Origin of the sequence: Pantoea rwandensis, from assembly GCF_002095475.1 — a bacterium.
GTDB lineage: Bacteria > Pseudomonadota > Gammaproteobacteria > Enterobacterales > Enterobacteriaceae > Pantoea > Pantoea rwandensis.
The window spans coordinates 1-57,671 of sequence record NZ_MLFR01000023.1 but is presented as its reverse complement, the minus strand read 5'-3'; the positions used below and the strand labels follow the sequence as shown (position 1 = coordinate 57,671).

Below are 57,671 nucleotides of genomic sequence, written 5' to 3'. Positions count from 1 at the left end.
CAGAAACTCTTCGCCACCGTTGCGGCACACGACATCCGTCTGACGGGCGCTGGCACGCAGTGTGTTGGCCACGTGTTTAATCACTGCATCCCCCACATCATGACCAAAATTATCGTTCACGCGCTTAAAGTGGTCGATATCCAATGCCAGAACGGCAAATGGCTGATGCATGGTTTCGAAATAGTCGAGAACCGCACTCAACCCCCGGCGGTTCAACAGACCGGTCATAGGATCCGTTTGCACTTCCGATTTCAGACGGCCAATTTTGTCCTGAACTAAACCAATACCGGTTAACAATGCCCGCTTCACCTGTGCCGCTTCGAAGTACCACGCGCGAATGCCGCCAATTTCGCCAGAGACCCCTTGAGTATCCATTTGGCTGGCTTTACGCGCCAGTTGCCACAGTGGCAGTGCAATTAAGCGCGCAAAAATAACCGCCATTAATAAGGTCAGCAACGCGAACGGCACCGAGTTTTTCAGCACCTTTAACAGCAGGCCGGAGAGCGGCTGTAATGTGACATCCGTGGGTTTAAGCGCGACCACCATCCAGCCCGTGGTGGGCACAATGGCATATCCAGCCAGCTTTGAGGCACCCTCTTCCGTCAACTGCACCTCACCATTGGCGCTCTCTTGGCGCGCCTGGTCGCTGACGATTGCCGGTACTGTTTTACCAATCAGTTGACTGTTCTGGTGATACAGCACCTGATTATTCCGGTCCAACACATACACCTGCGTGCCATCCCGATAAAACTGCTCGCCAAGTAATGCGTTGAGAATGCTTTTTTTCTTCAGATAGATGGTGCCACCAACATAACCGAGGTAGCGCCCGTCATTGCTCCAGATCGGCCAAGAGACAAACACAATCAGGTTATTTGCCGCCGAGATGGTGGGTTTGCTCACCATGGGTTGACGCTGAACCAGCGCTTCACGCGAAGCCTGGCTGGTGAGTTGCATGCCCTTCAGCATCAGCGATTCGGGAGAAATGGCTTTCACTAAACCATTACTGTCCACCACGGCCACCGAGTTAAAGCTGCTGGTTTGCTCGCGTAGGCGATTCACTTCCTGCTGTGCGAGTTCGGGGTTATCAAAATCTTTGCCCAATTGATTGGCGCTGTAGTGCAGCTGCGACTGTGCAAGCTGGAAGAAAACTTCAGTGGTGGCCGCCAGTTTGGTCGCGTACGCGCGGTTCGCCTCAAGCGTGCTTTCGATCAGCACCATACGCTGGACACGCCAGGTGGCATACAACGTATTGGCGAGCGTGATCACGATACTGGTGATAGCCAGCAGCGCGATCAGCGTGCGCAGATCGGTTTTTGGCCGGATGCGCATCAGCATGACGCAGCCGCCCTGATGAATAGGTTCATAAATTCGCGTGCCTGACTCTTGTTATAGTTGGATTAGCTTACCCTGGTGAGGGAACCGCCAATTGTACACCTACAAGCCAAGCGGATCACAGATCAAGCTGTCAGGCACGCGTAAAAAATCAGCAAAACAGTGGCGCTAATCGATCAGTCCATTGGCATCATAAAACGGCCATGGACCAGGATAATCGCCAATCGCGCAGAGATGCGTGGTCATACCCTGCTGAGGATGCCAGCGATGGAGCAAGAATCCTGGGGGTTCCAGCACAAAATTGGCCGGCCCATTTTCAGACAAATCAAACGCCACCTGATGCGAAACACCGGGTGCAACGGAGACTAAAGTCCCGGCAAACCTCGCCTGTATTGAGCGATGTAAATGGCCACTTAACACGCGCTCCACCTGCGGGTGTTGACTGATGATTTTCGCCAACGCCTCCGGGTTACGCAGCGGCTGCTTGTCCATATGACCAATGCCGGACATCACAGGGGGATGATGCAACATCACCATGGTCGGCAGTTGCGGTTCACGCGCGAGCTGATCTTCCAGCCAGACCAATTGAGCCTCATCCACATAGCCCCAAGGCTGTTGCGGCACACTGGAATCCAGCGCCAGCAGCTGCACACCTTTCACACGCGCTTGCCAGTTCAGCGTTTCGCCGCGTTGCAGATAGTGATGATCCGGAAAGGCTGCACGTAATTGCTGGCGATCGTCATGGTTACCGGCCATCAACATATACGGCAGTTGCAGGCGACGCAGCGCGGTGCGCAGCGTTTGATACTCCTCTGCGGTGCCAAAATCCACCAAGTCACCGGTGATCACCACCATATCCGGCCGTGGCAACAAATGATTCAACGTATCGATAACCCGCAGCAACGCAGCCTGGGTATCAACCTTTTTGTACGACAGGCGACCGTTCGCCTTAATGTGTAAGTCACTAATTTGCGCAATCAGCGTCAATGCTTCAGACACGAATCTCTTCCTCAGGATGCAGAAAATTGGAGTGCGGCGTCCTGCGCCAACGTCCAGCTCACCGGTTGTCCGGCATGCCAGGCTTCACGCGCGTGGCGATCAACCTGAATTGGCGTCGCTAGCCCGATGTCGATCATCAACCGCTGCGAAGCGCCTAAAAAGGTACTGGCAACAATAAAGCCAGACCGCGCATAACGGTTGTCGTCGGCGAGCAGCACATCTTCAGGACGGCAGAAACGTTGCGCGTTGCCACGTGCATCAACATCCACGCAGTTAATGGCACCCACGAAATCCGCCACAAACTTCGAAGCAGGATGCTGGTAAATGTTCTGTGGTGTATCGATCTGTACCAGTCGCCCTTGCTCCATGACCGCAATGCGATCGCCAAGCGCCATCGCTTCTTGCTGATCGTGCGTGACATAGACTGCGGTAATCGCGAGTTTTTTCAGCAGCGTACCGATTTCAAGCCGTAGACGATCGCGCAGCCGGGCATCCAGTGCCGCCAGTGGTTCATCAAACAGCAGCACTTTGGGCCGTGCCGCCAGCGCGCGAGCCAGTGCCACACGCTGTTTTTGTCCGCCAGAGAGTTTATCAATGCTGCGTTGTGACAAGGCGCTGAGGTCCACCAGCTCCAGCATCTCATGCACGCGCGCTTCACGTTCAGCACGTGGCACCCCCTGCACTTTCAGGCCGTAAGCCACGTTCTCTGCCACGTTGAGATTAGGGAACAGCGCATAGTTCTGGAACACCATGCCCACATTGCGCTTTTCAATCGGCAACGCGGTGACGTTGCGATCGTCGAACCACACTTCGCCGCCGTCATCGCAGCGCTCAAGACCGCTAATGATGCGCAAGGTGGTGGTTTTACCGCAGCCTGAAGGGCCGAGCAACACCAAGGTTTCACCGGGGTTGACGGTTAAATCGAGCGGGTGCAATGCTAGTTGATGATTGAAGTGACGCGAGCAGCCGCGCAGCGTCACGGTAACGGCCGCAGGATTCATGCTGCCTCCTTGTTTTGGCGCGCAACCGCGCGGTTAAGCCAGTGATTCACCGCATTCAACATCAGCAATAGCGGCAAAATCATCAAAATAAAAATCAACGTATAAGCGGATCCCACTTCCAGCCGCATTGAGGCGTAGCTGTCTGCAAGACCAACGGGCAGGGTTTTAGTCAGCGGGGTGTGCAGCATCCAAGTGATGTTGAACTCACCCACAGACAAAGTGATCACCATAAAGGCACCTGCGAGAATGCCGTTGCGGCAGTTGGGCACCACCACGGTAAAGAAGCGCTGCCACAGGCTGGCCCCGAGGCTGGAGGAAGCTTCTTCCAGACGCGGCATATCCACCGCCTGCATCACGGCTAGCACGGGTCGCATCATAAACGGCAGCGTGAACAGTACATGACCAATCAGGATAAATACCCAGCTGTCACGCAGGGCAGAGAACTGACCGTAAAGTAGAATGATGCCGAGCGCGGTGGCCAAGCCCGGCAGCGCCACCGGCAGCATCAAACACTCTTCGATACGCGCAGCCCAGCGGCCGGGGGCTTTCAGCAAGCCCCACGCGGCGGGTACGCCAATCACTAACGTGACCAGTAAGCAGAACAGCGCAATCAGTAGCGACAGCCAAAATGTGTCGGCATACATCTCCCACACTTGCTCAACCCATTTCAGGGTCAAACCGCTGCGCAGGCCAATAAAATAGTTGTTGGTCACGCCAGCGAGCATCGACAACACCACCGGCACTATCATAAACAATGCGGTCAGCGTGGTGACCAACAGCTGCAGGCTAAACAATCCACGACGATTCATGCCGCCCCCTTATGTGCCAGACGACGCGCCAGCATCAGTGCCAGCCACGCCACTGCGCCCATCACCACTGACAGCGCCGCCGCAGTAGCAAAGTTGGCGTAGTTAGTGAATTCGCCATAAATGGTCAGCGGCAGTACCGCCAAATTCGTACCCAGAGTGAAAGCGGTGCCAAATGCGCCCATACTGGTGGCAAAACAGAGCGCGCCGGTAGAGAGCAACGCCGGTTGCAGTCCGGGCACAATCACATCCCAGGTAATGCGCCACTGACTGGCGCCCAGCGAACGTGCCGCCTCTTCCAGCGAGTGATCCAGCTTTTCGCTGGCCGCCACCAACGTGACGATGGCGCGCGGCAGCGAGAAATAGAGATAACCGATAAACAGGCCGGTCAGTGAGTAGGCTAACGTCCAGCGCTCATGCACCAGGCTCATGCTGATCTGCGCCAGCAATCCCTGCCGTCCCGCCAGCATCACCACCAGAAAACCGACCACGACACCGGGAAAAGCCAGCGGGAAAGTCAGCAGCGCTAATAACGTGCCACGTCCTGTAAAGCGTTGCCTCGCGAGGAAACAGCCGACAATCGCGGCAATGATCAGCGTCACTAACGTCACAGCCAGAGAGAGCAATACCGTGTTTAACAGGCTGAACAGGTAGTTCGGCTGGCTGATCACCGTCCAGTAACCGCTGTGCTGAGTGCTGCGATCGTTCTGCATCCCCATTTGCAGCAACCGAGCAAACGGCAGCAGCCAAAACGCACTGAAGAATAGCAGTGCGGGCAGCGTCAGCCAGAGCCAGCGGCTACTCGGTAATCGTCGAGCCTGGCGGCGTGAAGCCACCAGGTTGTCGGAGATCGACATAATCAGTGAATCTCGCTCAGGTACTTAGCAGAGAACGCTTTCTGCGCATCGGCCATCTGCTGATAATCGACGGTTTGTGCACGAGCGTAATCACTGTCCGGCAGGAAGAATTTCTTGGCTTCGGGGGACATCGTTGAAGTACGTACTGGACGCAGGAAGGCATTTGCCCAGATCGCCTGACCTTTATCAGACAGCACGTAGTCGATCACTTTCTTACCATTGGCTTCATGCGGTGCGTTCTTCACCAGGCTAATGACGTAAGGTACGGTCACCGTGCCCTCTTTCGGGATCACAAACGCCACGTTGGCGTGATCTTTATATTTCGCGCGATAGGCGTTGAAGTCGTAATCCAGCAGAATTGGAATTTCGCCAGAGATCAAACGCGCATAGGCAGTCTGCTTCGGCACGATTGGCTGGTTGGCCTGCAGTTTCTTGAACCAGTTCAGCGCAGGGGTAAAGTCTTGCATGTTGCCGCCCTTCGCCTGGTTGACCGCTACCGCAGCCACGTAACCGACAAAAGCACTGGCCGGATCGAGATAGCCGATCATCCCTTTATATTCAGGTTTCAGCAGATCGTCCCAAGACTGAGGCACTGGCGCGCCGCCCAGCGCATCAACGTTGACCATAAAGCCCATGGTGCCGGAGTGCAGTGCCACCCATTTACCGTTGGGATCTTTCATTCCCGCTGGGATTTCATCCCAGTGGGCGGGTTTATAGCTGGTGATGACGCCCGCACTGTCGGCCTGGATGCCGAAACTGACGCCGTAATAAACCACATCTGCCACCGGATTGCCTTTCTCCGCCACCATTTGCGCCAGCGCCTGACCGGAGTTTTTGTTGTCTTGTGGCACGGTGATGCCTGTGTCTTTAGCAATGGCTTTAAGCTGTGTACCCCAGTCAGCCCACTCGGGCGGACAGTTGTAGCAAATCGCGTTTTCGGCGGCCTGCGTCATCATGCTGAACAGCGAACCGGCGGTCAGCGCAATCGCTCCTGCAAGAATTTTCACTTTTTTATGGAATTTCATGGTGGTTCCCTGGTGTTGGCAATGCCCGTCATACTTCAAGCTACAGGTGCGTTGGCTACGTGTATTTAGCCCAGTCACTTACTGATATAAGCTCCCGGTCTAACTACACTTGCCGCCTTCCTGCAGCTCGAATTATTTTGGGCATGATTTTAGTTAATCGAAGGAGCAGCGATGCTTTCGCCGATCCGCAACCGATGGGCCAGTACGCGAGTACCGCGGCTGGCTTGTTGTAACAGCATGTCTATCGCACAGGCACCGAGCATGTCGGCTGGCTGCGAGACGCTCGCCAGCGACGGCGCAATCTGCTCGCCAATATCGATGCCATCAAAGCCCATCACCGACAGTTGCTGCGGAACGCGCACACTGGCACGTGCTGCCGCGCCTATCAGGCTGATGGCGAGCAAATCGTTGGTACAAATCACCGCGGTAAGCGGCGCGTCACCCTGCAACTGTGGTTGCAGCAGGGAAAAATCAGAATGCGTGTGGCTGGTCATTTCAATCACCGGCAGCGCGTGCAGTCCGGCGCTGTTCATGGCATCGCAGTAACCCTGATAACGCAGACGCGCGCGATCCGATTGCAACATCGGCCCAGCGACCATACCGATGTGTCGATGACCGAGAGCCAATAAATGCGCCGTGGCTTCCTGCATTGCCTGACGGTTGTCCACGCAGATCGCAGGCCAGTGACTCTGTTGAGGGACGTTGTGCGCCAATACAAACGGCATGTTGGCGTCATGCAGCGTGTTCAATACGGCGCTGTTATCCGCATCCGCCACGGTCAGCACCAGACCGGCCACCCGCTGCCGCAGCATATGTTCAACGATCGCCGCTTCACGCTCGGGTTGATAATCACTGGTTGCCACCAGCAAACCGTAACCCGCCGCGCGTGCTTGGCGCTCCATGGCCTGTAACTGGCGCGAGAAAATCGGGTTCAGCAGCGAAGGCAGTAACACCCCCAACGTGGTAGAGCTTTGGGTGCGTAACTGACGCGCAATATGGTTGGGGCGAAAACCGAGCTGCTCTGAGGCGGCCAACACTTTTTCCAGCGTGTCGGGGCGCAGCAGATGGGGATCAGAAAATGCACGTGCGGCGGTAGCGCGTGATACGCCAGCCAGCTTTGCCACACTGATTAAATCGGACATATTCGCCTCGTGAACCGTCAATGAGATCGATCTCATTGGCGCTTAAATTAGCGGCGAACTGTGACAGCAACATCGCGGAAAGATGAAGGAAAGATGACAGCAGCGCGAACTGCTGTCGGGCAAGGATTACAACATCAGGAAGGCATAGCCTTCGTTTTGCAGCGAAGCGACGGTGGTGCCGCTCGAGAGGGTATGAGTCACTCGGGTGTCGATCCAGTCACGTTGCAGCTGATGGAAAGCCACTGATTGATCGCAAATCGTCACTTTCACACCCGCCTGTTTCAGCTCATCGATCAATTTCAGGTTCGGGTTATCCGTGCCATAAGCTTTGCGGAATTGATCGTTGTTAAGCGCAGCAGGTACTGCGTCGCTGTTAATTGAGACCACAAAGTTCAGTTGATTGAGTGGGACGCCCGCCGCGTAATAAAGGTTAGTGACACGCGCGACACGTTCCAAACCCAGATTGGGTTGGCGGACATCGCCTTCCGTACGGTTAATCTGGAACACAATCTTGTTGCTGAGACCAGGCGTGTTCGCGGGGTTGTAATCCGGCGTATTCACGAAATGGATTTTGCCGTAACCCGCGATAGCAGGCGTGCTCCAGAAATCCGCGGGTTCGGTTTTGTTGTCAGCAAACTTGCTGCTGACTTTGTCCACCAACTCTGGAAGCTGTAATACATTACCGCCAACGAAGCCTGCCAGTGCAGCGATAACAATATAGGATGCTGGACGCATTTCACTTTTCCTCGATAGTAGACTGGAAGCCGAATTACATTTGCAGGAAGGCATACCCCTGATTTTCCAGCGTCGACACGGTGGTCGGGCTGGATAACGCATGAATGACCGATTGATCGATCCACTCTTTCGGGAAGTGGTGGAAGGCTACCGACTGATCGCATACCGAGACTTTGACACCCAGCTTATTCATCTCGCTAATGACGGCCAGGTTGGGATTATCGACCTTATAAAATTGCTGGAAATGGGCGTTGTCCAACATCGCTGGCGTGGCATCCCCGGTGACTGACACCACAAAGTGCAGCTGGTCAGCCGGTACACCTGAAGCGATATAAAGATTGACCACGCGCGCGACGCGCTCTAATCCCAGATTGGGGCGTCTCATATCCCCTTCGCTTTTGGTGATCTGAAATACAACCTTATTACTCAGACCGACAACCGGCTTAAATGCGGCGTCAGGTTCGTAATGAATTTTCCCATAACCCTCAATCGCAGGCGTACTCCAGAAACCGTCCGGGTCAGTGGGTTCAGCAGAAAAATGGCTCATCACGCGTTGGTAAATATCATCACTTTTACTGACGGTGGCACCGACAAATCCACCCACAATCGCTATCAGGGCGTAAGAGACAGCAGAACGCATAAAAACTCTCCGGCATGCACTGCGCGTTAATTCACAGTCCGTTTGAATAAAGTGCTTTATCTATACCACAGCGTGGGCGGCGCAAAAGTTTTGTACTTATTGGCTTTTTAGGCGTTTTATTGCAGAAAAAATAATTAGTCAGGCTAATTGAATAATGCATTTTATTGAGGTGAAATCGGGACTCAATAAATGGTTGGCTGCAAAAAAGTTAATTTAAATTAAGTTTAGTGACGTATTTCTGCTGAAAACATGACCAGAATTAACTAAAACATCAGCTTGATATTAAAACGTCACAATTAAAATCATTGATGGACGAAAGCCCCTGCTAAAGCCATTACACTGCTGTTTTTCAGAGTAAACCTGGAAAAGTTCATGCCAAATTCAATAATTTTGAGCAACTTTACGTAACTTTAAATTTATTCCTCGTAAAGCGCTCACCTGCTCTGCACGGGGTATTCAATTTTTTGCTGCAATCTGACATGGCTGTCACTGTTTTTTCATTTTAGCCGTTGGTTGCTTCTTCATTTGCTTGTTACGGCATGCTGGTTAAGATAGTAGCGCTGCGCAAAGGGAAAGTACGCGCAGAACATTTGAACGACTTACCTGTCCAATTGCAGGTGACTTTTACAGGATTCAGGCATGTTAAACCGGTTGAAGAGATCTGTGCTGGCGGCCCTAATTCCTACGCTGCTGCTGACACCCGCGCTCTCGGTGCGCGCTGATGTGAGTGATAATTTGCCCGATATAGGCACGACTGCAGGTTCGACGCTGTCCATTAATCAGGAACTGCAGATAGGCGATTTCTATGTTCGCCAGCTGCGTGCCAGCGCCCCATTGATTAACGATCCATTGTTAAATCAATACATTAATGAACTGGGCCAGCGCTTAGTCGCACACGCCAACTCGGTACGCACCCCGTTTCATTTCTTTTTAATTCAGAACGATGAGTTGAATGCCTTCGCCTTCTTTGGTGGCAATGTGGTACTGCACTCGTCGCTGTTTCGCTATACCGATAATGAAAGCCAACTGGCCTCGGTCATGGCGCACGAAATTTCCCACGTCACCCAACGCCATCTGGCGCGTGCGATGGAAGAGCAGAAGCGTAATGCGCCGCTGACGTGGGTCGGCGCATTGGGTTCCATCCTGCTGGCGATTGCCAATCCGCAAGTCGGTATGGCCGCGCTGACGGGCACGCTGGCAGGTACTCAACAGGGAATGATCAGCTTTACCCAAGCCAACGAACAGGAAGCCGATCGCATTGGTATTCAGGTGTTGCAACGCGCCGGTTTCGATCCCCAAGCGATGCCTAACTTCCTGCAAAAGTTGGCCGACCAGAGCCGTTTCTCCTCTAAGCCCCCTGAGATTTTGCTGACCCACCCGCTTCCCGATAGCCGCCTGGCCGATGCACGAAACCGCGCCAACCAAATGCGCCCTGTGGTGGTTCAATCATCGGAAGGGTTTTACATGGCGAAAGTTCGTTCATTGGGGATGTATGCGACAGGCCGTAACCAGCTTACTGATGAATTGCTTAATGAGTATGCCAAGGGGAATTCTCGCGAGCAGATGGCATCCCAATACGGTAAAGCCGTGCAGTTTTTGCAGGCGAAAAGCTTCGACAATGCCAAAAAAATCATTGCGCCGATGCTGGCAAAGCAGCCGGATAACGTCTGGCTACTGGATATTATGACTGACATCGATATCGGCCTGAATCAGCCACAGCAGGCGATCGCCATGCTGACCAGCGCCAAAGGCAGCACCACCCATCCAGTGTTACAACTTAACCTCGCTAACGCCTATGTGGAAGCCAAGCAACCTGCCAACGCCACGCGCATTCTGAATCGCTATACCTTCGCGCACCCGGATGATGTCAATGCGTGGGATTTACTGGCACAAGCCTCTGCGGCGCAAGGGCTGCGTGACGAAGAGTTGTCGGCACGCGCTGAAGGCTTAGCGCTCAATGGCCAACTTGACCAGGCGATCACCACCCTGAGCAGTGCCAGTGCACAGGTGCCGCTCGGCAGTTTGAAACAGGCGCGTTATGATGCGCGCATCGACCAGTTCCGGGAATTGCAGAAGCGTTTCCGTCAGTATCAGAAGGGATAAACGATGGTGAGCATTTATCACAACCCGCGTTGCAGTAAGAGCCGAGAAACCTTGGCGTTATTACAGGAAAAGGGCATCGAGCCAGATGTAGTACTGTATCTTGATTCGCCACCTGACGTTCAGACGCTCAAAACGCTGTTGAATAAACTGGGATTAAGTAGCGCACGCGATCTGATGCGACGCAAAGAGGATTTGTATAAGGAATTGAAGTTGGCAGACAGCCAACTGAGTGAAGATCAACTGTTACAAGCCATGGCCGAGCACCCAAAACTGATCGAGCGGCCGATCGTGATCAACGGAGATAACGCGCGGATTGGACGTCCACCGGAAGCGGTGCTGGAGATTATTTAAAGCCCCAGCGCTTCTTTGACGAAGGGAATGGTGAGTTTGCGCTGTGCACTAATTGAGGCGCGATCGAGTCTATCCAGAGTATCAAACAGCGTGCGCATTTCGCGGTCGAGGCGTTTCAGCAGGAAGCGCCCGACATCTTCCGGTAGCTCAAAACCACGCAGTCCTGCCCGCATTTGCATCGCCTGGAGTTTGTCTTCATCTGACAGTGGCTGCAAACGATAAATCTGCCCCCAGTCGAGACGGGAAGCCAGGTCCGGCAGGCCAAGATTGAGCTGACGCGGTGGACGATCGCCGGTGATCAGCAGACGCGTTTTGCCGATTTCCAGAATGCGGTTGTAGAGATCAAAGATCGCCATCTCCCACTCGGCATCACCGGCAATGCATTCAATGTTATCAATGCAGACCAGTGCCAGGTTCTCCATACCGTCCAACACTTCTGGCACAAACCAGGTGCGTTTATCCAACGGCACATAACCCACCGCTTCACCGCGGGCTGACATCTCAGCACAAGCTGCATGCAGTAAGTGACTACGGCCGCCGCCTTCGCGTGACCAAAAATAGAGATAGCTGCCGTGTTGCTGAGAGAGTGCGCCTTGCAGCGCCGCCAACAGAGACGGATTTTCCCCCGGCCAGAAACTGGCAAAGGTTTCATCATCGGGTAAATAGAGTGGCAGTGATAGCTGTGCCGGCGTGTTCAGAAGTACCTCAACGGATGAGCAGGCAGAAAACGGCGCAAGTTTATCATGATCTTTGCAAGAGATGAACCAGGCTTCCCTGCCCGGCTAAGCGCATTAGGCTTCGCGCTTCTCTTCCGCATCCAGCACCACCTCTTCCGGGCGTAATAGGTTGATTACGCGGAAAATCAGTGCCAAGGCCACGCCCACGATGGTCGCCAGCGCCATGCCTTTCAGCTCTGCAGCACCGATGTGTACTTTCGCGCCGCTCACGCCAATGATCAGGATCACGGAGGTCAGGATCAGGTTCTGCGCTTTGTTGTAATCCACTTTGGATTCAATCAGTACACGAATACCGGAAGCACCAATCACGCCGTACAGCAGCAAGGAAACTCCGCCCATCACCGGCACCGGGATCGCTTGAATCGCGGCTGCCAGTTTACCTACGCAAGAGAGCAGAATCGCGAAGATCGCCGCCCCGCCAATCACCCAGGTGCTGTATACGCGAGTGATCGCCATCACGCCGATGTTTTCGCCGTAGGTGGTGTTCGGAGTTGAACCGAAGAAGCCGGAGATCATGGTGGATAAACCGTTGGCGAACATAGAGCGATGCAGACCCGGGTCGCGAATCAGATCTTTTTTCACGATATTGGCGGTGACAACTAAGTGGCCAACGTGCTCAGCGATCACGACCAAAGCGGCTGGCAAGATCGTCAACATCGCCGCCCATTCGAAGCGTGGCGTGTAGAAGGTGGGCAGCGCAAACCATGGCGCATCAGCAACGGACTGCCAGTTGACGATTCCCATGAAGGTAGAGAGTGCATAGCCCACCAGTACACCGATCAGAATCGGGATGATGGCGAGAAAACCACGGAACAGCACCGAACCAAACACGGTGACAGCCAGCGTCACCATTGAGATGATAATGGTTTTGCTGTCAGCCGAGGTGCCATCTGCAGGCAGCAAGCCCGCCATATTCGCGGCAACACCTGCCAGTTCCAGACCGATCACCGCGACAATCGCACCCATCGCGGCGGGTGGGAACATCACGTCAAGCCAGCCAGTGCCGGCTTTTTTCACAATCAGCGCCACCACACAGAACAGGAAACCACACAGAATAAAGCCGCCCAGCGCCACTTCATAACCCAGCGGTAATAGCAGCAGCACCGGTGAAATAAAGGCAAAGCTCGATCCTAAATACGCCGGAATTTTGCCTTTGCAGATAAACAGATACAGCAACGTGCCGACGCCGTTGAACAGCAGAACGGTGGCCGGGTTGATGTGGAACAGAATCGGCACCAGCACCGTGGCACCAAACATGGCGAACAGGTGTTGCAGGCTGAGTGGAATGGTTTGCAGCAGCGGTGGACGTTCGTCTACCCCGATCGCGCGACGAGTCATTGATATCCCCTTGAGTTATGTTTTATTTTTTGCCAAAAAAAAGCCGACTCTCTGGCCGGCTTGATGCTTTATTTATTTCGTTCCGAAGATCTTATCGCCGGCATCGCCGAGACCTGGAATGATATAGCCCTTCTCGTTCAATCCCTGATCGATTGACGCGGTGTAGAGTTCAACGTCTGGATGCGCTTTTTCCAACGCCGCAATACCTTCTGGCGCGGCTACCAGCACCAGCACTTTAATGCTGTTGCAGCCGGCTTTTTTCAGCAGGTCGATGGTGGCGATCATCGAACCACCGGTGGCCAGCATCGGGTCAACCACCAGCGCCAGGCGCTCTTCGATGTTAGACACCAGCTTCTGGAAGTACGGTACTGGCTCCAGCGTCTCTTCATCACGGTAGACACCCACCACGCTGATACGCGCGCTTGGAACGTGTTCCAGCACGCCTTCCATCATGCCGAGGCCCGCACGCAGGATCGGCACCACGGTGATTTTTTTGCCTTTGATTTGGTCGACGTCGACCGGGCCATTCCAGCCTTCGATGGTGACGCGCTCAGTGGCCAGATCGGCGGTGGCTTCATAAGTCAGCAGGCTGCCGACTTCCGAGGCCAGCTCGCGGAAGCGTTTGGTGCTGATATCATGCTCACGCATCAGGCCCAGTTTATGTTTGACCAGCGGGTGTTTGACTTCCACGATCTTCATGATTGTTCTCCCGGAATTGAGTTGAGCTAAAAAAAAATCGCCGGATTATACCGCCTTTTTGCCGCTGCGCCACTTGTCATTGGTCAATGGCTTAGCGCAATCCGCGTAATCATAAGGATTGGCGAAAAACCAGCGCTGTGCAAAGCGGCGTGAGATGGCACTCGCAAACGTTTGCCTGCACTGATAGAATTAGCGCGCTTAATTTTTGCCACCAACCGCAATTCGCGTGGGGATTCCGCAGTGACCGACAAAACCTCTCTCAGCTACAAAGACGCCGGTGTTGATATCGATGCTGGTAACGATCTGGTTGACCGTATTAAAGGCGTAGTAAAGAAAACTCGCCGCCCGGAAGTGATGGGTGGACTGGGTGGCTTTGGCGCGCTCTGTGCGCTGCCGCAGAAATACCGCGAGCCTGTGCTGGTCTCCGGAACCGATGGCGTCGGCACCAAGCTGCGTCTGGCGATGGATCTCAAACGTCATGACAGTATCGGCATCGATCTGGTTGCGATGTGTGTAAACGACCTGATTGTGCAAGGCGCTGAGCCGCTGTTCTTCCTCGACTACTACGCGACCGGCAAACTGGATGTGGACACCGCATCTGCCGTGATTACCGGCATCGCCGAAGGTTGCTTGCAGTCAGGTTGTGCACTGGTGGGCGGTGAAACCGCAGAGATGCCAGGCATGTATCACGGCGAAGATTACGACGTGGCCGGCTTCTGTGTTGGCGTGGTAGAAAAATCAGAAATTATTGACGGTTCGAAAGTGCAAGACGGCGACGTGCTGATCGCACTGGGCTCAAGCGGCCCACATTCGAACGGTTATTCTCTGGTGCGTAAAATTCTGGAAGTCAGCCAGACTGACCCAGAAACCAAACAGCTGGATGACAAACCACTGGCCGATCACCTGCTGGCACCGACCCGCATCTACGTGAAAAACATCCTTAGCCTGATCGAACAGGTGGATGTGCACGCGATTTCTCACCTGACCGGTGGCGGCTTCTGGGAAAATATCCCACGCGTGCTGCCAGACAATACTCAGGCGGTAATTGACGAGAAGAGCTGGCAGTGGCCGTCTGTGTTCACTTGGTTGCAGCAGGCAGGCAACGTCAGCCGTCACGAAATGTACCGTACCTTTAACTGCGGCGTGGGCATGATCATCGCGCTGAGCCCGGCAGATGCCGATAAAGCGGTACAGCTGATGACCGACGCTGGCGAGCAAGCGTGGAAAATCGGTGTGATTAAAGCCTCTGACGCTGAAGAGCGAGTGGTTATTAATTCATGAAAAAACTGGTTGTACTGATCTCCGGCAACGGTAGCAATCTTCAGTCCATCCTTGACGCCTGCGCAAGCGGGCGTATCAACGGCAGCCTCGCTGCCGTTTTCAGTAATAAGGCCTCAGCGTTTGGTTTGACGCGTGCGCAGGAAGCGAATGTGCCCACCCATGCGCTCGCCGCCAGTGATTTCGCCGACCGTGATGCCTTTGATCGCCAGCTAATGCAGGAAATCGACGCTTATGCGCCGGACCTGGTGGTGCTGGCCGGTTATATGCGCATTCTCAGCCAAGCTTTTGTCGCGCACTATCACGACCGCTTGGTGAATATTCATCCGTCGCTGTTGCCGAAATACCCCGGACTGCATACCCATCGTCAGGCACTCGAAAATGGCGATGAAGAGCACGGTACATCGGTGCACTTTGTCACCGATGAGCTGGATGGTGGACCGGTGATTCTACAGGCACGTGTGCCGGTATTTGCTGAAGATGATGAAGCAGAAATCACGGCACGTGTGCAGCATCAGGAGCATGCGATCTATCCGCTGGTGATCAGCTGGTTTGTCGATGGACGTTTGCAGATGCGTGAAGGCAAGGCCTGGCTGGATGGGCAAGCGCTGCCGCCTGCCGGTTACGCGCACGACTGACCAGCGTAACGTCGCGATTTATCGTGTAATGCTTGTTACTTAAGTGCGTTTCGGTCGCATTAATGGCGACCCTACATTGTTAGGTGCAGTTAATGGCAACTCTACATTGTTCGGTGCAGTCAATGGCAACCCTACATTGCTAGGTGTGGTTAATTACGGCCCAACATTGTTCGGTGCGGTTTTCGTAGGGTACGCATTCATGCGTACCGGCTTAAATACGCACTGATTGGCTTAAGTGAGCGGCATTACGCGATTTATCACGCTGTTTTTTTATTGCATGCAGAAATTACGCCGCTTTAAATCGCAAAATTACCCAAACCTACCCGTAATGTAATCCTCGGTTTTTCGCGCTCTAGGTGAGGTGAATATCCGATCAGTTTCGTCGAACTCCACCAGTTGGCCATTATGCATAAACGCCGTGTAGTCGGACACGCGTGCCGCCTGCTGCATGTTGTGCGTCACCAACACTAAGGTGAAATGCTGCTTCAGCGTAGTCATCAACTCTTCGATAACCAACGTTGAAATCGGATCCAGCGCCGATGTCGGCTCATCCAGCAACAACACTTCCGGTTCAATGGCGATGGCTCGCGCAATCACTAAGCGCTGCTGCTGGCCGCTAGAGAGCGTCAACGCATTCTGTGCCAGCTGATCTTTCACTTCGCTCCACAATGCTGCGGCCCGCAATGCACGCTCGCAGGCTTCATTCAGCACCCGGCGGTCGCGCACACCTTGCAGACGCAGGCCATACACCACATTTTCATAAATGGATTTTGGGAACGGATTGGGTCGCTGAAACACCATGCCAATACGGCGACGCAGCGCGGGCAGATCCTGATTTTCCTGCATCACCGCATGTTGATCGAGCAGGATCTCCCCCTCAATACGGCAGCGATCAATCACATCATTCATGCGATTAAAGCAGCGCAGCAGCGTTGATTTCCCACAGCCAGAGGGACCGATCAGCGCGGTAATGCGATTTTTAGGGATCTGCAAATCAATACTGTTCAGCGCCTGGCGCTCGCCGTACCACAACGAAAGCTGGTTAACGGTCAATGCGATGTCGTAATCGGGCGTCATCTATAAACCTTTTAATGCGTCATAAGCCGGTAACGCTCACGCAGACGATGGCGTAGTGCCATGGCCAGCAAATTAAGCGACAGGATAATCACCACCAGCAGTAATGCGGTAGCGTAAACCAGCGGTCGGTCAGCGTCGATATTGGGACTCTGGAAAGCCAAATCGTAAATCTGAAAGCCGAGGTGCATAAATTTGCGGTCCAGATGCAGGTACGGGAACACCGCATCGACCGGAAGCTCAGGTGCCATCTTCACCACACCCACCAGCATCAGCGGTGCGGTTTCACCCGCCGCGCGCGCTACCGCCAAAATCAGACCGGTCAGCATCGCTGGCACCGCCAGCGGTAATACCACACGCCACAGCGTTTCCGCTTGGGTCGCGCCGAGAGCCAAAGACCCCTGGCGCAGATTATCCGGAATACGCGACAAGCCCTCTTCCGTCGCCACAATCACCACTGGCAGCGTGAGCAGCGCCAGCGTCAATGCCGCCCAGAGTAGACCTGGCGTGCCAAAGGTCGGATTGGGCAGTGAGCGTGAGAAAAATAGCTGGTCGAGGGTGCCGCCAATCAACCAGACAAAAAAGCCCAAACCAAATACGCCATACACAATCGAGGGCACGCCAGCGAGGTTTACCACCGCAATACGGACTAATCGCGTTAATGCATTGCGGCCTGCGTATTCATGCAGCCAAACGGCGGCGATCACGCCCAGCGGCATGACGATGATCGACATCAGCAGCACCATCAATACCGTACCAAATATAGCCGGGAAGGCACCGCTCTCGCCGCCGCCTGATATCGGTGAGTCGCTCACGAATTGCCAGATCTGACTGAAAAAGTGACGAGTTTTCTGACTCCATGACATCGCATTGGGGTACCAGGCATCGACCACCTGCGCCAGCGGAATGATGTGATCCTGGCCCTGTACATCGCGCAGCACCAAGGTATCGCGCTGGCTCTCGTGCTGCAGATGCGTCAATTGCTGCGCCAGCGCACTAAAGCTGCGCTGTAACGCCACACTGTTGGCATCAAATTCCGATTGTTCCTGCAGGGTAAAAGTGCCACGGTGCTGCTGCTCATCGGCTTGCTGCTGCAAACTTTCTAGTTGAGCGTTAAGGCGCGCCATTTTCACGCGGCGAATATGGCTCGCCTGCCGCAACGTCTCGTGTACCTGCAACAAACGTTGATGAAGCAGGGCATCACGGTCGCGGGCGGTCAACACTTCGTTATCTTCCCGCAGTTCGATGAGCCAGCCGTAAGCGTTGCCACCACTGCGTCGCTGCAACACGATTGCATCGGCTGGTCGGCGGGTTTTTGCTGAACCTTGGCTGTAGAGCACGCGGAAATCCGGTGCCGCAAAATCACGGTTGCCGGTTTTCACCACGTAGCGCCACTGCTCACCCTGCGGCTGTTTGTGCAGCGTTTCACCCAGCACCATCACCGCGGCCCCTTCCGGTGGCTGGAACAGATATTGATCAACCGGCTGCGGCCAGAAGGCGCGCACGCCCTGCCAGCCCAACAAGCCGATGAGCAATGTGAAGGCCAGCAGGCACACCGCCACCGCCCCGGCTGTCAGCCAGCGCCAGCGGTCATTTTGACGCATCGCTTTCATCCCTGACCCTCATGCTGGCTGTAACGCTGCCGTAAGCGCTGACGAATCAGCTCCGCTACGGTGTTAATCACCAGGGTAAACATCAGTAATAGCAGCGCACTCAGGAACAAGATGCGGTAATGCGCGCTGCCCGCTGCCGCTTCCGGCATTTCAATCGCGATGTTCGCCGAGAGCGCACGCAACCCGGCAAACAGCCCACCCTCACTGACGGGCGTGTTACCTGTGGCCATCAGCACGATCATGGTTTCACCACGGCCCGACCAAAACCAATCATTAATGCCGCAAATATCCCCGCCGAGGCGCCTGGCAGCACGACGCGTGTCAGGGTTTGCCACGGTGTTGCACCTAAAGCCAGCGAACCTTGCCCTAACGCCCCTGGCACGCTAAACAGCGCATCCTCTGACAGGGTAAAAATTAAGGGGACCAGGGCAAAGCCCATCGCTAATGCCGCCACCAACAGATTACGCTGCTCATAATGTGCCAGGTGCTCACCCATGTTGGGCCACAGCTGCGTCGGCAGCCACAATGTCAGCAACGTCACGGCCAGCAACACCGGCAACAGCAAAATCACTTCAAATCCTGGACGACGCCAGCTGAGTGGCAGGTAAGGACTGAGCACCCCACACAATAACAGCGTGACCGCGAGCACCAGTGGCAACAGCAGCACTCCCACCAGCGCGGTACTGATATGTGGAGCCAGCCATACGCCCGCAATCAGCCCAATCACCACACTCGGTAGTGCGCCCATCATTTCAATGCCCGGTTTAACCCAGCGCCGTAATCCCGGCGACATAAACCATGCGGTATACATCGCCGCTGCCAGTGCCAGTGGCGTGGCAAACAGCAGCGCCAGCGCGGCGGCTTTCAAAGTGCCAACCACCATCGGGATTAAGCTAAATTTAGCCTGATAGCTGTCGCCCGCAGCCGTGGATTGCCACACATAATCGGGCTGCGGATAGTTCTCGTACCAGATTTTCTGCCACAAATTGCGCCAGGTAAAATCTGGCCACGGATTATCCAGCGCAAACTGCTGCCACTGCCCATCACGTTCAACAATCAGTGCATCACCGCGCGGTGAAAATGCCAGTGACTGGATACCCGGCGCCAGTTGGCGTGTGAGAATCGGTCCCTGCTGTTTACTGGCAAACAGCTTGATCTCTCCAGCGGCATTGAAAGTGGCGAACACGCGGCGCTGCGGTTCAGGCACGATGCTTAGCGCATCCTCGCTACGGGCAAAGGTATGAATCTGTTGCAGACGTGGCCCTTTATCACCCGCAATCGCAAACCACTGCTGTACGCCCTGCGCATCCTGAATCAGCAGCGTGCGCCCGCCCGTCAGGATATGCAGGCTTTGCGGTCGCTGATTGAGTGTCTGCGTTTCACGGAGTTCCGCGCCCTCGGCGGTGATTTGCCACACGCGCAGCAGACGCCCTTCGCTGGCATACAGCAGTGAACCATCAGGTGACAGCAGTAGATGTTCAGCTTGCTGCTGCGGGAGTAAAGTCTGATTAACCGTTTGCTGATTTTCCAGCGTCATCACGCTGATGCCCGCCGGCGTTTGTGCGGCAATGCGCCATTGATGGTCGCTCAGGGAAGCCAACGCCATCTGAGTGACCGGTCCTTGCTTCAGGCTCAATGGACGGTCGCCAAACGGGAAGTACCACTCACCATGATTTCCATGGATCAGCGGTTGCATCAGCAGCAGTTCACCCTGCATATTGAGTAACACGCTGCTGCTGTTACTGCTGTATACCGCCGCATCGGGTTTGCCGGGCAATGGCAACGCCTGCCCCGCGGGCTGTCCATCAAGCGGAATAAAGCGTGCTTCATCGCGGCTGATACGCCAGCCAAGATGGCCATCCGTGCCCATCGCCAGCACCGGGGCTTTATCCCAAAGTTGCAGATTGGTGGTGGCTTGCATGCCGGGCGCGCTGAAAAGCGGTAACACGACCCAAATGAGCCAGAAGAAAAGTAGCAGCATCAGCAGCAAAATTCCCACGCCACAGGCCGTTACCACGCGACGAACAAACTGATCGGTGGCGCGGCGACGACGGTCGCTGAAATTGACAGGAATTCGATTTATGCTCATGCAGGCCAGGTTACAGGTGAAAACACGTCGCTATGTTGCCCGTAGCTGATTGATAAGACAACCTTTGGCGTTGGACAAGCTTGCCATACTCTCGCCATAATGGTGACGGACACTGAGCGGTAACGCATTTTTGCGATTTTCCCGCCGGACAATCCGTCCAGCAACAGCCTCACGGAGTCAGAATGGGTCAGGAAAAGCTGTATATAGAAAAAGAATTAAGCTGGTTGAGCTTTAACGAACGTGTTTTACAGGAAGCGGCGGACAAAAGTAACCCGCTAATTGAGCGCATGCGCTTCCTGGGAATCTATTCCAACAATCTGGAAGAGTTTTATAAGGTGCGTTTTGCCGACTTAAAACGCCGGATCTTGATCATTGAAGAACAGGGTAAACCGACTTCATTGCGTCATATTTTAAAGAAAATCCAGTTGCGAGTGCAGAAGTCGGACCAAGAGTTCGATGCGCTGTACAACGATCTGCTGCTGGAGATGGCGCGTAATCAGATCTTCCTGATCAACGAACGCCAACTGTCGCCGAATCAGCAAGAGTGGCTGCGCTCATACTTCAAACATCAATTACGCCAGCACGTCACGCCGATTCTGATTAACCACGACACCGATTTGATCGAATTCCTAAAAGATGACTACACCTATCTGGCGGTGGAGATTATTCGCGGCGACGATATTCGCTATGCACTGCTGGAGATCCCTTCAGATAAAGTGCCGCGCTTTATCAATCTGCCGGCTGAATCGCCACGTCGTCGCAAGCCAATGATCCTGCTCGATAACATTCTGCGCTACTGCCTCGATGAAATCTTCAAAGGCTTCTTCGATTACGACACGCTGAATGCCTATTCGATGAAGATGACGCGCGATGCCGAATACGATCTGGTCACGGAGATGGAATCGAGCCTGCTGGAGTTGATGTCATCCAGCCTCAAGCAGCGCCTTAATGCAGAACCGGTGCGCTTTGTGTATCAGCGCGATATGCCGGATGCAATGGTAGAGATGTTGCGCCATAAGCTGTCGATTTCGAACTATGACTCCATCGTGCCGGGCGGCCGCTACCATAACTTCAAAGACTTTATCGGCTTCCCGAACGTGGGTAAGGCCAACCTGGAAAACCGCCCTCTGCCGCAAATTCGCCACATCGGCTTTGACGGTTTCCGCAACGGCTTCGACGCGATTCGTAATCGCGATGTGCTGCTCTATTACCCGTACCACACCTTTGAGCACGTACTGGAACTGCTGCGCCAGGCGTCCTTCGACCCGAGCGTGTTGGCAATTAAGATCAACATTTATCGCGTTGCTAAGAACTCGCGCATCATGGATGCGATGATTCACGCGGCCTACAACGGCAAGAAAGTGACCGTAGTAGTTGAATTGCAGGCACGCTTCGACGAAGAAGCCAACATTCGCTGGGCTAAACGCCTGACCGAAGCCGGTGTGCACGTCATCTTCTCTGCACCGGGTCTGAAAATTCACGCCAAGCTGTTCCTGATTTCACGCCTTGAGGGCGAAGAAATTGTGCGTTATGCCCATATCGGCACCGGTAACTTCAATGAAAAAACCGCGCGCATTTATACTGACTATTCGTTGCTGACCGCCGATGCGCGCATCACCAACGAAGTGCGCCGCGTGTTTAACTTTATTGAAAACCCGTATCGCCCGGTGTCGTTCGAGCATCTGCTGGTATCACCACAGAACTCGCGCGATATGCTGTACAAGTTAATTGATGCCGAAATCGCCAATGCGCAGCAGAAGAAACCGGCTGGCATCACATTGAAAATCAATAACCTGGTCGATAATGGTTTGGTTGATCGGCTGTATGCCGCTTCATCCGCAGGGGTGAAGATTAACCTGCTGGTGCGCGGCATGTGTTCTCTGATCCCTGATTTACCGGGTATCAGTGAAAATATTCGCATTACGAGCATCGTTGACCGTTATCTTGAGCACGACCGCGTCTATATTTTTGAGAGCGGCGGTGAGAAGAAGGTGTACCTCTCTTCCGCAGACTGGATGACGCGCAACATTGACCACCGTATTGAAGTGGCGGTTGCGATCCTCGATCCGCGAGTGAAGCAGCGCATACTGGATATCATCACCATTCTGTTGAGTGATACGGTGAAAGCCCGCATCGTGGACAAAGAACTGAGTAACCGTTATGTTTCGCGCGGCAATCGCAAGAAGGTGCGGTCGCAGCTGGCCATTTACGATTACATCAAGAAACTGGAACAACCCGAATAACGCCTATGCCAATTTCCCATAAAAGTACGCCTAAGCCGCAAGAGTTTGCGGCCATCGACCTCGGATCAAACAGCTTCCACATGGTCATAGCCCGTGTGGTGGATGGCGCGATGCAAGTGTTGGGGCGTCTGAAACAGCGCGTACATCTGGCCGATGGATTGGATGCGCAAAATCGCCTGAGTGATGAGGCAATGGAGCGAGGTTTAAGCTGCCTGGCTCTGTTTGCTGAACGTCTGCAGGGATTCAGCGCGGCGAACGTCACCATTGTGGGCACGCACACCTTGCGCATTGCCACCAATGCGGAAGAGTTTTTGCAGCGTGCAGCCGAAGTGATTCCTTATCCGATTGAGGTCATTTCCGGTAATGAAGAAGCCCGCCTGATTTTCATGGGCGTGGAGCATACGCAGCCGGAGAAAGGCCGTAAGCTGGTGATCGACATTGGCGGCGGCTCCACGGAACTGGTGATTGGTGAAGATTTTGAGCCGCAGCTGGTGGAAAGCCGCCGTATGGGTTGCGTCAGTTTTGCCAATCTCTACTTCCCGAAAGGGGAGATCTCGCCAGAGAATTTCCGTCGTGCACGTTTGTCTGCGGCGCAGAAGCTGGAAACCATGGCCTGGCAGTATCGTCTGCACGGCTGGCAATATGCTTTAGGTGCCTCGGGTTCGATCAAAGCCGCCTGCGAAGTGCTGCTGGCGATGGGCGAGAAAGAGAAGCTCATCACGCCAGAAACGCTCGAAATGCTGGTGGCTGAGGTGCTGAAGCATAAATCCTTCAACGCCCTCAGCTTGCCTGGCTTGTCGGAAGAGCGTAAAGCGGTGTTTGTGCCCGGTCTGGCGATTCTTTGCGGGGTGTTTGATGCACTGGCGATCCGCGAATTGCGTCTGTCGGACGGCGCGCTGCGCGAGGGCGTGCTGTACGAGATGGAGGGACGTTTCCGCCATCAGGATATTCGTAGCCGTACCGCCCAGAGCCTGGCAAACCATTATGCTATTGATAGCGACCAGGCTCGTCGTGTACTGGACACCACTGAACAGCTCTATTTGCAGTGGCTGGATCAGAACCCGAAACAAGCCAATCCGCAGTTGTCCGCCCTGCTGAAATGGGCTGCCCTGCTGCATGAAGTGGGTCTGACCATCAATCATAGCGGTATGCAGCGCCATTCAGCCTACATCCTGCAGAACTCAAATATGCCAGGCTTTAACCAGGATCAACAGATGCTGCTGGCGACGCTGGTACGCTACCATCGTAAAGCGGTGAAGCAGGATGAAATGCCACGTTTCACCTTGTTCAAAAAGAAACAGTTTTTGCCGATGATGTTCCTGCTGCGCTTGGGCACGCTGCTGAATAATCAGCGCCAGGCGACCACCAAACCGGATTCGCTGAAGCTGACCACTGATGATGGCAGCTGGACGCTGAAGTTTCCTACGGGCTATCTGAGCCAGAACACGCTGGTACAGCTGGATCTGGAACGCGAACAGGCCTACTGGAATGATGTCACCGGCTGGAAACTGACGCTGGAAGAGGAGTAACGCGGGCTGCCAGCCCGCTGTAGCGCTATGACAATTCGTCCTGACAATTTTTATGCGGAAAAATATGGTCTGACGCCGACCCACTCCGAAGTGTTGGCCGCACTGCCAAAACTTGAAGTGGGTAAGGCATTGGATCTCGGTTGCGGCCAGGGTCGTAACAGCCTGTTCCTCAACCAACACGGCTTTGACGTCACGGGCTGGGACAGCAATCCCCAGAGTCTGGAGCGCCTGAATAGCATTATTCAGCAAGAGAATCTGCAGCAGATTCGCACCGAACTGTGCGATCTCAATCAGGTTCGCTTTAACGGCGGCTACCAGTTTGTGTTCTCGACCGTGGTGATGATGTTCCTGCAGCCGGAAACCATTCCGCAGCTAATAGCCGACATGCAAGCCAGTACCGTGAAAAATGGCTACAACCTGATCGTGGCGGCAATGAGCACGGATGATTATCCGAACTCACAAGGTTTCCCGTTTGCGTTTAAATCGGGTGAACTGAGCGACTACTATCGCAACTGGCATATCGTGAAGTACAACGAGGATGTCGGGGAATTGCACCGTCGCGATGAAGACGGTAACCGCATCAAGTACCGCTTCGCCACGCTTCTCGCGCAGAAAGCCAGCTACTGATGAAATGGCCGCGACATGCGGCCTGATCTGATATTAATCAATGTAGCTTTAACTCATACTGCTCATTTTTCACACAGCGATTGACCTGAAGATCTAACTGTGACTAAATGTTGCTACCGCCCAATGGGCATTTACAGGAACCACCCCGCGTGAACAGCGCCATACCTGCACGAAGACGTCCCAAAACCGGCACCATGACTCGCATTATTTTGCTGATCAGTTTCTTTATTTTGGTTGGCCGTCTGATTTTCATCATTCCTGGTGCCATTGAGCATCATCAGCAAAAGAAAGCCTTACCTGAGCCGGTGACAACGCTGAGCATAAGCGATCCGCGCTAAAGCATTTGCGGGTTTTCGTTGCTCCTTCACATTGTCCTTTTGTGACAATGCTGCTTAATACGCCCTGATTACCCGCAACGCGCTACACTTTGACCTGACTTTACAGACACAAGGGACGCGTTATGTCTGCACCGTATGCACAACAATTAACAGAAACCCGCCAGCGAATTCTCAACCTACTACTCAGCGAGGATGACCTCGTTGATGTGTTATTGGATAAATCAGTCGATCTTAACGCCGCAGAGCTGCGAGAGATTACCGACTGGCGACATCAGCTGGAAGATGAACTCCAACATCTGCATGCTGCTGACTTAGCCGATATCCTCGAAGCGTTACCCGAACAAGAGCGTCTGGCTTTATGGCGGCTGGTGCCCACTGAACAGCGCGGTCGCGTGCTGGTTGAAGCTTCGGAAACCGTTTGGGCCAGCTTGACCGAAGGTATGACTGATCGCGAGATTCTGCACGCTATTGAGCCGCTGGACATCGACGATCAGGTATATCTGGCGCGCTATCTGCCGCGCGACCTCACCGGACGCATGCTGGCCACGCTGGAGCCAAACCTACGAGCACGATTGCTGGAAGTGATCGAATTGGATCGCGACCGCGTTGGCCAAGTGATGGATTTCAATATCCTGACGGTGCGATCCGACGTCACGCTCGCTACGGTACAGCGTTTTCTGCGTAAGCGAAAAAGCATGCCCGATGGGACCGATAAAATCTTTATCACCAATGAAGAGAACCAATTGTTGGGTGAGTTATCACTCACTGACATTCTGCTGAACAAGCCTAAAACGCTGGTTTCAGATGTGATGAACTCTCAGCCCACCACCTTTCAACTCAATGATAACGCGGAAGAGGCGGCCAGTGCTTTTGAACGTTATAACCTGATCTCAGCTGCGGTGACCGACGCTAAAGGCAAGTTGATTGGTCGTATTACCGTGGAAGACGTAATCGATCTGGTCAACGAAGAGAACGAAAGCAACATTCGTAAAATGGGCGGTATCAGCCAAGGCGAGGACGTGTTTGCACCCGTGCGTAAAGCCGTGGGTAAACGCTGGGCATGGCTCGCTATCAACCTGTGTACTGCGTTTATCGCCTCACGCGTGATCGGCTTGTTCGAAGAGACCATTTCACAGCTGGTGGCGTTGGCGGCACTGATGCCGATTGTCGCCGGTATTGGTGGTAATACCGGTAATCAAACCATCACCATGATTGTGCGCGCTTTAGCGCTGCATCAGGTCGAACCGGGTAACTTCTCATTCCTGGTGGTGCGTGAACTCGGCGTAGCGCTGATTAACGGCCTGTTCTGGGGCGGGATTATGGGCAGTATTACGTGGTTAATGTACGACAACCTGCCACTTGGCGGCGTGATGATGCTGGCGATGGTGCTTAACCTGCTGCTCGCGGCATTAATGGGCGTACTGATTCCGTTAATCATGACCAAGATGAAACGCGATCCGGCGGTGGGCTCCAGCGTGCTAATTACCGCCATCACTGACACCGGTGGATTCTTTATATTCCTCGGTTTAGCGACGGTGTTTTTGCTGCATCACTAAATTTAGAGACAGTGCGCGTAAAGTTGCAATGCTTGTTGCAGATTCAGTTGCAACGTTGCGCGCGCCAATTCGCTGATGCCCGGAGACACACGTAAAGAACCTCGTTGATTTAACCATTCCACCACATCAATAAGATGCCATAGCGCGGTTTTACCATCATGGATGGGGCGCGGAAATTGCGGGCTATGAGCGAGCATGAGTTTACGCATGTTTTGACGTGACACGCCGATCAACTCGGCAATGTCCGTGAGGCCGACCAGATCAGGGGCGGCTTCAATCAGTTCAGCATCGGGTAAAGCCTGGGTGACTTCGGCTAAAGCATCGCGAATAGCTTGCTGTGCACTTCCCGCTTCCCGGCAGTACATCAGACTGAATTTTCCGGCAACGCCTGTGCCCACCAACGCATCCGTGCAACCTGCAGCACCGAGTCGTTCCAGGGCTTCGTCATCAGAAACCACTTCACTCAACTGAAAACGCAACGTGAATTCAAATTCCATTTTTGATCCTTATCATTTAACCCTTGAACAGTTATCTACGACACGCTTTAACATTCTTGCGTGATTTTCAGGGCTTTTTGGCGTACTCCAGATGCAGGCAATGCAGTCATCACCACACCGACACTCTGCTGAATTTCCGGACAATACATTTTTCCCCACGCATGATGCCCGCCTTGCACAATTTTCCATCCCTGTACTTCGGCATAGCGCAGAACACTTTCAATTTCTTTGTGCGGGTGTCGCTTCCTTTCTGACATTGCATGCCACCATATCCCTTGAATATTTAGTTGTCAACTGACAACCTCATTGGTTATGTAGATGCTATCTCAAAAAAATTCACGGCACTAAAAACAAGAACGGTCTTGTGTTGGCATCTTGATTTTGTTGTTGGAAACCAGCGCACAATTTCGAGCGCAGCTAAGTTAAAGCGCATATACACTTAGCGCTATCACTGACCTGATGGAGAAGAAAAAGCATGTTTAAAATTGATGATATCGTGCAGTCGAAAACCGGTGGTCCGAAGATGCAGGTCACGCGGGTGGAAGGTGAATTGCTGTGGTGCGCGCGCATCGATGACCACATCAAGCGCGAAATTGAAGTCAGAGCGGATAGCGTCACCTTGTATCACGAAGAAGGTGATTTCGGCGTCTGCTGATGCTCTTCGGTTGCGCGATAAATCGCGCCGCTACCGGCCATTGCCCCCTGCCATAGCGGCGTAATTTATTGCGTAATGCTTATCAATTAAGTGCGTTTCGGTCGCCATGAATGGCGCCCCTACATTACTCGGTGCGGTTACTGACAACCTTACATTGTTCGGTACGATTAATGACGCCCTTACATTGTTCGGTACGATTAATGACGCCCTTACATTGTTCGGTACGATTTTCGTAGGGTGCGCATTCATGCGTACCGGGCTAAATACGCACTCATTGGCTTAAGTGAGTGGCATTACGTAATTTATTGCGCAACGTGAACGCAGACTATCACGGATTGTCCTTTTGCAGATTATCTTGGCCAATGCCGCCAATAAACGGCAAGCGCAATTTTAATGGCGTGAAATCGAGCCCCAGATTCAATCCCAGCACATTCAATTCCAACCCTTCTTCCGCACCCAGCGTGACGCCTAACACACCCAGCAAGGACACCTGTAATCCACGCCCCGATGGCGGTAAGCCAATGGGGTGCAACAGCGAGCGGTAATCTTTGCCTAACGCATTGGCAGGCAAATCCAGCTTCAACGCAGGTACTTCACGGCCAATGTGCGCCATAAAAGTGTTGCTGTTGGGACCCGGCCACGCGTGATAGGTATCTGGCCACGGATAGGATTTTATCGCCGCTTCGATTTGCGGAATCATGGCTTCGGCGTCTTTACCACGATGCTCCACCAGCAAGTGCGGCTTCGCACCGTACCAGTAGCCATCAGGCAGATTGGAATTGCGTCGTACCTTGTCGCCGCCGCCCCAGCTTATCACTTCATAGCGGTTGTACTGGGTCTCACCTGCACGCTTGAAAATGATCCACGGATGCACGGCGACAACGCCCTTCCAACCGTAAGTGGGCGCAGCATAGACCTGCACGATAGCCAGATTGGCATATTGGTGCGGGTCCGGCGCTAACCCGGCAGAATCCCGTCGTGCCGTCGCCCAACCGCCGCGTTCACTGGTTAATTCACCGGTGCGCGTCGCCTGCGCCAGACTAGCCGCCAGGGAGAGGAGCACAATACAGAGGAATGAGAGTAGAAAGGCTTTCAATGGCATCATTTACGGCATCCTGATGAGTCATTATTCACCGGCCATCATGCAACGTAACGGGTGAGTTTGTATTCACTTACTATGCGCCAGGAACCAAATAGCGATTTTAAGACAGAAAAAAGCCCGCAGTTACGCGGGCTTTTAGTGATTCAAACACGAAGCAGGAAAATCATTCCCACTCAATCGTGGCCGGTGGCTTACCAGAGATATCGTAAACCACGCGAGAGATGCCGTTCACTTCGTTGATGATGCGGTTGGAGACGCGGCCGAGGAAATCATACGGCAGGTGCGCCCAGTGCGCGGTCATGAAGTCGATGGTTTCTACTGCACGCAGTGAAACAACCCAATCATATTTACGACCGTCGCCCATTACGCCAACAGAGCGCACTGGCAGGAACACGGTGAAGGCCTGGCTGACTTTGTTGTACAGGTCAGCTTTATGCAGTTCTTCAATGAAGATAGCATCCGCACGACGCAGCAGATCGCAGTACTCTTTCTTCACTTCGCCGAGGACACGCACGCCCAAACCTGGGCCTGGGAACGGATGGCGATACAACATGTCGTATGGCAGGCCGAGTTCCAGACCGATCTTACGCACTTCGTCTTTGAACAGCTCTTTCAGCGGCTCAACCAGGCCCATCTTCATCTCTTTCGGCAAACCGCCCACGTTGTGATGCGATTTGATCACGTGCGCTTTACCGGTGGCAGATGCCGCCGATTCAATCACGTCAGGATAGATGGTGCCCTGCGCCAGCCATTTCACATCATCCAGCTTCAACGCTTCCTGATCGAACACTTCAACAAATACGCGGCCAATGATTTTACGTTTAGCTTCTGGATCGTTCTCACCTGCCAGCGCGTCAAGGAAACGGTCCTCAGCGGCAACGTGCACGATGTTCAGACCAAAGTGGTCGCCGAACATATCCATCACCTGCTCAGCTTCGTTGAGACGCAGCAGGCCGTTATCCACGAACACGCAAGTCAGTCGATCGCCAATCGCACGGTGCAGCAGCATCGCGGTTACAGATGAATCCACGCCGCCAGACAAACCGAGAATGACGTTGTCATTGCCGCATTGCACGCGCAGGCGCTCAACCGCATCTTCAATGATCTTCGCGGGTGTCCACAGTGCTTCACAGCCACAGATGTCACGAATGAAACGCTCCAGCATGCGCAGGCCCTGACGGGTGTGCGTCACTTCCGGGTGGAACTGCACACCGTAGAACTTCTTCTCTTCGTTGGCCATGATGGCAAACGGACAGGTTTCGGTGCTGGCAACGGTTTCGAATCCGGCTGGGATGGCGGTGACTTTGTCGCCGTGGCTCATCCACACGTCGAGCAGCGGTTTACCGGCAGCGCTGATGGCATCTTCGATGTCACGCACCAGCGCGCTCTGGGTCATCACTTCAACCTGCGCATAACCAAATTCACGCTCGTTGGAGCCTTCAACTTTGCCGCCCAACTGCATCGCCATGGTCTGCATGCCGTAGCACACGCCCAGTACCGGTACGCCAGCATTGAACACATATTCTGGTGCACGTGGGCTGTTGTGCTCAGTGGTGCTTTCTGGGCCACCCGAAAGGATGATGCCGTTTGGATTGAAGCTACGAATCTGCTCTTCGGTGACATCCCACGCCCAGAGTTCGCAGTAGACGCCCAGCTCACGCACGCGGCGCGCGACCAGTTGCGTATACTGAGAACCAAAATCGAGGATCAAAATGCGATGTTTATGAATATTTTCAGTCGTCATTGAGGCGTTTCCATTGGGATGGACTTAATAATAAAAGCGCCCGGCAGGTGCCGGGCGTTGAATCTTACGGGATTACGAACCCATGCGGTAGTTCGGTGACTCTTTGGTGATGGTCACATCATGCACGTGGCTTTCGTTGATGCCTGCGCCACTGATGCGCACGAACTCGGCTTTAGTACGCAAATCGTCGATGGTTGGGCAACCGGTCAGGCCCATGCAAGAGCGCAGACCACCCATTTGCTGATGCACGATCTCTTTCAGACGGCCTTTGTACGCTACGCGACCTTCGATACCTTCTGGCACCAGTTTGTCAGCGGCATTATCGGTCTGGAAGTAACGGTCAGAAGAGCCTTTAGACATCGCACCCAGTGAACCCATACCGCGATAAGATTTGAACGAACGGCCCTGGTACAGCTCGATTTCGCCAGGAGATTCTTCAGTACCCGCCAGCATAGAACCGACCATCACAGCCGCAGCACCCGCCGCGATCGCTTTGGCGATATCACCAGAGAAGCGAATACCACCATCAGCCACAACCGGAATACCGGTGCCTTCCAGTGCTTCAACCGCATCAGAAACAGCAGTGATTTGTGGAACACCTACGCCAGTGACGATACGCGTGGTACAGATTGAGCCAGGACCGATACCGACTTTCACCGCGCTCACGCCCGCTTCGGCCAGTGCCAATGCACCTGCACCCGTCGCGACGTTACCACCGATGATTTCGAGGTCTGGATATTTTGCACGGGTTTCACGGATACGTTGCAGCACACCTTCAGAGTGGCCGTGTGAGGAGTCAATCAGCAGCACGTCAACACCCGCCGCAACCAGCGCATCAACACGCTCTTCATTGCCCGCACCCGCGCCAACCGCTGCACCGACGCGCAGACGGCCTTCCGCATCTTTACACGCGTTAGGTTTACGTTCGGCTTTCTGGAAATCTTTAACAGTAATCATGCCCAGCAGGTGGAAGCTGTCATCCACAACCAGTGCTTTCTCAACGCGTTTTTCGTGCATTTTGTGCAATACGATGTCACGCGCTTCACCCTCTTTCACCGTGACCAGACGCTCTTTCGGCGTCATCACAGCAGAAACCGGCAGGTTCAGGTCAGTCACGAAACGCACGTCACGGCCGGTGATGATGCCCACCAGCTCATTGTCGGCGTTTACTACTGGATAGCCCGCAAAGCCGTTACGTTCGGTCAGCTCTTTCACCGCCGCCAGTGTGGTGGTTGGCAGTACAGTTTGCGGATCGGTCACCACGCCACTTTCGTGTTTTTTAACTTTGCGAACTTCATCTGCCTGGCGCTCAATCGACATGTTTTTGTGGATAAAGCCCAGACCACCTTCCTGCGCCAGTGCAATCGCCAGACCCGCTTCGGTCACGGTGTCCATTGCAGCAGACAGCATAGGAATGTTCAGACGGATGTTTTTCGTCAGTTGGGTGCTGAGATCAGCAGTGTTCGGTAAGACAGTGGAGTGAGCAGGAACGAGCAGAACGTCGTCAAAAGTGAGGGCTTCTTTAGTGATTCTTAGCATTGCAATATCTCCACCTGGGGGCGATTAAAACAGATAAAATATTGCCGCGGCATTATACAGGCCGAAATCGATTGCCTCCAGTGTTTTTTAGGAAAAAGTCTTGATCCTTCGGATGAGCAATGTAGTATCGGTTGATTAACCCTCTGATTTAAAGTTTGATCTACATCACATGTCGCTACCGCCAACCGCCAATATTTTTACTGTCAGCCGCCTGAATACCACGGTGCGCCAACTGCTGGAAAATGAGATGGGCCTGGTGTGGCTCAGCGCTGAAATTTCAAATTTTACTCAGCCCTCTTCCGGTCACTGGTACTTCACCCTGAAAGATGATGGCGCCCAAGTTCGCTGTGCGATGTTCCGCAACAGCAACCGTCGCGTTACCTTTCGCCCTCAGCATGGTCAGCAGGTTTTAGTTCGCGCCAGCATTACGCTGTATGAACCGCGTGGCGATTATCAGCTGCTTATCGAAAGCATGCATCCAGCCGGTGAAGGTCTGCTACAGCAGCAGTTCGAGCAGCTCAAAGCACGACTGGCGGCCGAAGGGTTATTTGATCAGCAGTTTAAGCAGCCGCTGCCCGATCCGGCGCGTCAGGTGGGCGTGATCACTTCCGCGACCGGTGCCGCGCTGCATGATGTGCTGCGCGTGCTGCATCGCCGCGATCCATCGCTGCCCGTGATTATCTATCCCACGCCAGTGCAAGGTGTTGATGCGCCCGCAGCAATCGTGCGCGCCATTGAACTGGCGAACCAGCGTGATGAGTGTGACGTGCTGATTGTCGGACGTGGTGGTGGCTCGCTAGAGGATTTGTGGAGCTTTAACGACGAGCGCGTGGCCCGAGCTATCTTTGCCAGCCGCTTACCTATTGTTAGCGCCGTGGGCCACGAGACAGATGTCACGATAGCTGATTTTGTCGCCGATCTTCGCGCCCCAACCCCTTCTGCAGCGGCGGAAGTCGTCAGCCGCAACCAGATTGAGCTTCTGCGTCGTTTGCAGTCACAGCAGCAGCGCATGGAAATGGCGATGGATTTCTACATCGCTGAGCAGCAGCGTCGCTTCACTCGCATTCAGCATCGCTTGCAGCAGCAGCACCCGCAGCTGCGTCTGGCACGCCAGCAAACTACGCTGTTCCAGTTACAGCGCCGCCTCGGCGAAGCGATGGACCAGCGACTGCGCAGCGCGAATCGCCAGCAAGACCGCCTGTTACAGCGCCTCAATAACCAACAGCCTCAGGGCCGCATTTTGCGCGCACAGCAGCAAATGCAGCAGTGGCAGTATCGCTTGCAGCAGGGCATGGAGAAGCAGCTGAATCACAATCGTCAGCGCTTTGGTACGCTGGCAGCGCAACTGGAAGGGGTCAGTCCGCTGGCAACCTTAGCGCGCGGCTTTAGCGTGACAACGGATACGCAAGGTCAGCTGGTGAAGAAAACCCAGCAGCTTCATAAAGGCGATCTACTGCGCACCCGTTTGGATGATGGCTGGGTGGAAAGCCAGGTGACCGCCCTTGAACCGCAGAAATCACGCAGCCGCAAAGCGCGCTCCTAGCTGAAAAACTATACTTCTGGCATGTTCACTCACGGCCAGGAGTTACTATGACCTACAGCGTTATTCCTCCGTATATTCTTCGCAATATCATTGACCACTGCTCGGGTGTGCCGCAAGAGTCTGCTCGCCGCACCCTCACCCATGTTCAGCAACTGATGGCTGAACATAACCACAAAGCGGCCAGCGCGGTCACCGCACAGCCTGGCACCGTGCTGCGCGCCATCTATGATGCAGAAAATACGCAAAATCTGCCCGGCGCCTTAATCCGCGATGGAGGCCAGCCGGGCAATGCCGATATTGCGGCTGAAGAAGCCTGGAATTATCTCGGCATCACTTACGATTTCTACTGGCAAATCTTCAAGCGCAACTCACTGGATAACAAAGGCCTGAAACTCGACGGTACCGTGCACTACGGCAAGGAGTATCAGAATGCCTTCTGGAACGGTCAGCAGATGGTGTTTGGCGACGGCGATGGAGAAATCTTTAACCGCTTCACCATCGCACTCGATGTGGTGGCGCATGAACTCACTCACGGTGTGACCGAGAATGAGGCAGGACTGGTTTACTTCCAGCAGTCTGGTGCACTGAATGAATCGATGTCTGATGTGTTCGGTTCGCTGGTGAAGCAGTTCCACCTGCAGCAAAGCGCCGATCAGGCCGACTGGTTGATTGGTGAGGGGTTATTGGCGGCCGGGATTAAAGGCCGTGGGCTGCGCTCAATGTCCGCACCGGGTACCGCCTATGACGATCCAAAGCTCGGCAAAGATCCACAACCTGCTGATATGGATCACTATATCGAAACTCGAGATGACAACGGCGGTGTACATCTCAACTCAGGCATTCCTAACCGTGCATTTTATCTCGCTGCGAAGGCGTTAGGCGGCTTTGCATGGGAACTGGCGGGTCAGGCTTGGTATGACACGCTCTGCGACAAGACGCTGCCGCAGGATGCCGATTTCAGCACCTTTGCCAGCTTTACCGTGCAGCACGCTGGAAAACGGTTTAATCGTTCGGTGGCGGAGGCGATTCAATCCGCCTGGCAACAGGTAGGCGTAACGTGAATATTCAACTGACTGATGACGCCATCATTGAACTGGCACGTGAAGGCGGCATTGCTTTTATCCCCAATCTGCGTGGCGAACGACGCTTTGCCCTGGCCCAACTGCCAGAACCGCAAAAACAGCGGGTGTGTAACGTGCTGGAACAAGCGCTGCCGCTGGGCGAACCGGAAGATCAGGCGGCGAATCTTGGACGCGGCGACCAGCGCTATTTTCGTATTCAAATCACCTATGCCACCCATCATGAAGCGGGCTCCATCGTGATTTTGATTCCTGAAACAGCGGCATCACCAGAATTAGAGGCACTCTGGCGCGACGGCCAGTAACATTCTCAGAGATCTCCCAAAGCAGACTGTAACTTACTGACTATAATCATTAATGTGGCTAGCTAGTCCACGTCGAAGAAAACACCCTTAGATGAGGTCTCTGCTATGACACTAAAGAAGCAACGAGGCGGTGCTGGGAACTTTGCAGAGGACCCAGAGCGTGCCAGGGAAGCCGGCAGTGCTGGCGGCAAAGTCAGTGGGGGCAATTTCAGAAACGATCCTGAAAGAGCCAGGGAAGCTGGAAGAAAAGGAGGTCAAAAAAGCCGTCGCCCCTCCAAGCAGCAGTGAATAAGGTACCTTAAGGATTGAAGTGCGCCATGGATGGTTAATAAAAAAAGGCCGACATCATGATGTCGGCCTTTCTTCTTAGGGCGGCTTACTTACTGTCTGGCAGCGCGTAAGCAATCACGTAATCGCCACGGTCTGGTGACTGACGTGCGCCACCTGCGGAGATCAGAATGTACTGCTTGCCATTTTTCGGCGAAACATAACTGATTGGACCGCCCTGGCTACCGACTGGCAGACGAGCTTTCCACACTTCTTTACCGGTTGAGCTATCGAAGGCGCGCAGATAGTAATCCTGCGTACCAGCGATGAACACCAGGCCACCCTGAGTTGCCAAGGTGCCACCCAGTGTAGGCATGCCGATTGGCATCTGTGCACGCATCTTAATACCGAATGGACCGGTATCCTGCACCGTACCGACTGGCACCTGCCAAACAATCTGACGGGTTTTCATGTCGATGGCTGACAGCGTACCGAACGGCGGTGCCTGGCACGGAATGCCCAGTGGAGACATGAAGCGGTTTTTATTAACAGCGTAAGGGGTGCCTTTCAGCGGAACTGCGCCCATACCGGTGTTAATCGCTTCACCGCCGTTGCTGGCAGCAGACTTAGTCGTGTCCTGAGGAACCATCTGTACCCACAGGCCCAGACGCATGTCGTTAACAAACATGTACTGGTTGTTCGGGTCAAACGAGATGCTGCCCCAGTTCATACCACCCAGTGAACCTGGGAAGCTGAGTGACTTGTCAGTATCCGGTACGGTGAACAGGCCATCGTAACGCATACCTTTGAAGGCAATACGACACACTAACTGGTCAAACGGCGTCGCGCCCCACATATCAGACTCGGTCAGTTTCTGGTTGCCGATATTTGGCATTTCAACTGAGTGTGGCTGCGTTTTGGTGTACTGCTCTCTTGGGATGTGACCCTGCGGCATTGGCTGCTCTTCGACTTTGGTCAAAGGCTTGCCGGTCAGGCGATCCAACACCCAAATCATGCCGGTTTTCGCACCGATCACGACTGCAGGCTTAGTGGTGCCATCCTTCATCGGGAAGTCAACCAGGCTCGGCTGCATTGGCAGGTCGAAATCCCACAGATCGTTATGCACGGTCTGATAAACCCACTTCTGCTTACCGGTGGTGGCATCCAGGGCAAGGATTGATGCGCCGTAGGTGTGATCCAGTTTGGTACGTTCCGCACCATACAGGTCAACCGAAGAGCTACCCATCGGCAAGAACACGGTGTTCATGGCCGGATCGTAAGACATTGGTGCCCATGAGTTCGGGGTACTACGGGTGTAGTCTTTGCCCGGCATCAGGATGGCATTCGGGTCATCGTTGCCTGGGTCAAACGCCCAGCGCATCTGACCGGTGATCACGTCAAAGCCACGCAGTACACCGCCAGGCATATCGGTCTGCACGTTATCCGCGACGCGACCGCCCACCACAACAGTGGTGCCCGCCAACTGTGGCGCAGAGGTCAGCTGATATTGTGGGTCTGGCGCAGCGCCAAGGCCTTTTTTCAGGTCAACCACACCGTGGTCGCCGAAGTCTTCACAGAACTCACCGTTGTCGGCGTTGATCGCAATCAGACGCGCATCGATGGTGTTCATCAGAATACGACGCTGACAGGTATCCCCTGCCGCCAGGGCCGGCGCAGGAACCGGCGTTGAGCCAGGCTGCGTTGGCTGCTGAACTGGCTTGGTCGCATCGAAGTACGCCAGACCACGACAACGGTTCCACACTTCAGCCTGTGCGTTGATTTCACGCTTCCAGATCTGCTTACCGGTATCGGCTGCAACCGCAATCACGTTGTTATGCGGGGTGCAGAGGAACAGGGTGTTGCCCACCTGCAGTGGCGTTTCCTGATCTTCCGCTCCGTTACCGGTTGGGCTGATTGGGGTATCGCCAGTGTGGAAGGTCCATGCAACCTGCAGGTCTTTCACGTTATCACGGGTGATCTGGTCGATCGCCGCGAAACGGTCACCTTCTGGCGTGCGGCCGTAGCTGCTCCAGTCTTGCTGTGGCTTAGACTTGTCGACCGGAATCAGCGGCAGCTGTTTGCCGTCGAAAGCGACGGTTGGGTGCGGCTGGAACATCTGCACGAAAGTGGCCACCATGCCGACAGCGATGACCGCTGAGAGCACATAGGACACTTTAGCCAATGAGCTTTTGCCTTCACGCTTACGCAGCGCAGGCCAGGTGAGGAATGCCAGCAGCATCAGGCCCGCAGGCACCATCAGACGTGAAACCAGCTGCCAGAAATGGAAGCCCGCATCAAACAGCGCCCAAATCAGGGTGCCAACGAAGACCAGAATAAACAGGGTCACGGCAGAGGATTTGCGACGGAAGAACTGAATCGCCGACAGCAACATCACAATACCGGAAATGAGGAAGTACCAGCTGCCGCCCAGAGCGACCAACTTGCCACCGCCGATCGCAAAGAACAGACCGACGGCCAGCAGGACCAGCCCGAACAATACAGACCAGATACTCAGCCCTTTACAGGGACGAGTGGAATTTTCTGCCATAACAAAAACTCTCCTGAAAAAATAACGCGCTGGTGCCGGTAAGCCATTGGCAGCCGGTGACAATGCTCCTGCCGACGCAGAGGCAGGAGCCAATCCGTTACGCTTTATTTTATATCTATTGGTACGGGTGCAATGCCCGTGATTCGGCGCTTGTGAGCGAGGACACATCGCAGATGAGAGTGATTCTCGCTTCAAGGCGGCAGAATTGTACCACCTGGTACATGATAATGTGAATATCAATAACGAGAGAGTTACTGAGCAATAGCATTTTTGCTACAAACTGATACTTAAATCGCTAATAAATAAGATGTTATAAAAAAGTGTATTTTTTGATGTATGCGGTGTTCAGAGAAGGGGAAATAGCTTGGGCAATAAAAAAGGGCCCATCAGGGCCCTCATTGGTTAACGCTTATTTTTCTTCAAGTGCGACATCAGACGCTGACGTTTACGCTGCTGCGTTGGGGTAAGCAGATTGCGCTTACCCGCATACGGGTTATCGCCTTCCTTGAACTGAATACGAATCGGCGTCCCCATCACGTTCAGCGATCGACGGAAATAGTTCATCAGATAGCGTTTGTAGGAATCAGGCAGGTCTTTAACCTGATTACCATGGATAACAACGATGGGAGGGTTATAACCGCCGGCATGCGCATACTTTAACTTCACACGGCGCCCACGAACCAACGGGGGTTGGTGATCATCGGCAGCCATGGTCATGATGCGGGTCAACATAGCGGTACCGACACGCTTAGTTGAGCAATCATAGGCTTCGGTGACAGATTCAAACAGGTTGCCAACACCACTGCCGTGCAGTGCTGAGATGAAGTGCACGCGCGCAAAATCAATAAAGCCCAGACGGAAGTCCAACATCTCTTTGACTTCATCTCTGGCTTCTTGCGTCATCCCATCCCACTTGTTGACCACAATCACCAGTGAGCGCCCACTGTTCAGGATAAAGCCAAGCAGCGACAGGTCCTGATCGGAGATGCCAGTACGCGCATCAATCACCAGCATCACCACGTTGGCATCTTCGATAGCCTGTAACGTTTTAATGACTGAGAATTTCTCAACAGTTTCGGTGATTTTTCCGCGCTTACGTACACCCGCAGTGTCGATCAGAACGTATTCACGTTCGTCGCGCTCCATCGGGATATAAATACTGTCGCGGGTCGTACCTGGCATGTCGAACACCACAACACGGTCTTCGCCAAGAATACGGTTAGTTAGCGTGGACTTACCCACGTTAGGACGGCCAACGATCGCCAGTTTAATTGGCAGCGTGGTAGGGTCGAAATCTTCTTCTTCCTCTTCCGCCAGCGCCTGTTCGCCCTCTTCTTCTAACGCGGCCCAATACGCGGCGTTCTCTTCTTCTTCTGTTAATTCAACTTCTGGGACAACTTCTTCCATCCACGGTAACAATGCCGCTTCGAGCAAGTTATTCACACCGCGGCCATGGGAGGCTGCGATCGGGTGAATTTCACCTAAGCCCAGCGCATAGAAATCTAACACCGCGGCTTCAGGATCAATACCGTCGGTTTTGTTGGCCACCACGAAGGTCGCTTTTTCGCGCGCGCGCAAATGATTGGCGATTTGCTGATCGGCCGGCATCACACCCGCACGTGCATCTACCATAAACAACACCACATCGGCTTCTTCAATCGCCAACAGCGACTGTTCTGCCATGCGGTTCTCAACGCCTTCTTCGGTGCCATCGATACCACCAGTATCGATAACAATGAATTCGCGCCCTTCCACTTCGGCGCGACCATATTTGCGATCGCGAGTCAGTCCAGGAAAATCCGCTACCAGCGCATCACGTGTGCGGGTTAAGCGGTTAAATAGCGTAGATTTTCCCACATTGGGACGCCCAACCAGCGCGACCACAGGTACCATAACACTTGCCTCAGTTTTGAAAATAAATCGCCCGAATGGCGTGATTATAACGACATTTGCCGGAAGGCGTCAGGCTGAAGGCGCAAAGAATACCATGCCTGACAAAAACGAAACGGCCCCTGACGAATCAGGAGCCGTATAAGCGAGCGGGATACAGGTTCCCGCAGAGCTAAATATTAACGCGTAATGGCGTAAACTTCGCCGCCTTTCGCTTGAATCAGCAGCTTATCACCGGCCACTACTGGCTCAGTCTGGAAGCCAACGCTGTCCAGTTTCTGCTGTGCGACAAAGCGCCCGTCAAGCGTGTTGATCCAGTGCAGGTAACCTTCGCTATCACCCACTACCAGATAGCCGTTGAACAGGACTGGAGAGGTCAGGTTACGGTGCAACAGATCGCTCTGGCGCCAGATTGCCACGCCACCGTCGGCATTCAGCGCAATCACACGGTCATCTTGGTCGACCAGATAGATACGGCCAGCATCAACCACCATGTCTTTCACGCCGCCGATTTCGCGTTTCCACAAAATCTGGCCGGAGCGCAGTTCCAGCGCTGTCAGGTTACCGTTGTAGGCCAGCGCGTAAACTACGCCGTTCACCACAACAGGAGTGGTATCGACATCGCTCAGGCGATCAATTTCAGTCGCACCGCTCGGCTGCGAGATACGCTGCTGCCAAATCAACTGGCCCTGATTCAGGATAACCGCGCTCACACGACCGTTGTCGCCGCCAACAATTGCCCCACCGAATGCCACGGTCGGTGCAGATTCACCGCGCAATGACAGCGCCGGCATATCCAGGTTGACGCTCCACTTGATGGCGCCGGTGCTCTGATCCAGTCCCTGCAACATGCCGTTGCTGGTATGAATCAGTACCAGACCATCACTGACGACGGGGCGAGACAGCGCTTCACCGGCAACTTTGGTCTGCCAGGCGATGCTGCCATCGCTGTTGTTCAGGGCAAATACCTGACCGCGCTCGCTACCGATAAAGATGTGATCGCTGGTCGTGGTAATACCGCCAGAGAGCAGTGCAGAGATGTTTTTCGAGAAGAAACCGGTTTTCTCAGAGAGATCGACTTTCCATTTCTCTTTGCCATTGCTGGCATCCAGCGCTTTCACCACACCAAAGCGGTCAGCAGCATAGACGGTGCCATCCTGCCAGGCCGGATGCAGATTGGAATAGAAATCGCCAACGCCGTCACCCACAGAGGTGCTCCAGGCAGTCTGTGGTGTGAACTGGTTTTCCACTTTCGGCAGCGGGGCCATTTTCACTACATCTTCTTCGCCGCTGAACAGCGAGCAACCGCTGAGCAGAGTGACTGAAATCAGCCCTGGCAGCAGGTATTTACGTAATTCCATGTGCGCTCTCTTGACTGGCTTAACTTAAGTTATTCATCTTCATCTGCAGCATTTGCTTCAGCGCAGGAGAGGCCTGCGATTCAGCACCTTTGCTCCAGGCATCACGTGCGCCCTGCTTGTCGCCTTTGCTCAGCAGTGCTTCGCCACGAATGTCCGCAATAATGGCTGTCCAGCCATCACCCTTAACATTGTTAAGAGTTGAAAGTGCGGCATCGGCCTGATTTTGTTGCAGTTGAATGCGCGCCAGACGCAGGTTGATCACCGCCTGCAGATTGGCATCTTTGGTATCTTTCAGCCCGCTCTGAAGCAGAGTAATGGCTTTATCTAACTGATTCGCTTCAACATACTGTTTCGCCAGATCCAGCGAAGCCAGTGCACCATAGGTGTTGTTGTTATCATTGGCAAAAGCAGCAACCGCTTCCAGCGTCTGTGGCTTGTCAGCCTGCATCGCGGTGGTCAGTTGCTGATACTGTGCTGACGCAGCTTTATCCGTACCATCCTGATGGCTAGACCAGAAACGCCAGCCACCCAGCGCAGCAATGCCGATGATCACACCGACAGCCAGCGCTTTGCCGTTGTTAGCAAAGAACTGACGCAGTGCGTCAACCTGTTCGTTTTCGTTGCTGTAAACTTCCACGCAATCCCTCTCCTTAAAATGGCTGTTGCAGTGCTGCGTTTACTGCAGCAGCGTGCGCAATGTCGCAGCGGCTTCGCTTTGGGCAACCGTTTGTTGATCGCCAGTGCTCAGGTTTTTAATGACTACCTGCCCAGCTTTCACTTCGTCTTCGCCCAGCACCAGCGCAATGCGTGCGCCCCACTTGTCTGCACGGCCAAACTGCTTCTTGAAGTTACCACCACCGAAGTTGGTCATCAGCTTCAGCGCCGGGTCTGCATCACGCAGTTTTTCCGCCAGTTGCATCGCGGCGGACTGAACGCCCTGCCCCGAAGCGATAACATAGACATCAACAATGCGCGTCGGTTCAAATTCTGGATTAACCGCTTGCACCAGCAACACCAAACGCTCAAGACCCATGGCAAAACCAACGGCTGGCGTGGCTCGGCCACCCAACTGTTCGACTAAACCATCATAACGACCACCGGCACACACGGTACCCTGTGAGCCGAGGCTGCTGGTGACCCACTCAAACACGGTGCGGTTGTAGTAATCGAGACCACGTACCAGGCGCTGATTGACGGTAAAAGCGATACCGGCATCGTTCAACAGACTGCACAGACCGTCGAAATGTGCACGGGAGTCTTCATCGAGATACTCATTCAGCGTCGGTGCATCGTTTAGTAACAGCTGGATATCTGGATTCTTGCTATCGAGCACACGCAGCGGATTACTGTACATGCGACGTTTGCAATCTTCATCAAGCTTGTCTTTGTGCTGCTCAAGGAAGGCCACCAAAGCGTCGCGGTAATTGGCACGCGCTTCCAGTGAACCGATTGAGTTGAGTTCGAGGCTGACGTGTTCTGCGATACCTAATGCTTTCCACCAGCGCGCAGTCATCATAATCAGTTCGGCATCGATATCCGGGCCTTGCAGACCAAAGACTTCGGCACCAATCTGATGGAACTGACGATAACGACCTTTCTGCGGACGCTCATAGCGGAACATCGGACCGATGTACCACAGACGCTGTTCCTGATTGTACAGCAGACCATGCTCAATACCGGCACGCACGCAGCCCGCCGTGCCTTCCGGGCGCAAGGTCAGACTTTCACCGTTGCGGTCGTCAAAGGTGTACATCTCTTTTTCAACCACATCGGTGACTTCACCGATGGCGCGTTTAAACAGCGGTGTCTGCTCTACAATCGGCAAGCGGATTTCGCTAAAGCCGTAACTGGCCAGCACCTGCTTAAGGGTGCCCTCAATACGCTGCCAAATCGCGGTATCCGCCGGCAGGTAATCGTTCATCCCACGGATCGCTTGAATATTCTTCGCCACGTTAGAATCTCTTAATACAAAAAACCTGTCCGGCATCATACCTTATGAGGATGAAACCGCACAGATTCAATCACAAACCGGCGCGCGGCGGACGCGCACCATCCCTATTTTTCTAGCTGCTGCACGTTAATGCGGCGGCTTTCATCCAGCATGCTGGCCTTGGCACGAATGCGTGCTTCCAGCTGGTCAATCATGTCATCGTTATCAAGACGATCGCGCTGACGTACGCCATCTTCGTAGAAACCGCTTTTACGGCTGCCACCAGTCACACCTAACGTAGAAACTGTAGCTTCGCCTGGACCGTTCACCACACAACCGATAATCGAGATATCCATTGGGGTGATGATGTCTTCAAGGCGCTCTTCCAGCGCATTCACCGTGCCGATCACATCGAACTCCTGACGTGAACAGGTTGGGCAGGCAATAAAGTTAATGCCGCGCGCGCGAATACGCAGAGATTTCAGGATGTCGTAACCGACTTTGACTTCTTCAACCGGATCCGCCGCCAGCGAGATACGTAGCGTATCGCCAATCCCTTCGGCCAACAGTAAGCCGAGACCAATAGCGGATTTTACTGAGCCCGCACGCAAGCCGCCGGCTTCGGTAATACCCAGATGCAGTGGCTGGTCGATGGCTTTTGCCAGCAGACGATAAGATTCAACAGCGAGGAAGACGTCAGAAGCTTTCACACTCACTTTGAACTGATCAAAGTTGAGGCGATCAAGGTGATCAACATGACGCATAGCGGATTCTAGCAGCGCCTGAGGCGTTGGCTCACCGTATTTTTCCTGCAGATCTTTTTCCAGCGAACCGGCATTGACGCCGATACGGATAGGAATATTGTAATGACGAGCACAATCCACCACTTGGCGGATACGCTCATTGTTGCCGATGTTGCCGGGGTTGATGCGCAGACAATCAACGCCATACTCGGCGACTTTCAGTGCGATACGGTAGTCAAAATGAATGTCCGCGACGAGCGGCACATTGACCTGCTGCTTAATCAGTTTGAACGCTTCAGCCGCATCCATCGTTGGAACGGAAACACGCACGATATCTACACCGACACGCTCAAGCTGGCGAATCTGGTTGACCGTGGCGTCCACATCCGTGGTACGAGTGTTGGTCATTGACTGAACGGCAATGGGCGCACCATCACCAACCGGCACCTTGCCGACGTAAATCCGTGTTGATTTGCGACGGATAATGGGTGCTTCGTTATGCATATTCTCTCTCCACAATTACCCGGAAAGCGCGCTGCGCGTTATTGCGCACCCAGCGTCAGACGGGCAACCTGGTTATTACGGATAAAACGACTTAAATCAACGGGCTGATTCTGATATTGCACCTCAACCGCACTCGGAGCGCCAATTTTCAGACGATACGGAGCCGTTCCGGACAAACTGAGCTTACCACCACTACGTTGCAACCCGCTGAACAGCTTCTTGCCGGTGGCGTCGGTGACTTCCAACCAGCAATCCGCTTTAAAGTTCATCACGATGGCATTTGGATCGCCCGCAGGCTGGCTCACTGCCGCATTGCCTGTGGGCATTTGGCCAGCAGGAACACTGTTGGCAGGTGCCGGTGAAGTCGCAGCCGGAGGCGCATTATCAATCGGCGCCTGGCTTGGTGACACCACCGCGTTATCGCTGTTGGTCGCGCTGTTGGCTGCTGGAGCAGCCGTTGCATTACTGCTGGTGTTCGGCGTAGCAACCGCACCCGCACCATTGTCTATCGGGGTACCCGCAGCATTGGTGTCGGTGTCCGTTGCACTGTCAGTGCTACTGTCACCTAAGGGGATAGACTGACTGTTATCATTACTGCTGCCGTTCTGGTCGGCCATGGAAACCAAGTCCGCCTGAGAAGCTTTGTGGTTTTGCCACCACCATGCGCCGGTCAGGCCAATGACGACGAAAATCACCAACCAAGTGAAGATCATCAACCAGCCATCACGTTTTTTACGGCGTTTACCCAGCGAAAAGCTCTGCATCGGCTCGATTTTAGCCGCGCGTACTGGAGCCTGTTTCGCCATCATCGGCAACAGGTCATCTTCCGGCACATGCACCAGACGAGCATACGAGCGAATATATCCGCGCAGGAAGGTCGAGGCTAAATCAGCCGGTGATTTGTCCTCTTCAATGTCCCGCACGGTAGAAAGTTTAAGGCACAGGCGTTCAGCGACGTTTTGCTGTGTCAGTCCCATTTGTTCACGGGCCAGACGCAGGCGTTCACCTGTGGAATGTACTGCAGAATTCTCTTGAGTGGCTTCAGTATTCATTAGCAAAATAACGCTGGTACTGTATCGATTGTGGAAAACTTCGCGCCAACCGGTCGCCATAACGTGTAACGTCAGCAGCGTTTCCCTGTTGCGCGGCGAAACGTATCTGTAACCCCAAGCTCTCTGCCGTTGCGGGCAGGTGCTGGTGGTAAAGGTCTAACAACAGCGGAATCGATGTATGATCCTGCTGTTCAAGCCGCTTTTCCACTTCCGTAAGCAGTTGACTGCCCTGCTCCGGTGCGGCTTTAAGCGCACGACTTAATGATTCCCGCGCTGCCGCGCTCTTTCCAGCCTGCAGGTAACAATAGCCCGAAAACAGCAATGCATCTTGGCGGGCATCCATTTCCTGCGCGGCCATCGCCAGCTTAAACTGTTGATGCGCTTCGCCATACTGCCTTAAACCGCAGAGAAACGCACCGTAATTGTTAGCGACGTAGCCATTCGCTGGTGCTAACTGCTGAGCGCGCTGGTAGTGCCATTCTGTCTGCGCGCTATTCTGCTGCGCCTGCGCCAGTCGCGCAAGCGCCAAAGGCACGCGATAGTCCTGCGGTGCAGCCGATGCTGCGCGCAATAGATTACGCTGTGCAGCGCCATAATCTTTCACCGCCAGGTAATGCATACCCAGCTGTAGTCGGATGTCTGCTGCGCTTTGCCGAGGCGGTGAGTTGACACACCCGGTTACAACAAAGCCAGCCAGTACCACCGCAGATAATCCTTTAAACATTTCAGTCTCTCCCTATACACGTCGAGCAGAGAGACTGTCATGCCTTACGCCCGGTGGATATCACCGGGCACGGTGTTTCAGAGCGCCTTCACAGAGATGGTTTCACCGGCCATTTTCTTACGCAAGGTGCGCTTGGTACGGTCGATAACATCACCCGCCAGCTGACCACAAGCCGCATCGATATCATCGCCACGGGTTTTACGCACAATGGTGGTGAAACCGTAATCCATCAACACTTTAGAGAAACGGTCAATACGGCTATTTGAGCTACGGCCGTAAGGTGCGCCTGGGAACGGATTCCATGGGATCAGGTTGATTTTGCACGGTGTATCTTTCAGCAATTCAGCCAACTCATGGGCATTTTCCGTGCTGTCATTGACGTGATCAAGCATCACATATTCGATGGTCACGCGGCCTTTGTTGGCATTTGATTTGCCAATATAGCGCTTCACTGCAGCAAGGAAAGTTTCGATATTGTACTTTTTGTTGATCGGCACAATTTCATCGCGGATAGCATCATTTGGCGCATGCAGGGAAATCGCCAACGCAACGTCGATCATATCACCCAGCTTATCCAGGGCAGGAACCACACCCGAAGTTGACAGCGTTACACGACGTTTTGACAGGCCAAAACCAAAGTCATCCAGCATGATATCCATGGCAGGGACCACGTTGTTCAGGTTGAGCAACGGCTCACCCATGCCCATCATCACCACGTTGGTGATCGGACGTTGGCCGGTAACTTTTGTCGCGCCGATGATTTTTGAAGCACGCCACACTTGGCCAATAATTTCAGAAACACGCAGGTTGCGGTTAAAGCCCTGCTGCGCGGTCGAACAGAATTTGCACTCCAGCGCACAACCTACCTGCGAGGAGACACACAGCGTCGCACGGTCGGCTTCCGGGATATACACGGTTTCCACCAGTTGATCGCCCACACGAATCGCCCATTTGATGGTGCCATCGCTGGAACGCATCTCTTCCGCCACTTCCGGTGCACGAATTTCGGCGCGTTGCATCAATTTGCCACGCAGCACTTTATTGATGTCAGTCATCTGCTCGAAATCATCGCAGCAGTAGTGGTACATCCACTTCATAACCTGATCGGCACGGAACGGTTTTTCGCCCATTTCGAGAAAGAATTCGCGCATCTGCTGACGATTGAGATCCAGCAGGTTAATTTTTTCGTTTTTTGGGGAAACAACCACGGGGGAAGCGGACGGCGTCACAATCTGTTCGGACATAATGTTCTCTGGCCTCGTTATTACACGTTACGGCTCTGGTTAAGAATAGGAAAAAAACAGCGCCCTCGCTGAGGCTAGCTCAACAAGGGCGCAATAGTGTACTACATCTGCTGCATGATGCCAGGGGGAACGACTTTACTTACATCTAAAAGGTGTAAAGACGTTTATCCGCATTGGCAGCAACGCACTTAGCGAGTGCGTGGGCAGACTTCGTTCTCAGCGAAGAAGTAAGCGATTTCACGTGCTGCAGACTCAGCAGAGTCAGAACCGTGGGTCGCGTTCTCGGTGAAGCTGTCTGCGTAGTCAGCACGCAGAGTACCAGCCAGCGCGTTATCTGGGTTAGTTGCGCCCATCAGGTCACGGTGACGCTGAACAGCATTTTCGCCTTCCAGAACAGAAACAACGACTGGACCAGAAGTCATGAACTCAACCAGACCATCGAAGAATGGACGACCGTTGTGCTCAGCGTAGAAGCCTTCAGCCTGCTCTTTGGTCAGGTGCAGCATTTTCGCGCCAACGATTTTGAAGCCTGCGCTTTCGAAACGGTTGTAGATAGCACCAATCACGTTCTTAGCGACAGCGTTTGGTTTAACGATAGAAAAAGTACGTTCGATTGCCATGATGACCTCTAGTTAGCATCCTGAAGAAACCGGGAGTTCGCTCCCGGTAAGAAAACGCGCCGATTATAGGGACATCATCGGGCGTTGCCTATTGCCGATTGGTGGAATTATCGAAAATAATTGATTTTTGTCGGGGCGAACACGCGAGAAATCTGGCATACGCACTGATTTAGCCACGAATAAATGAGACAGATGCCAGTTGGCCGGCCTCATCCATGACCACCAGTTGATATTGGCCCGGTTCACTCAATACCAGTGAAGCACTGTTTTTCCCTGAATCCTTTTCTACCGGCTGACCATTCAAAAACCACCAGCGCTGCTCACCTTGTCCACCCTGTACCGCAACAGGCAACAGCAACACCACTTTGCCCGGCAACGGTTGCACGCGTTGGCCATTGATGACACCGGTAATCAATAGCGGGGGCGCACTGCCTTGATTCAAGGGTGGACAGCGAGGATCGATGGGCGGCAAACGCTGGGCGCGACGCTCTGCCAGCGGCAACCAAGGTTCCAGTGGCAACGGCCACATCAGACGTTCTTGGCTCTGCGCCTCAGGGCAATCGGCGGCCACGCGTAAGCCCTGCGGGTTTACCCAATAACGTTGACGTAAGCCATTCACCCCTTCCTGACCGGGTGCCAACAGTGTCGGTGGCACGGTTTGGTTCAGTATCCAGCTCTGACGACGCTGGCGGCAGTTTTCGTCACCCAGTGGCAAAGGTTGGCCTCCAGGCCAGCAAATACTCATGGCGCTGACTGAATCCGGGCGCGGATCGCGTGGTGCACCGCGCACCGACATATGCCCCGCCAGCAGGTTATTGACCTGGTTCATCACGGGCACGGCGGAGGCAAAACCAAACTGACCGGCCACCGGCGTGGCATCCGGCCTGCCAACCCATACGCCAATTAAATAGCGCGGCGTGATGCCGATGGTCCAGGCATCGCGATAGCCATAACTGGTGCCTGTTTTCCAGGCCAGCGGGGCAATATCAGGAATGGCAGCGGATGGCAGCGCTTCACCTGCCAGAATGCGTCGCACAATCCAGGCCGCACCCGGTGAAAGCAGTGGCCTTTCTTGCAATGGCTGATTGGGCAACCAGCGCAGTTGGGCGGCATTTCCCTGACGAGCAAAGGCGCTGTAAGCCGCAACGATATCATCCAGCCGCGCGCCCGTGCCGCCGAGGACCAGCGACAGATTCGGTTCTGCTCCTGCCGGAAAGCGCAGGTTCAGGCCAACATTGCGTAAACGCGCCGCCACCGTTTTGGGGCCTAGCGCGCCCAGAAGCTGGACTGCGGGTAAATTTAGCGACCGCTCCAGTGCCTCGCTGGCACTCACCGGGCCGTGAAAACCAGAGTCAAAGTTGCCGGGGCGATAATCACCGAAACGGCGTGGCACATCCTGCAGAAGTGATTCTCCGTGGATCAAACCGTCATCCAACGCCATGCCATAAACAAAGGGTTTTAATACCGATCCCGGCGATCGCACGCTGGAGATCATGTCCACATGACCAAAACGGCTGTCGTCATTGAATGAAACCGAGCCGACATAGCCACGCACTTTCATATTGCTGTGATCCACCACCAGCAACGCCAGTGAAGTGCGCGGCGGCAGCTGGTTTTTTAACGACGATGCCAGACTCTCCAGCTCGCGCTGCAGTGACACATCAAGGGTCGAGGTGATTTTGTTGTCGGGAGATAGCGACAGCAGGCGACGTGCCAGCAGCGGTGCCATTTGCGGCGTCTGGCGCGGCGGCAACCACACTGTCTCCTGTTTAATATCGGCGACATCTTGTGCCGACCACACCTGATATTCCGCCAGTCGATCCAGCACCTTATTGCGCGCGGCTTCCGCACGTTGCGGCCAGCGATCCGGGCGCAGACGGCTCGGTGCCTGCGGTAGCACGGCGAGCAGAGCCGATTCCCCTTTGGTGAGCTGCGAAGGTGGCTTACCCAGCCACATCCAGCTTGCTGCGCCAATCCCTTCGACGGTGCCACCAAAAGGAGCACGATTGAGATACAGCGTCAGGATTTCCCTTTTCGATAAGTGCCACTCCAGTTGCACGGCGCGCCATGCCTGGATCACCTTCCCGCCAAGCGTGCGCGGTTGCGGATCGATCAGCCGCGCCACCTGCATAGTGAGCGTACTCCCGCCCGAGACAATGCCGTGATGCAGCAGGTTTTGCCCGATAGCGCGCACAATGGCCATCGGATTGATACCGGGATGGTGCCAGAACCAGCGATCTTCGTAGGTCAGCAGTGCCTGAATGTAGTCAGGCGAGACTTCATCCAGCGTCACCGGATAGCGCCACACACCCTGTTTGTCCGCAAAACGCCACAGCGGTGTGCCATCTTCTGCGACAACGACGCGCGCAGGCTGTACTTCCCGCAGTGGCAGTGGATCGAGTCGATCCAACAACCAGACACCGACACACAGCAGCAGTAAAAAAAGCGGCAGCCAACGCCACCGCTTGAGTGAGCTCCCCTTTTTCATCAACGCTTAGCGCACATTCAGTTTTTCCGGCGTAGTGCCAATCGCGCGCCACTCCGGTACATACATCGATTCTACCTGCGGTGGCGGCAAACGATAGCTACCCGGCGTCACCGCGCGCGCCAGATACAGCAGCGTGCCCGGCGTGTAACCATCCAGCGCCAGCGCGGCGACAAAGCGGTCATCGCGGAACTCAATATGTTTGATGTTGGCTTGCTGCATATCCATCATGCTCTCTTTCAGCGCATCGGCACTTTCACCGAGGCTGGCGCTGCTGTCGCTGAGATTTTGGTTTTCCAGCTCCAGTCCCGCAGGCAGCAGATCCACCACCAGTGCATCGCTAACGCGTTCACTGGCTGACACTTTTAGCCGCACGACCAGCAGTTCACCGCTCTTCAGGTTAGTGAGATCGGCCGGTTTACCGTCCAGCGTGAAGTATTCACGGGTGATGTTCAGTACGTTGCTGATTGGCGCCGGTGCCGAACGCGGATAACCGACGACATTGAGCGTGCCGTACAGCGGCGAGGCATTGTCGCTTTTCACCGAAATCCCTTGGCGCAACTGATCCTCGCTGATCCCCATATTGAGCGGCTGATTGCTGCTTAACGGCTCACTTCGACCCACTAACGTGGCTTGCCAGTTTTCACCTTTATGCTGCTGTAGCGTACGGGCAGCAAGGAACAGCGCATTGTTTTCCTGCGTGGAGAACCAGCGCTGTCCATGCACCGCTTTCGCCAGGTCAATCAACAGCGGTCCCTGCATATCCGGCAACAACTGGTTTTCCGCCAGTAGCGCCAGAATCAGCGCGCGATCGCGCACCGGGCTGCCGTAATCCCCCAGCCAGCTGTTTGGCTTACGTTCCAAACCCACGCCCTGAGCCAAGGCTAACTGCGCGCGTTGCTGATCGCCCATCAGTTTTAACGCCACGCCCAGTTGTACCAGCGCTAAGCCTGATTTCGCCTGTTCGCGCTTGTCGTACAGGGCACGCAGCGCCCCGAGCGGTGCTTGTTGCTGACGCGCCAGCACCAAGCCGGCATAGGCTTGCACACTGAAACGCAGCCCGTCTGCATCACTGCTCCAGCTGGTCTCGATTTGTGCGGGATCTTGTAAGTATCGCAGCAGGCGTTCATCGGCACGGCTGATCACGCCCTCTGGTGCGCTGTAACCTGCTTCACTGGCACGCAGCAGGAAATCAGTCACGTAGGCGGTTAGCCAGAACTCTTCTGGACTCTCTTTACTCCACAAGCCAAAGCTGCCGTTGCCGCGCTGCATCCCAGCCAGCCGCGCAATACCGGTCGCAATCGAAGCGCGACGCGCCTCATCTGTGCTGGTTTTGATGCCCAGCGCATCCAACTGCGCCTTATTGGTAAAGACGGATGGCCAGATACCGCTGGCCGTTTGCTCCAGACAGCCGTAAGGGTAGGCATAGAGTTGGCTGATAAAACTGGCGATGTTCAGCGGTGGTCGATTGCTGAGTGAGAGCTGCCCGCTAAGCGTATCCTTCTGCAGTCCGTTAAAGGCGCTCGCGACGACCTGCCAGCTCTGACCAGTTTGCATCACATTATCAAAACTCAGGGTCTGTGCCGGATAGGCCGGACGCACACCAATGGTCCATTTGCGCTCGCTTGGCGCCAGCGTTTCACCGGGCAAACTCATCCCCGAAACCTTGACCTGCACCGCACCGTCACCGAAAGCCCCTTCGGCTTTCACCGGAATTTGCAACGTCGTGCGCGCCCCTTTCGCCAACTGCACGCTGGGCGTGACATTGCCAGCCAGCGCAATCAATCCACTTGCCGTCACATCGACTTTTAACGTCTGAGGTTGATCGGTGAGATTGGTCAAATCCAGTGCCAGCGTCGATTGGTCACCGCTGGCCATAAAGCGCGGTGTTGCCAGTTCACTGATTAACGGTGCCGCGACCACCATTTTACGATCCGCCGATCCAAAGCTGTCTGCGCTCCATACCTGCGCCATCAAGCGCAACTCGCCATTGAATGCCGGGATCGGCAGCTCCAGCGTGCCTTCTCCGTTAGCGTCCAGCGTCACCGGCTGCAGCTGTTGCGCCACAATCTGCACATCCGTTACCGGCTTCTTGCCGCCACGAGACAGCGCATCAGCATCGTCTCCATCGCCACCGAAGCGCAGCGCTGCCAGCTTACCGCCACCTTCGATGAGTTGACCGTAAACATCGTATTGATCGGCGTTATAACGTTTGCGACCAAAGAACGCCTCCCATGGATTCGGGGTGGTGTAATCCGTGATATTCAGTACGCCGCTGTCCACCGCTGACAGCAATACCTGCACCTGTTGAGGTAAAACACCGCCTTCACGGCTGGCTTTAACCTTCACTTTTACGGTTTGCTCAGGACGGATCTTGGCAGGCGCATCGATCATCAGATTGAGACGACGCGCTTCGGTTGCCATTGGCAAATGCAACAGACCCACAGCCCGTTTAGGTGTCGTGCCGTTGGCTTTATCGCCGTCACGCACCACAATCGCGCTGAGATACAGATCGTGGCGCTTCCAGCTGTCATTAATCGGCACATCAATGGTTGCGCCGCCAGCAGGCACATCCAACGGCTGCCACCACAGCGTGCCGCTGCTGGATTCCACCATCAGATAGCCTTTACCGGCAGCCGGAGATTCCACCTGCACTTTTGCGGTGTCGCCCGGCTGATAAGCGCTTTTATCGATTTTCAGTTTGACCTGATCGGGACGTAACGCGCCAGTGCCCTCGGTGTTGTCCTGCCACCAGTAGCCCGCATTGAAGCGCACGCTGCTGACGATGTTATCACCCGCATGCACTTCCAGCCGATAAGTGCCCCACTCCACCGGGAAACTGATTTTCTGACTGCCACCCGCGGCAATGTTGATGCGCTGCTCATCTTCTTGCAGATCTTTCTGGTCATAGCGTGACTGCCAGCCTTCACTGTCAGAGAAACTCCAGTAATAGTCACGACGCTCATGAATCAGACGCACATCCAGATTCTGTGCAGCCAGCTTCTCGCCTTGTGGATTGGCATACACCACGTCGAATTCCGCCAGGCTGTTTTCAGGCACGGTCGGCTCGTCGCGATAGCGGTCAGTCCGATAGTCGTAAACCGATTCACTGTTGAACAGCGGGCGGATTCCCGGCAGTGCGGGCGCAGGCCAGATCGACTGCGTCGCGCGACGCGTCACCGGACGACCACCGGTTTCCAGCAAACTGGCTTGCAGTATCAAACTGAGCGGGGAGTGACTCTCTGCCCAACTGCTTTCGACGTTCAGCTGCAGTTTGCCGCTCTCATCCAGCTTCTCGTCAACATCATCCAGGCTACGCTTCAGATCTTCGGTGATGTCACCAAATTGATAGCCAGGCAGTGCCGCCACGGCTTCTCGCGCTGGACGCAGGAACAACTGCCCTTGCAGTTCGTCACCTGCTGCTGGCGCACCATAGAGATAACGGCCTTCAATATCAAAGGTCACTGCCGCATCTGGTGCCAGTGGCTGTTCACTGTTGCTCAGTGCCAACGCCATGCGCTCAGGCAGGAAATCTTCCACCTGGAACGGCCAACTGCGTGGCTGATTGTCGCCACTGTTAATGCGTAGCGTCCACTCACCCGTCATCGCTGAAACCGGTAAAACAAAGCGTTGCTGATAAACCCCGTTCTCTGGCTGCCACACAAAGGTCTGTGTCACTTCGCCATTCGGCTGCACCACTTCGGCTTTCACCGGTTGTGGCGGCAATGGCTTACCATCGGCATCACGTAGTAAGGCGTTCACTATCACGGTTTCACCGGGACGATAGAGATCGCGTGGACCGAAGATGAAGAACTGTTTGTCATAGCCTTGCGGGCCATCAATCGGGAATTCGGCCAGATCAAGCGCCGGGCGATTGAGATCGATCAGTGAAGTCTGCCCTTTCTGCGTCGCCAGCAGCAGCTTGCCTTTAGCATTGGCAGGCAGGCGAAGATGGCCGTTCCTGTCGCTGGTGCCGCTCGCCAGCTGCTGGCCTTTCACATCCAGCAGTTGCACGTTGACATCATCGAGCGGCGCACCGTTGGCCAGACTCTGGGTGAAGAGTTCTAATTGGTCTGGGAAGCTGTGCAGCGACAGGCCAATGTCACTGAGTGTAAACAGGGTCGCCGGTTGAGTGTAGTTATAGGTGCCCGCCTGTTTCATGACAGCAAGATAAACACCGGGCTGCTTGAGCGCATCTACATCGCCCAGCGGAAGCTGCATTTTTTCGCGGGTATTACGTGCTGGATTGAGGTCAAAGCGACCGCTGTAAACCAGGTCTGCATTTTTCAGCAGCTCGCGAGATTCCCAATACGACAGGTTGTTGCCGTAATTCCACTGTGCGAGAAAATCGGCCAGTGCGGCTCCTTTCACCCGGAAGAAATCGACATCAATGTTATTCACATTGAGCGCCAGTACCGGTAATCCCTGCGTTAAACGTAATGGAAGCAATGAACCACGGCTGGCAAAACCGACCATCGGCTGGATATCGCGCGTGGTAAGGGACTGGCTGAAAGCACTGGGTAGACTGCTGCCATCCGCCGCCTTGAGACCCGCATCAACAGTGACGGTTAACTTGCGCGACGGTTCAGGATGGCGGAAGCGTAACGCCTTGCCATTCTGCGCCAATTCCCAGCCCCCATCGACCTTACCGCTTTTCTCATCACTGATATGAACGAGGGCGTTAACGTCTTGTTTGCTATCAATCGCGGTGTTAAATGTCAGCACCAGCGCCGCCGCACCGTCCAATTGCAGCTCGGAAAGATCGATAACAGAGAGCATTTTCGCCGTATTTTGTACTGCAGGCGCTTCTGCCGCCTGCGCAGGCAGCAATGTGCTGCCTAAAAGTGATCCGCCGATCAGCACGCTAAGCAGCAGTCGATTAACACGTATTGCCATGGTAATTCCCTCACCAGCCCCAAAAGGTTAAAAGTCGTATGCTGCGCAATTTCACATCAACCTACTCACTTTAGCAATGATACCCTTGAGATAGCGTTCACATTCCCGGACACTGGGTCTTTCCTTTTTCCGATGATTGAGAAGAGGTTGTTGCGATGACAGCTCCCCTGTTTGTATCTGCCGACTGGTTAAAAGAGCATTACACCGACGAAACGTTGCAGGTTTTAGATGCGCGCATGTTGCCGCCAGGTCAGGAAGCGGTTCGCGACGTCCAGGCGGAATATCTGGCGGGGCATTTGCCAAATGCGCCTTACTTCGATATCGAAGCATTGTCCGATCACACCAGTGCCTATCCGCATATGATGCCGCGCCCGGAAGCGTTTGCCGTGGCGATGCGTGAATTGGGCGTTAGCAGGATAAGCATCTGGTGGTGTATGACGAGGGTAACTTGTTCTCCGCGCCACGCGCCTGGTGGATGCTGCGCGCCTTTGGCTGTGCCAACGTCTCCATTCTGGCGGGTGGGCTGCAAGGTTGGAAAGCCGCTGGTTTTGATGTGGCATCGGGCCCGGTTAACCTGCCGGAAGGCGAGTTTGAAGCCCATTACGACCAGGGTCTGGTGAAGCGCCTGACCGATGTGTTGTTGATCAGCCATGAAGGCGGTGCGCAAATTGTTGATGCCCGTGCGGCCAATCGCTTTAACGCAGAAGTGGATGAACCGCGTCCGGGTCTGTTGCGCGGACACATCCCCAATAGCCTGAATATGCCGTGGAACAATCTGGTGGCGAACGGCGAACTGAAACCGGCAGCAGAGTTGCGCGATCTGTTTGAGAAAGCCGGTATCAAGTTGGACCAGCCGATTGTCGCCAGCTGTGGTTCGGGTGTCACAGCGGTGGTGGTGATTCTGGCGCTGACATCGTTGGGTGTGCGTGACGTTACCCTGTATGACGGATCTTGGGGTGAATGGGGCAGCCGCGACGACTTACCGATTGAGAAATAAAGTTAGCGAGCAGATTAAACTGCTAAGCATGGCTATTAAGGTAGCGGCGCGATTTATCGCGCGTATCTTGAATCACACTATTGCTGATAGATGCGCTATAAATTGCGTCGCTACGATTACATTGTAGTGGCGCGCCTTGGCACGCAGGCCAAACTGCGGACTGCCTGAAGGTCGCGCCCTACAAATGCTTTAAGTTCAAGATATAAGCGACAAGCTATTTTTAAATAATCCGCTGGCTGCCTTTGAAATCACGCAGGAAACTGCCCCAGCGACGCTCATAAAACGGCGTAATGTGGGCGGTAAAGAAATGACTTACCCCTTTCTCTTCACTCACCACTTCGCAGATATCAATCGGCGCATCATCCGCCAGTGTATCGGTCGCCACACTGCCTGCCGCCTGAATGATTTCATCAATGTTGCTATCCGCTTCAATGCCAATCAGCAGATTGGGTTCTTCCATGGCGCTTTCACGGATGCTGGCGATGTAAGCACGGCGTACCTGCTTATACTTGGCAAACAGCTGCGTCAGTGAATCAATCATCTGCGCCGGTGGCTCTGCCACTTCCGACAGGAGGAGCGCATGGCCACCTTCTAACACGGTTTGCTGACTGAGTGCGCTGCCCTCTTCACCCATAAGGTGAGCAATCTCGCCCGGCGAGAACTCTTTTCCTGCCGGTAATTTCGGATTGAGGAATAAGCTCTCGCCCTGCGTCATTTCGAACAGCGTTCGCACCGGCAAACGAAGATAGGGCTGTTCATCTTTGATCGCCTCACTCATCGCTTCTTCAGATGTGAAGAACGGGATCACACTGCCACCGCCCTCTTTCTCCCAGTGCTGTAACTCCACGGGCGAGGTGGCATCAAACTGCTCAACAGGGCTTTCGCCCGGCACCCAAACATCAGATTCCAACAGCAGTTGAAAGAACTCCGGGCGGTGCGCAGGCTCAGTGGCAGCCAGCTTCAGCACCTCTTCAAGACGATTACTCATTTATCCAGTTCCAAAAAAACGGCAAGCATAGGCATGATGTTTGTCACATAAGCGCTGTTCGGGCGCCATAAATGGCGCCCCTACACAATATTAATGCAGGGTGCGAACAATACGCAGCCCTACGCCATATTGACGAAGGATGCGGCTAAATCGCGACCCTCCACAGTACTGATGTAGGGTGCGAACGATACGCGGCCCTACGCCATAT

General features: G+C 54.3%; 46 protein-coding genes and 2 pseudogenes (1 of these 48 running past the window's edge). 15 read left to right on the top strand and 33 right to left on the bottom strand.

Features of this window, described 5'->3' with window-relative positions; all coding sequences use genetic code 11:
- The 9 genes from HA51_RS19175 to HA51_RS19135 all read right to left on the bottom strand — a co-directional run.
- Window positions 1-1,335: the 5' portion of a sensor domain-containing diguanylate cyclase gene (locus tag HA51_RS19175; RefSeq protein ID WP_084936184.1), read on the bottom strand. 258 nt of this gene lie to the left of the window's left edge; only the first 1,335 of its 1,593 coding nucleotides appear in the window; the start codon lies at window positions 1,333-1,335; its stop codon lies beyond the left edge, outside the window.
- A gap of 165 nt (window positions 1,336-1,500) precedes the next feature.
- On the bottom strand, window positions 1,501-2,331 hold the full coding sequence (locus tag HA51_RS19170; RefSeq protein ID WP_084936183.1) for a phosphodiesterase: 831 nt from the start codon (window positions 2,329-2,331) through the stop codon (window positions 1,501-1,503).
- Window positions 2,332-2,342: 11 nt separating this feature from the next.
- Window positions 2,343-3,332, bottom strand: a complete 990-nt coding sequence (locus HA51_RS19165; protein WP_084936182.1) for an ABC transporter ATP-binding protein — start codon at window positions 3,330-3,332, stop codon at window positions 2,343-2,345.
- A complete protein-coding gene (locus HA51_RS19160; protein ID WP_084936181.1) occupies window positions 3,329-4,141 on the bottom strand; it encodes an ABC transporter permease in 813 nt (270 codons plus the stop codon). The genes HA51_RS19165 and HA51_RS19160 overlap by 4 nt, the downstream gene beginning before the upstream one ends.
- Window positions 4,138-4,995 carry an ABC transporter permease gene (locus HA51_RS19155; RefSeq protein ID WP_084936180.1) on the bottom strand — a complete coding sequence of 286 codons (858 nt, stop codon included), beginning with the start codon at window positions 4,993-4,995 and terminating at the stop codon, window positions 4,138-4,140. The genes HA51_RS19160 and HA51_RS19155 overlap by 4 nt, the downstream gene beginning before the upstream one ends.
- Window positions 4,996-4,997: 2 nt before the next feature.
- The gene (locus tag HA51_RS19150) at window positions 4,998-6,020 is read right to left on the bottom strand and encodes an ABC transporter substrate-binding protein (protein WP_084936179.1); all 1,023 of its coding nucleotides are present in this window, start codon (window positions 6,018-6,020) and stop codon (window positions 4,998-5,000) included.
- Window positions 6,021-6,169: 149 nt separating this feature from the next.
- Entirely contained in the window at window positions 6,170-7,162 is a 993-nt protein-coding gene (locus HA51_RS19145; protein ID WP_084936178.1) for a substrate-binding domain-containing protein, read from the bottom strand.
- A 126-nt stretch (window positions 7,163-7,288) separates the two neighbouring features.
- Window positions 7,289-7,897 (bottom strand): DsrE family protein, encoded by a 609-nt coding sequence (locus HA51_RS19140; protein WP_084936177.1) that lies wholly within the window; start codon window positions 7,895-7,897, stop codon window positions 7,289-7,291.
- 34 nt (window positions 7,898-7,931) lie between these two features.
- Window positions 7,932-8,537: a DsrE family protein gene (locus tag HA51_RS19135; RefSeq protein ID WP_084936176.1), complete on the bottom strand. Its 606-nt coding sequence runs from the start codon at window positions 8,535-8,537 to the stop codon at window positions 7,932-7,934.
- A 639-nt stretch (window positions 8,538-9,176) separates the two neighbouring features.
- On the opposite strand from HA51_RS19135, the gene bepA reads away from it, so the two are divergent.
- Together bepA and arsC are read left to right on the top strand one after the other, a co-directional pair.
- Entirely contained in the window at window positions 9,177-10,640 is a 1,464-nt protein-coding gene (bepA, locus tag HA51_RS19130) for a beta-barrel assembly-enhancing protease (RefSeq protein WP_084936175.1), read from the top strand.
- Window positions 10,641-10,643: 3 nt separating this feature from the next.
- Entirely contained in the window at window positions 10,644-10,991 is a 348-nt protein-coding gene (gene arsC / locus HA51_RS19125) for an arsenate reductase (glutaredoxin) (RefSeq protein ID WP_084936174.1), read from the top strand.
- Here the strand turns inward: arsC and hda are convergent.
- From hda to upp, 3 genes are all read right to left on the bottom strand, one after another.
- Complete coding sequence (gene hda / locus HA51_RS19120) at window positions 10,988-11,689, bottom strand: DnaA inactivator Hda (RefSeq protein ID WP_202403671.1); 702 nt, start codon at window positions 11,687-11,689, stop codon at window positions 10,988-10,990. The genes arsC and hda overlap by 4 nt on opposite strands.
- A 93-nt stretch (window positions 11,690-11,782) precedes the next feature.
- Window positions 11,783-13,066 (bottom strand): uracil permease, encoded by a 1,284-nt coding sequence (gene uraA, locus HA51_RS19115; RefSeq protein WP_084936172.1) that lies wholly within the window; start codon window positions 13,064-13,066, stop codon window positions 11,783-11,785.
- A 72-nt stretch (window positions 13,067-13,138) separates the two neighbouring features.
- A complete protein-coding gene (upp, locus tag HA51_RS19110) occupies window positions 13,139-13,765 on the bottom strand; it encodes a uracil phosphoribosyltransferase (RefSeq protein WP_034825735.1) in 627 nt (208 codons plus the stop codon).
- A gap of 240 nt (window positions 13,766-14,005) precedes the next feature.
- On the opposite strand from upp, the gene purM reads away from it, so the two are divergent.
- Together purM and purN are read left to right on the top strand one after the other, a co-directional pair.
- Complete coding sequence (purM, locus tag HA51_RS19105) at window positions 14,006-15,046, top strand: phosphoribosylformylglycinamidine cyclo-ligase (protein WP_084936213.1); 1,041 nt, start codon at window positions 14,006-14,008, stop codon at window positions 15,044-15,046.
- Window positions 15,043-15,681 carry a phosphoribosylglycinamide formyltransferase gene (gene purN / locus HA51_RS19100; RefSeq protein ID WP_084936171.1) on the top strand — a complete coding sequence of 213 codons (639 nt, stop codon included), beginning with the start codon at window positions 15,043-15,045 and terminating at the stop codon, window positions 15,679-15,681. The genes purM and purN overlap by 4 nt, the downstream gene beginning before the upstream one ends.
- 309 nt (window positions 15,682-15,990) lie before the next feature.
- Here purN and pstB read toward each other — a convergent pair whose 3' ends face one another.
- The 3 genes and pseudogenes from pstB to HA51_RS19085 form a co-directional block, all read right to left on the bottom strand.
- Window positions 15,991-16,758 carry a phosphate ABC transporter ATP-binding protein PstB gene (gene pstB, locus HA51_RS19095; protein WP_084936170.1) on the bottom strand — a complete coding sequence of 256 codons (768 nt, stop codon included), beginning with the start codon at window positions 16,756-16,758 and terminating at the stop codon, window positions 15,991-15,993.
- Window positions 16,759-16,769: 11 nt separating this feature from the next.
- The gene (gene pstA, locus HA51_RS19090) at window positions 16,770-18,368 is read right to left on the bottom strand and encodes a phosphate ABC transporter permease PstA (RefSeq protein ID WP_084936169.1); all 1,599 of its coding nucleotides are present in this window, start codon (window positions 18,366-18,368) and stop codon (window positions 16,770-16,772) included.
- Window positions 18,365-20,457, bottom strand: a pseudogene (locus tag HA51_RS19085) (ABC transporter permease subunit). Before HA51_RS19085 ends, pstA begins: the two are co-directional and overlap by 4 nt.
- Before the next feature lie 182 nt (window positions 20,458-20,639).
- Between HA51_RS19085 and ppk1 the strand changes: the two are divergent.
- The 5 genes from ppk1 (at window position 20,640) to mgtE (ending at window position 26,750) form a co-directional block, all read left to right on the top strand.
- Complete coding sequence (gene ppk1 / locus HA51_RS19080) at window positions 20,640-22,700, top strand: polyphosphate kinase 1 (RefSeq protein WP_084936168.1); 2,061 nt, start codon at window positions 20,640-20,642, stop codon at window positions 22,698-22,700.
- 5 nt (window positions 22,701-22,705) lie between these two features.
- Window positions 22,706-24,229, top strand: a complete 1,524-nt coding sequence (ppx, locus tag HA51_RS19075; protein ID WP_084936167.1) for an exopolyphosphatase — start codon at window positions 22,706-22,708, stop codon at window positions 24,227-24,229.
- A 27-nt stretch (window positions 24,230-24,256) separates the two neighbouring features.
- Window positions 24,257-24,856, top strand: coding sequence for a tellurite resistance methyltransferase TehB (tehB, locus tag HA51_RS19070; RefSeq protein ID WP_084936166.1), 600 nt, complete (start codon window positions 24,257-24,259; stop codon window positions 24,854-24,856).
- A 149-nt stretch (window positions 24,857-25,005) separates the two neighbouring features.
- Complete coding sequence (locus tag HA51_RS19065; RefSeq protein WP_084936165.1) at window positions 25,006-25,194, top strand: YfgG family protein; 189 nt, start codon at window positions 25,006-25,008, stop codon at window positions 25,192-25,194.
- Between the two features lie 122 nt (window positions 25,195-25,316).
- Window positions 25,317-26,750: a magnesium transporter gene (mgtE, locus tag HA51_RS19060; protein WP_084936164.1), complete on the top strand. Its 1,434-nt coding sequence runs from the start codon at window positions 25,317-25,319 to the stop codon at window positions 26,748-26,750.
- 2 nt (window positions 26,751-26,752) lie between these two features.
- On the opposite strand, the gene HA51_RS19055 is transcribed toward mgtE, so the two are convergent.
- Window positions 26,753-27,247: a helix-turn-helix transcriptional regulator gene (locus tag HA51_RS19055; protein ID WP_084936163.1), complete on the bottom strand. Its 495-nt coding sequence runs from the start codon at window positions 27,245-27,247 to the stop codon at window positions 26,753-26,755.
- 47 nt (window positions 27,248-27,294) lie between these two features.
- Window positions 27,295-27,504: a hypothetical protein gene (locus tag HA51_RS19050; RefSeq protein ID WP_425435766.1), complete on the bottom strand. Its 210-nt coding sequence runs from the start codon at window positions 27,502-27,504 to the stop codon at window positions 27,295-27,297.
- 218 nt (window positions 27,505-27,722) lie between these two features.
- On the opposite strand from HA51_RS19050, the gene HA51_RS19045 reads away from it, so the two are divergent.
- Entirely contained in the window at window positions 27,723-27,902 is a 180-nt protein-coding gene (locus HA51_RS19045; protein ID WP_084936162.1) for a DUF2158 domain-containing protein, read from the top strand.
- A gap of 328 nt (window positions 27,903-28,230) precedes the next feature.
- On the opposite strand, the gene HA51_RS19040 is transcribed toward HA51_RS19045, so the two are convergent.
- The 3 genes from HA51_RS19040 to guaB all read right to left on the bottom strand — a co-directional run bounded on the left by HA51_RS19040 (window position 28,231) and on the right by guaB (window position 32,287).
- Complete coding sequence (locus HA51_RS19040; RefSeq protein ID WP_084936161.1) at window positions 28,231-29,007, bottom strand: DUF3750 domain-containing protein; 777 nt, start codon at window positions 29,005-29,007, stop codon at window positions 28,231-28,233.
- 160 nt (window positions 29,008-29,167) lie between these two features.
- Window positions 29,168-30,748: a glutamine-hydrolyzing GMP synthase gene (guaA, locus tag HA51_RS19035; protein WP_084936160.1), complete on the bottom strand. Its 1,581-nt coding sequence runs from the start codon at window positions 30,746-30,748 to the stop codon at window positions 29,168-29,170.
- Between the two features lie 72 nt (window positions 30,749-30,820).
- Window positions 30,821-32,287 carry an IMP dehydrogenase gene (gene guaB, locus HA51_RS19030; RefSeq protein ID WP_084936159.1) on the bottom strand — a complete coding sequence of 489 codons (1,467 nt, stop codon included), beginning with the start codon at window positions 32,285-32,287 and terminating at the stop codon, window positions 30,821-30,823.
- A gap of 169 nt (window positions 32,288-32,456) precedes the next feature.
- On the opposite strand from guaB, the gene xseA reads away from it, so the two are divergent.
- From xseA to HA51_RS19010, 4 genes are all read left to right on the top strand, one after another.
- Window positions 32,457-33,830 (top strand): exodeoxyribonuclease VII large subunit, encoded by a 1,374-nt coding sequence (gene xseA, locus HA51_RS19025; protein ID WP_084936158.1) that lies wholly within the window; start codon window positions 32,457-32,459, stop codon window positions 33,828-33,830.
- 47 nt (window positions 33,831-33,877) lie between these two features.
- A complete protein-coding gene (locus HA51_RS19020; RefSeq protein ID WP_084936157.1) occupies window positions 33,878-34,891 on the top strand; it encodes a M4 family metallopeptidase in 1,014 nt (337 codons plus the stop codon).
- Entirely contained in the window at window positions 34,888-35,214 is a 327-nt protein-coding gene (locus HA51_RS19015; protein WP_045831618.1) for a protealysin inhibitor emfourin, read from the top strand. The genes HA51_RS19020 and HA51_RS19015 overlap by 4 nt, the downstream gene beginning before the upstream one ends.
- 105 nt (window positions 35,215-35,319) lie before the next feature.
- The gene (locus tag HA51_RS19010; protein WP_084936156.1) at window positions 35,320-35,502 is read left to right on the top strand and encodes a con-10 family general stress protein; all 183 of its coding nucleotides are present in this window, start codon (window positions 35,320-35,322) and stop codon (window positions 35,500-35,502) included.
- A gap of 88 nt (window positions 35,503-35,590) precedes the next feature.
- On the opposite strand, the gene HA51_RS19005 is transcribed toward HA51_RS19010, so the two are convergent.
- From HA51_RS19005 to HA51_RS18950, 12 genes are all read right to left on the bottom strand, one after another.
- The gene (locus HA51_RS19005) at window positions 35,591-38,029 is read right to left on the bottom strand and encodes a glucose/quinate/shikimate family membrane-bound PQQ-dependent dehydrogenase (protein ID WP_084936155.1); all 2,439 of its coding nucleotides are present in this window, start codon (window positions 38,027-38,029) and stop codon (window positions 35,591-35,593) included.
- 402 nt (window positions 38,030-38,431) lie between these two features.
- Window positions 38,432-39,922 (bottom strand): ribosome biogenesis GTPase Der, encoded by a 1,491-nt coding sequence (gene der, locus HA51_RS19000; protein WP_084936154.1) that lies wholly within the window; start codon window positions 39,920-39,922, stop codon window positions 38,432-38,434.
- Window positions 39,923-40,098: 176 nt separating this feature from the next.
- Window positions 40,099-41,280: an outer membrane protein assembly factor BamB gene (gene bamB, locus HA51_RS18995; RefSeq protein WP_084936153.1), complete on the bottom strand. Its 1,182-nt coding sequence runs from the start codon at window positions 41,278-41,280 to the stop codon at window positions 40,099-40,101.
- 19 nt (window positions 41,281-41,299) lie between these two features.
- Window positions 41,300-41,917: a YfgM family protein gene (locus HA51_RS18990; RefSeq protein WP_084936152.1), complete on the bottom strand. Its 618-nt coding sequence runs from the start codon at window positions 41,915-41,917 to the stop codon at window positions 41,300-41,302.
- 39 nt (window positions 41,918-41,956) lie between these two features.
- The gene (gene hisS, locus HA51_RS18985; protein ID WP_084936151.1) at window positions 41,957-43,231 is read right to left on the bottom strand and encodes a histidine--tRNA ligase; all 1,275 of its coding nucleotides are present in this window, start codon (window positions 43,229-43,231) and stop codon (window positions 41,957-41,959) included.
- 104 nt (window positions 43,232-43,335) lie between these two features.
- Window positions 43,336-44,457: a flavodoxin-dependent (E)-4-hydroxy-3-methylbut-2-enyl-diphosphate synthase gene (gene ispG, locus HA51_RS18980; RefSeq protein WP_084936150.1), complete on the bottom strand. Its 1,122-nt coding sequence runs from the start codon at window positions 44,455-44,457 to the stop codon at window positions 43,336-43,338.
- 38 nt (window positions 44,458-44,495) lie between these two features.
- The gene (gene rodZ, locus HA51_RS18975; RefSeq protein ID WP_084936149.1) at window positions 44,496-45,509 is read right to left on the bottom strand and encodes a cytoskeleton protein RodZ; all 1,014 of its coding nucleotides are present in this window, start codon (window positions 45,507-45,509) and stop codon (window positions 44,496-44,498) included.
- On the bottom strand, window positions 45,499-46,233 hold the full coding sequence (gene pilW / locus HA51_RS18970; RefSeq protein WP_084936148.1) for a type IV pilus biogenesis/stability protein PilW: 735 nt from the start codon (window positions 46,231-46,233) through the stop codon (window positions 45,499-45,501). The genes rodZ and pilW overlap by 11 nt, the downstream gene beginning before the upstream one ends.
- A gap of 77 nt (window positions 46,234-46,310) precedes the next feature.
- A complete protein-coding gene (rlmN, locus tag HA51_RS18965; RefSeq protein ID WP_084936147.1) occupies window positions 46,311-47,477 on the bottom strand; it encodes a dual-specificity RNA methyltransferase RlmN in 1,167 nt (388 codons plus the stop codon).
- Window positions 47,478-47,665: 188 nt separating this feature from the next.
- Complete coding sequence (gene ndk / locus HA51_RS18960) at window positions 47,666-48,097, bottom strand: nucleoside-diphosphate kinase (RefSeq protein WP_084936146.1); 432 nt, start codon at window positions 48,095-48,097, stop codon at window positions 47,666-47,668.
- 169 nt (window positions 48,098-48,266) lie between these two features.
- Window positions 48,267-50,585: a peptidoglycan glycosyltransferase PbpC gene (gene pbpC, locus HA51_RS18955; RefSeq protein ID WP_084936145.1), complete on the bottom strand. Its 2,319-nt coding sequence runs from the start codon at window positions 50,583-50,585 to the stop codon at window positions 48,267-48,269.
- 6 nt (window positions 50,586-50,591) lie between these two features.
- On the bottom strand, window positions 50,592-55,478 hold the full coding sequence (locus HA51_RS18950) for an alpha-2-macroglobulin family protein (protein WP_084936144.1): 4,887 nt from the start codon (window positions 55,476-55,478) through the stop codon (window positions 50,592-50,594).
- A 155-nt stretch (window positions 55,479-55,633) separates the two neighbouring features.
- On the opposite strand from HA51_RS18950, the pseudogene sseA reads away from it, so the two are divergent.
- Window positions 55,634-56,475: pseudogene (gene sseA, locus HA51_RS18945) on the top strand (3-mercaptopyruvate sulfurtransferase).
- Between the two features lie 220 nt (window positions 56,476-56,695).
- Here sseA and sseB read toward each other — a convergent pair.
- Window positions 56,696-57,463, bottom strand: coding sequence for an enhanced serine sensitivity protein SseB (sseB, locus tag HA51_RS18940; RefSeq protein ID WP_084936143.1), 768 nt, complete (start codon window positions 57,461-57,463; stop codon window positions 56,696-56,698).
- Window positions 57,464-57,671: the final 208 nt, after the last annotated feature.

What these genes read in the sequence shown, in the direction of transcription:
- rlmN (WP_084936147.1), bottom strand. Translation starts at nt 47,477, where the DNA reads ATGTCCGAACAGATTGTGACGCCGTCCGCTTCCCCCGTGGTTGTTTCC.
- HA51_RS19155 (WP_084936180.1), bottom strand. Translation starts at nt 4,995, where the DNA reads ATGTCGATCTCCGACAACCTGGTGGCTTCACGCCGCCAGGCTCGACGA.
- ndk (WP_084936146.1), bottom strand. Translation starts at nt 48,097, where the DNA reads ATGGCAATCGAACGTACTTTTTCTATCGTTAAACCAAACGCTGTCGCT.
- rodZ (WP_084936149.1), bottom strand. Translation starts at nt 45,509, where the DNA reads ATGAATACTGAAGCCACTCAAGAGAATTCTGCAGTACATTCCACAGGT.
- HA51_RS19160 (WP_084936181.1), bottom strand. Translation starts at nt 4,141, where the DNA reads ATGAATCGTCGTGGATTGTTTAGCCTGCAGCTGTTGGTCACCACGCTG.
- uraA (WP_084936172.1), bottom strand. Translation starts at nt 13,066, where the DNA reads ATGACTCGTCGCGCGATCGGGGTAGACGAACGTCCACCGCTGCTGCAA.
- guaA (WP_084936160.1), bottom strand. Translation starts at nt 30,748, where the DNA reads ATGACGACTGAAAATATTCATAAACATCGCATTTTGATCCTCGATTTT.
- purN (WP_084936171.1), top strand. Translation starts at nt 15,043, where the DNA reads ATGAAAAAACTGGTTGTACTGATCTCCGGCAACGGTAGCAATCTTCAG.
- guaB (WP_084936159.1), bottom strand. Translation starts at nt 32,287, where the DNA reads ATGCTAAGAATCACTAAAGAAGCCCTCACTTTTGACGACGTTCTGCTC.
- HA51_RS19150 (WP_084936179.1), bottom strand. Translation starts at nt 6,020, where the DNA reads ATGAAATTCCATAAAAAAGTGAAAATTCTTGCAGGAGCGATTGCGCTG.
- HA51_RS19040 (WP_084936161.1), bottom strand. Translation starts at nt 29,007, where the DNA reads ATGATGCCATTGAAAGCCTTTCTACTCTCATTCCTCTGTATTGTGCTC.
- HA51_RS19050 (WP_425435766.1), bottom strand. Translation starts at nt 27,504, where the DNA reads ATGTCAGAAAGGAAGCGACACCCGCACAAAGAAATTGAAAGTGTTCTG.
- xseA (WP_084936158.1), top strand. Translation starts at nt 32,457, where the DNA reads ATGTCGCTACCGCCAACCGCCAATATTTTTACTGTCAGCCGCCTGAAT.
- pstA (WP_084936169.1), bottom strand. Translation starts at nt 18,368, where the DNA reads ATGAAAGCGATGCGTCAAAATGACCGCTGGCGCTGGCTGACAGCCGGG.
- tehB (WP_084936166.1), top strand. Translation starts at nt 24,257, where the DNA reads ATGACAATTCGTCCTGACAATTTTTATGCGGAAAAATATGGTCTGACG.
- bepA (WP_084936175.1), top strand. Translation starts at nt 9,177, where the DNA reads ATGTTAAACCGGTTGAAGAGATCTGTGCTGGCGGCCCTAATTCCTACG.
- ispG (WP_084936150.1), bottom strand. Translation starts at nt 44,457, where the DNA reads ATGCATAACGAAGCACCCATTATCCGTCGCAAATCAACACGGATTTAC.
- ppx (WP_084936167.1), top strand. Translation starts at nt 22,706, where the DNA reads ATGCCAATTTCCCATAAAAGTACGCCTAAGCCGCAAGAGTTTGCGGCC.
- HA51_RS19005 (WP_084936155.1), bottom strand. Translation starts at nt 38,029, where the DNA reads ATGGCAGAAAATTCCACTCGTCCCTGTAAAGGGCTGAGTATCTGGTCT.
- arsC (WP_084936174.1), top strand. Translation starts at nt 10,644, where the DNA reads ATGGTGAGCATTTATCACAACCCGCGTTGCAGTAAGAGCCGAGAAACC.
- pbpC (WP_084936145.1), bottom strand. Translation starts at nt 50,585, where the DNA reads ATGAAAAAGGGGAGCTCACTCAAGCGGTGGCGTTGGCTGCCGCTTTTT.
- HA51_RS19140 (WP_084936177.1), bottom strand. Translation starts at nt 7,897, where the DNA reads ATGCGTCCAGCATCCTATATTGTTATCGCTGCACTGGCAGGCTTCGTT.
- bamB (WP_084936153.1), bottom strand. Translation starts at nt 41,280, where the DNA reads ATGGAATTACGTAAATACCTGCTGCCAGGGCTGATTTCAGTCACTCTG.
- HA51_RS19055 (WP_084936163.1), bottom strand. Translation starts at nt 27,247, where the DNA reads ATGGAATTTGAATTCACGTTGCGTTTTCAGTTGAGTGAAGTGGTTTCT.
- HA51_RS19135 (WP_084936176.1), bottom strand. Translation starts at nt 8,537, where the DNA reads ATGCGTTCTGCTGTCTCTTACGCCCTGATAGCGATTGTGGGTGGATTT.
- HA51_RS19020 (WP_084936157.1), top strand. Translation starts at nt 33,878, where the DNA reads ATGACCTACAGCGTTATTCCTCCGTATATTCTTCGCAATATCATTGAC.
- HA51_RS19145 (WP_084936178.1), bottom strand. Translation starts at nt 7,162, where the DNA reads ATGTCCGATTTAATCAGTGTGGCAAAGCTGGCTGGCGTATCACGCGCT.
- pilW (WP_084936148.1), bottom strand. Translation starts at nt 46,233, where the DNA reads ATGTTTAAAGGATTATCTGCGGTGGTACTGGCTGGCTTTGTTGTAACC.
- HA51_RS19010 (WP_084936156.1), top strand. Translation starts at nt 35,320, where the DNA reads ATGACACTAAAGAAGCAACGAGGCGGTGCTGGGAACTTTGCAGAGGAC.
- mgtE (WP_084936164.1), top strand. Translation starts at nt 25,317, where the DNA reads ATGTCTGCACCGTATGCACAACAATTAACAGAAACCCGCCAGCGAATT.
- pstB (WP_084936170.1), bottom strand. Translation starts at nt 16,758, where the DNA reads ATGACGCCCGATTACGACATCGCATTGACCGTTAACCAGCTTTCGTTG.
- sseB (WP_084936143.1), bottom strand. Translation starts at nt 57,463, where the DNA reads ATGAGTAATCGTCTTGAAGAGGTGCTGAAGCTGGCTGCCACTGAGCCT.
- HA51_RS19165 (WP_084936182.1), bottom strand. Translation starts at nt 3,332, where the DNA reads ATGAATCCTGCGGCCGTTACCGTGACGCTGCGCGGCTGCTCGCGTCAC.
- HA51_RS19045 (WP_084936162.1), top strand. Translation starts at nt 27,723, where the DNA reads ATGTTTAAAATTGATGATATCGTGCAGTCGAAAACCGGTGGTCCGAAG.
- upp (WP_034825735.1), bottom strand. Translation starts at nt 13,765, where the DNA reads ATGAAGATCGTGGAAGTCAAACACCCGCTGGTCAAACATAAACTGGGC.
- HA51_RS18950 (WP_084936144.1), bottom strand. Translation starts at nt 55,478, where the DNA reads ATGGCAATACGTGTTAATCGACTGCTGCTTAGCGTGCTGATCGGCGGA.
- der (WP_084936154.1), bottom strand. Translation starts at nt 39,922, where the DNA reads ATGGTACCTGTGGTCGCGCTGGTTGGGCGTCCCAATGTGGGAAAATCT.
- ppk1 (WP_084936168.1), top strand. Translation starts at nt 20,640, where the DNA reads ATGGGTCAGGAAAAGCTGTATATAGAAAAAGAATTAAGCTGGTTGAGC.